General features: G+C 74.0%; 47 protein-coding genes, 1 tRNA gene and 1 pseudogene (1 of these 49 cut by a window edge). 28 read left to right on the forward strand and 21 right to left on the reverse strand.

Annotated elements, in window-relative coordinates; translation table 11 throughout:
- Positions 1-160: 160 nt before the first annotated feature.
- Both ACIOGZ_RS15420 and ACIOGZ_RS15425 read right to left on the reverse strand, forming a co-directional pair.
- Positions 161-1,699, reverse strand: a complete 1,539-nt coding sequence (locus ACIOGZ_RS15420) for an MFS transporter (protein ID WP_400986154.1) — start codon at positions 1,697-1,699, stop codon at positions 161-163.
- A gap of 77 nt (positions 1,700-1,776) precedes the next feature.
- On the reverse strand, positions 1,777-2,154 hold the full coding sequence (locus ACIOGZ_RS15425) for a nuclear transport factor 2 family protein (RefSeq protein WP_363627818.1): 378 nt from the start codon (positions 2,152-2,154) through the stop codon (positions 1,777-1,779).
- Positions 2,155-2,346: 192 nt separating this feature from the next.
- On the opposite strand from ACIOGZ_RS15425, the gene ACIOGZ_RS15430 reads away from it, so the two are divergent.
- Positions 2,347-5,085, forward strand: a complete 2,739-nt coding sequence (locus ACIOGZ_RS15430) for an AAA family ATPase (RefSeq protein WP_400986156.1) — start codon at positions 2,347-2,349, stop codon at positions 5,083-5,085.
- 237 nt (positions 5,086-5,322) lie between these two features.
- On the opposite strand, the gene ACIOGZ_RS15435 is transcribed toward ACIOGZ_RS15430, so the two are convergent.
- Positions 5,323-5,396 (reverse strand) — tRNA-Pro (locus tag ACIOGZ_RS15435).
- A gap of 100 nt (positions 5,397-5,496) precedes the next feature.
- The gene (locus tag ACIOGZ_RS15440) at positions 5,497-6,441 is read right to left on the reverse strand and encodes a metallophosphoesterase (RefSeq protein ID WP_363579697.1); all 945 of its coding nucleotides are present in this window, start codon (positions 6,439-6,441) and stop codon (positions 5,497-5,499) included.
- Positions 6,442-6,602: 161 nt separating this feature from the next.
- On the opposite strand from ACIOGZ_RS15440, the gene ACIOGZ_RS15445 reads away from it, so the two are divergent.
- Positions 6,603-7,058, forward strand: a complete 456-nt coding sequence (locus tag ACIOGZ_RS15445) for a GatB/YqeY domain-containing protein (RefSeq protein WP_363627816.1) — start codon at positions 6,603-6,605, stop codon at positions 7,056-7,058.
- A 135-nt stretch (positions 7,059-7,193) separates the two neighbouring features.
- On the opposite strand, the gene ACIOGZ_RS15450 is transcribed toward ACIOGZ_RS15445, so the two are convergent.
- Positions 7,194-9,590: a transglycosylase domain-containing protein gene (locus ACIOGZ_RS15450; RefSeq protein ID WP_400986158.1), complete on the reverse strand. Its 2,397-nt coding sequence runs from the start codon at positions 9,588-9,590 to the stop codon at positions 7,194-7,196.
- A 423-nt stretch (positions 9,591-10,013) separates the two neighbouring features.
- Between ACIOGZ_RS15450 and ACIOGZ_RS15455 the strand changes: the two genes are divergently transcribed.
- A complete protein-coding gene (locus tag ACIOGZ_RS15455) occupies positions 10,014-10,337 on the forward strand; it encodes a WhiB family transcriptional regulator (RefSeq protein ID WP_030240986.1) in 324 nt (107 codons plus the stop codon).
- A 203-nt stretch (positions 10,338-10,540) separates the two neighbouring features.
- Here the strand turns inward: ACIOGZ_RS15455 and ACIOGZ_RS15460 are convergent, their stop codons facing one another.
- Both ACIOGZ_RS15460 and ACIOGZ_RS15465 read right to left on the reverse strand, forming a co-directional pair.
- On the reverse strand, positions 10,541-11,659 hold the full coding sequence (locus tag ACIOGZ_RS15460) for an ArsA family ATPase (protein ID WP_363579928.1): 1,119 nt from the start codon (positions 11,657-11,659) through the stop codon (positions 10,541-10,543).
- A 122-nt stretch (positions 11,660-11,781) separates the two neighbouring features.
- Complete coding sequence (locus ACIOGZ_RS15465; RefSeq protein ID WP_363579694.1) at positions 11,782-12,864, reverse strand: ArsA-related P-loop ATPase; 1,083 nt, start codon at positions 12,862-12,864, stop codon at positions 11,782-11,784.
- Between the two features lie 208 nt (positions 12,865-13,072).
- On the opposite strand from ACIOGZ_RS15465, the gene ACIOGZ_RS15470 reads away from it, so the two are divergent.
- The 5 genes from ACIOGZ_RS15470 (at position 13,073) to ACIOGZ_RS15490 (ending at position 15,724) form a co-directional block, all read left to right on the forward strand.
- Complete coding sequence (locus tag ACIOGZ_RS15470; protein ID WP_094743074.1) at positions 13,073-13,231, forward strand: DUF4177 domain-containing protein; 159 nt, start codon at positions 13,073-13,075, stop codon at positions 13,229-13,231.
- Positions 13,228-13,695, forward strand: a complete 468-nt coding sequence (locus ACIOGZ_RS15475) for a RidA family protein (protein ID WP_063348662.1) — start codon at positions 13,228-13,230, stop codon at positions 13,693-13,695. Before ACIOGZ_RS15470 ends, ACIOGZ_RS15475 begins: the two co-directional genes overlap by 4 nt.
- A gap of 64 nt (positions 13,696-13,759) precedes the next feature.
- Positions 13,760-14,626, forward strand: a complete 867-nt coding sequence (locus ACIOGZ_RS15480) for an NUDIX hydrolase (RefSeq protein WP_363579693.1) — start codon at positions 13,760-13,762, stop codon at positions 14,624-14,626.
- A gap of 97 nt (positions 14,627-14,723) precedes the next feature.
- A complete protein-coding gene (locus ACIOGZ_RS15485; protein ID WP_363579692.1) occupies positions 14,724-14,894 on the forward strand; it encodes a hypothetical protein in 171 nt (56 codons plus the stop codon).
- The gene (locus ACIOGZ_RS15490; protein WP_363579691.1) at positions 14,891-15,724 is read left to right on the forward strand and encodes an MBL fold metallo-hydrolase; all 834 of its coding nucleotides are present in this window, start codon (positions 14,891-14,893) and stop codon (positions 15,722-15,724) included. Before ACIOGZ_RS15485 ends, ACIOGZ_RS15490 begins: the two co-directional genes overlap by 4 nt.
- A gap of 117 nt (positions 15,725-15,841) precedes the next feature.
- Here ACIOGZ_RS15490 and ACIOGZ_RS15495 read toward each other — a convergent pair whose 3' ends face one another.
- Both ACIOGZ_RS15495 and ACIOGZ_RS15500 read right to left on the reverse strand, forming a co-directional pair.
- Positions 15,842-16,516, reverse strand: a complete 675-nt coding sequence (locus tag ACIOGZ_RS15495) for a Crp/Fnr family transcriptional regulator (protein ID WP_030240972.1) — start codon at positions 16,514-16,516, stop codon at positions 15,842-15,844.
- 152 nt (positions 16,517-16,668) lie between these two features.
- Positions 16,669-17,700, reverse strand: a complete 1,032-nt coding sequence (locus ACIOGZ_RS15500) for a DUF5937 family protein (protein WP_400986160.1) — start codon at positions 17,698-17,700, stop codon at positions 16,669-16,671.
- Between the two features lie 120 nt (positions 17,701-17,820).
- Between ACIOGZ_RS15500 and ACIOGZ_RS15505 the strand changes: the two are divergent.
- Positions 17,821-18,665, forward strand: a pseudogene (locus tag ACIOGZ_RS15505) (isocitrate lyase/phosphoenolpyruvate mutase family protein).
- 171 nt (positions 18,666-18,836) lie between these two features.
- Here ACIOGZ_RS15505 and ACIOGZ_RS15510 read toward each other — a convergent pair.
- The 3 genes from ACIOGZ_RS15510 to ACIOGZ_RS15520 form a co-directional block, all read right to left on the reverse strand.
- On the reverse strand, positions 18,837-19,454 hold the full coding sequence (locus tag ACIOGZ_RS15510; protein WP_400986161.1) for an RraA family protein: 618 nt from the start codon (positions 19,452-19,454) through the stop codon (positions 18,837-18,839).
- 202 nt (positions 19,455-19,656) lie between these two features.
- Positions 19,657-21,060: a glutamate-cysteine ligase family protein gene (locus ACIOGZ_RS15515; RefSeq protein WP_400986162.1), complete on the reverse strand. Its 1,404-nt coding sequence runs from the start codon at positions 21,058-21,060 to the stop codon at positions 19,657-19,659.
- A complete protein-coding gene (locus ACIOGZ_RS15520; protein WP_363579686.1) occupies positions 21,057-22,592 on the reverse strand; it encodes an FAD-dependent oxidoreductase in 1,536 nt (511 codons plus the stop codon). Before ACIOGZ_RS15520 ends, ACIOGZ_RS15515 begins: the two co-directional genes overlap by 4 nt.
- A 147-nt stretch (positions 22,593-22,739) precedes the next feature.
- Between ACIOGZ_RS15520 and nth the strand changes: the two genes are divergently transcribed.
- From nth to ACIOGZ_RS15540, 4 genes are all read left to right on the forward strand, one after another.
- Positions 22,740-23,615 (forward strand): endonuclease III, encoded by an 876-nt coding sequence (gene nth / locus ACIOGZ_RS15525; RefSeq protein WP_400986164.1) that lies wholly within the window; start codon positions 22,740-22,742, stop codon positions 23,613-23,615.
- Complete coding sequence (locus ACIOGZ_RS15530) at positions 23,612-24,379, forward strand: CoA pyrophosphatase (RefSeq protein WP_363579684.1); 768 nt, start codon at positions 23,612-23,614, stop codon at positions 24,377-24,379. The genes nth and ACIOGZ_RS15530 overlap by 4 nt, the downstream gene beginning before the upstream one ends.
- 46 nt (positions 24,380-24,425) lie before the next feature.
- The gene (locus ACIOGZ_RS15535; protein WP_363579683.1) at positions 24,426-25,610 is read left to right on the forward strand and encodes a MarP family serine protease; all 1,185 of its coding nucleotides are present in this window, start codon (positions 24,426-24,428) and stop codon (positions 25,608-25,610) included.
- 150 nt (positions 25,611-25,760) lie between these two features.
- A complete protein-coding gene (locus ACIOGZ_RS15540) occupies positions 25,761-26,462 on the forward strand; it encodes a metal-dependent hydrolase (RefSeq protein WP_363579682.1) in 702 nt (233 codons plus the stop codon).
- 83 nt (positions 26,463-26,545) lie between these two features.
- Here ACIOGZ_RS15540 and ACIOGZ_RS15545 read toward each other — a convergent pair whose 3' ends face one another.
- The 7 genes from ACIOGZ_RS15545 to ACIOGZ_RS15575 all read right to left on the reverse strand — a co-directional run bounded on the left by ACIOGZ_RS15545 (position 26,546) and on the right by ACIOGZ_RS15575 (position 36,600).
- Entirely contained in the window at positions 26,546-26,755 is a 210-nt protein-coding gene (locus ACIOGZ_RS15545; RefSeq protein WP_063348672.1) for a hypothetical protein, read from the reverse strand.
- A gap of 144 nt (positions 26,756-26,899) precedes the next feature.
- A complete protein-coding gene (locus ACIOGZ_RS15550; RefSeq protein ID WP_363579681.1) occupies positions 26,900-27,919 on the reverse strand; it encodes an alpha/beta hydrolase in 1,020 nt (339 codons plus the stop codon).
- A gap of 95 nt (positions 27,920-28,014) precedes the next feature.
- Positions 28,015-28,491, reverse strand: coding sequence for a phage holin family protein (locus ACIOGZ_RS15555; protein ID WP_063348673.1), 477 nt, complete (start codon positions 28,489-28,491; stop codon positions 28,015-28,017).
- 187 nt (positions 28,492-28,678) lie between these two features.
- Positions 28,679-30,055, reverse strand: a complete 1,377-nt coding sequence (gene nhaA / locus ACIOGZ_RS15560; protein ID WP_400986166.1) for a Na+/H+ antiporter NhaA — start codon at positions 30,053-30,055, stop codon at positions 28,679-28,681.
- Between the two features lie 460 nt (positions 30,056-30,515).
- On the reverse strand, positions 30,516-32,471 hold the full coding sequence (gene acs, locus ACIOGZ_RS15565; protein WP_400986168.1) for an acetate--CoA ligase: 1,956 nt from the start codon (positions 32,469-32,471) through the stop codon (positions 30,516-30,518).
- 242 nt (positions 32,472-32,713) lie between these two features.
- The gene (locus tag ACIOGZ_RS15570) at positions 32,714-35,143 is read right to left on the reverse strand and encodes a SulP family inorganic anion transporter (protein ID WP_400986169.1); all 2,430 of its coding nucleotides are present in this window, start codon (positions 35,141-35,143) and stop codon (positions 32,714-32,716) included.
- Positions 35,144-35,598: 455 nt separating this feature from the next.
- Positions 35,599-36,600, reverse strand: coding sequence for an ATP-binding protein (locus ACIOGZ_RS15575; RefSeq protein ID WP_400986170.1), 1,002 nt, complete (start codon positions 36,598-36,600; stop codon positions 35,599-35,601).
- Positions 36,601-36,820: 220 nt separating this feature from the next.
- On the opposite strand from ACIOGZ_RS15575, the gene ACIOGZ_RS15580 reads away from it, so the two are divergent.
- Positions 36,821-37,711: an oxidoreductase gene (locus ACIOGZ_RS15580; RefSeq protein ID WP_400803982.1), complete on the forward strand. Its 891-nt coding sequence runs from the start codon at positions 36,821-36,823 to the stop codon at positions 37,709-37,711.
- A 423-nt stretch (positions 37,712-38,134) separates the two neighbouring features.
- On the opposite strand, the gene ACIOGZ_RS15585 is transcribed toward ACIOGZ_RS15580, so the two are convergent.
- Entirely contained in the window at positions 38,135-39,034 is a 900-nt protein-coding gene (locus tag ACIOGZ_RS15585; RefSeq protein WP_363587425.1) for an HAD-IB family hydrolase, read from the reverse strand.
- Positions 39,035-39,761: 727 nt separating this feature from the next.
- Between ACIOGZ_RS15585 and ssd the strand changes: the two genes are divergently transcribed.
- From ssd to ACIOGZ_RS15620, 7 genes are all read left to right on the forward strand, one after another.
- Positions 39,762-40,886 carry a septum site-determining protein Ssd gene (gene ssd, locus ACIOGZ_RS15590; RefSeq protein ID WP_363587423.1) on the forward strand — a complete coding sequence of 375 codons (1,125 nt, stop codon included), beginning with the start codon at positions 39,762-39,764 and terminating at the stop codon, positions 40,884-40,886.
- Positions 40,886-42,235, forward strand: a complete 1,350-nt coding sequence (locus ACIOGZ_RS15595) for a TadA family conjugal transfer-associated ATPase (protein WP_400986172.1) — start codon at positions 40,886-40,888, stop codon at positions 42,233-42,235. Before ssd ends, ACIOGZ_RS15595 begins: the two co-directional genes overlap by 1 nt.
- 378 nt (positions 42,236-42,613) lie before the next feature.
- On the forward strand, positions 42,614-43,396 hold the full coding sequence (locus tag ACIOGZ_RS15600; RefSeq protein WP_363627807.1) for a type II secretion system F family protein: 783 nt from the start codon (positions 42,614-42,616) through the stop codon (positions 43,394-43,396).
- A 17-nt stretch (positions 43,397-43,413) separates the two neighbouring features.
- Complete coding sequence (locus ACIOGZ_RS15605; protein WP_363627806.1) at positions 43,414-44,184, forward strand: type II secretion system F family protein; 771 nt, start codon at positions 43,414-43,416, stop codon at positions 44,182-44,184.
- Positions 44,185-44,323: 139 nt separating this feature from the next.
- Positions 44,324-44,596: a DUF4244 domain-containing protein gene (locus ACIOGZ_RS15610; protein WP_350882009.1), complete on the forward strand. Its 273-nt coding sequence runs from the start codon at positions 44,324-44,326 to the stop codon at positions 44,594-44,596.
- Positions 44,597-44,888: 292 nt separating this feature from the next.
- On the forward strand, positions 44,889-45,248 hold the full coding sequence (locus ACIOGZ_RS15615; protein WP_400803943.1) for a TadE family type IV pilus minor pilin: 360 nt from the start codon (positions 44,889-44,891) through the stop codon (positions 45,246-45,248).
- Positions 45,236-45,736 carry an Rv3654c family TadE-like protein gene (locus ACIOGZ_RS15620; protein ID WP_400986174.1) on the forward strand — a complete coding sequence of 167 codons (501 nt, stop codon included), beginning with the start codon at positions 45,236-45,238 and terminating at the stop codon, positions 45,734-45,736. Before ACIOGZ_RS15615 ends, ACIOGZ_RS15620 begins: the two co-directional genes overlap by 13 nt.
- Positions 45,737-45,793: 57 nt before the next feature.
- On the opposite strand, the gene ACIOGZ_RS15625 is transcribed toward ACIOGZ_RS15620, so the two are convergent.
- On the reverse strand, positions 45,794-48,253 hold the full coding sequence (locus ACIOGZ_RS15625; RefSeq protein ID WP_400986175.1) for a DEAD/DEAH box helicase: 2,460 nt from the start codon (positions 48,251-48,253) through the stop codon (positions 45,794-45,796).
- 221 nt (positions 48,254-48,474) lie between these two features.
- Between ACIOGZ_RS15625 and bldG the strand changes: the two genes are divergently transcribed.
- From bldG to tmk, 7 genes are all read left to right on the forward strand, one after another.
- Positions 48,475-48,816: an anti-sigma factor antagonist BldG gene (gene bldG / locus ACIOGZ_RS15630; RefSeq protein WP_049659132.1), complete on the forward strand. Its 342-nt coding sequence runs from the start codon at positions 48,475-48,477 to the stop codon at positions 48,814-48,816.
- A gap of 166 nt (positions 48,817-48,982) precedes the next feature.
- The gene (locus ACIOGZ_RS15635; protein WP_350882018.1) at positions 48,983-49,402 is read left to right on the forward strand and encodes an ATP-binding protein; all 420 of its coding nucleotides are present in this window, start codon (positions 48,983-48,985) and stop codon (positions 49,400-49,402) included.
- 418 nt (positions 49,403-49,820) lie between these two features.
- Positions 49,821-50,543 carry a hypothetical protein gene (locus tag ACIOGZ_RS15640; RefSeq protein WP_363623087.1) on the forward strand — a complete coding sequence of 241 codons (723 nt, stop codon included), beginning with the start codon at positions 49,821-49,823 and terminating at the stop codon, positions 50,541-50,543.
- A 124-nt stretch (positions 50,544-50,667) separates the two neighbouring features.
- Positions 50,668-52,200, forward strand: coding sequence for a methyltransferase (locus ACIOGZ_RS15645; protein ID WP_400327006.1), 1,533 nt, complete (start codon positions 50,668-50,670; stop codon positions 52,198-52,200).
- A gap of 195 nt (positions 52,201-52,395) precedes the next feature.
- Entirely contained in the window at positions 52,396-52,854 is a 459-nt protein-coding gene (locus ACIOGZ_RS15650; protein WP_400803925.1) for a DUF3592 domain-containing protein, read from the forward strand.
- Positions 52,855-53,244: 390 nt separating this feature from the next.
- Positions 53,245-56,127: a type I DNA topoisomerase gene (gene topA / locus ACIOGZ_RS15655; protein ID WP_400986178.1), complete on the forward strand. Its 2,883-nt coding sequence runs from the start codon at positions 53,245-53,247 to the stop codon at positions 56,125-56,127.
- Positions 56,128-56,363: 236 nt separating this feature from the next.
- Positions 56,364-57,094, forward strand: partial view of a dTMP kinase gene (gene tmk / locus ACIOGZ_RS15660; protein WP_400986180.1) — the beginning only. The gene runs 2,782 nt beyond the window's last position; the window shows 731 of its 3,513 coding nt (coding positions 1-731); the start codon lies at positions 56,364-56,366; its stop codon lies beyond the right edge, outside the window.

Raw genomic sequence — 57,094 nt, forward strand, 5'->3', positions numbered from 1 at the left:
GCGCGGGGCACCCCCGCCGCGGGGCGGGCGCTCCCCGGGCGGGGGGGGCGGCCCCGCGCCCCCCCCCCCCCCCCCGCCCGCCCCGTCCCTCCCACCCCCGTTCCCGGGAGCCCGTCCGCTCCTGTGAACCCGTCCGCTCGTGCGCGCCCGCTCGGTCCCGCTAGCCCTTCCGCGGCAGCAGCCGGACCAGGCCCACCAGCACCAGCTCCAGCGCCGCCAGCGCCGTCACGCTGCGGCCGAACGCGGCCGCCGGGTCGCCTCCGCCGTAGTAGAGCAGGCCGATCAGTGCGATGCCCAGCGCCCCGCCGACCTGCTGCACGGTGGCCAGCACCCCGGCGGCCGACCCGACCAGCTGGGGCTCGACCCCGGCCAGCACCACGGAGGTCACCGGGGCGATCACCAGGCCCATCCCCAGGCCGTCCACGAACAGCCCCGGCGTCAGCCACCACACGCTTCCGCCCGGCGCGCCGTACACCGCGAGGGCGAGCAGGCCCAGCCCGACGGCCATCAGCAGCCCGCCGACGGCGATCGTCCGGGCCCCGCCGAGCCGGGCGGCGACGCGGTGGGTGGCGTTGGAGGTGAGCAGGTAGCCGAGGCCGATCGCCGTGAACACCAGCCCGGCGCCGAGCGCGTCCAGGCCGCGGCCCAGCTGGAGGTACAGGGCGAGCACCAGGAAGAAGGACGCCTGGCCGAGCCAGAAGGCGAGCTGGGCGAGCAGACCGGCGCCGAAGGCCCTGGTCCGGAACAGCCGGGTGTCGACCAGCGGGGCGGCGGGGCCGGAGCCGCTGCCGGAGTCGGGGGCGGTGGCGGAGCCGGAGCCGGGGGCGGTGGCGCGGGTCCGGGTGCGGTGCTGATGCACCACGAAGCCGGCCAGCAGGGCGACCGCGCCGCCCAGGCAGAGCCAGGTCCACAGCGGCCAGCCCTGCGCGGGGCCCTGGATCAGCGGCAGCACCAGGGCGGTCAGCGCGGTGGTGACCAGCAGCACGCCCACCGGGTCCAGGCCCGGCCGTTGCGGGGCGCGCGACTCCGGCAGGCAGCGGCGGACCAGGGCCAGAGCGGCCAGGCCGATCGGCAGGTTGATCAGGAAGCAGCTGCGCCAGCCGAGGCCGAAGAGGTCCGCCCGGATCAGCAGCCCGCCGATCAACTGGCCGAACACCGCGCCGACGCCCATGGTCAGCCCGTACCGGGCGAAGGCCCGCGCCTGCGCCGCGCCGCTGAACGCCGTCCGCAGGATCGCCAGCACCTGCGGGCCCATCAGCGCCGCCGCCAGACCCTGCACCACCCGGGCGCCGACCAGCGCGGCGGCGGTGGGGGCGAGGCCGCAGCCCGCGGAGGCGAGGGTGAACAGGGCCAGGCCGAGCCCGAACACCCGGCGCCGGCCGTACCGGTCGCCGAGTCGGCCGGCGGTGACCAGGCCGGCCGCGAGGGCCAGGCTGAATCCGGCGATCACCCACTGGACGGCGGCCGGTCCGGCGCCCAGGTCGGCCTGGACGGACGGGACGGCGACGTTGACGACGAAGAAGTCGAGGGCGGTCATGAAGGTGGCGGTCAGGACGACCGCCAGCAGGCCGCGCGGGGCGCCGGCCGCCGCCTCGGCCCCGGGCGCGGTGGTGCTCGCGGCGGTGCCCGCGGTGCCGGGCGCATTGTCGGGCGCATTGCCGGTCGCGGTCGATGGGCGGGCGGTCAGGGCGGAGCTCATCTCGGCTTCTCCTCAGTGGGGTTGGGGGGAGTGGGTCGGGGGCGGTGGGGGTCGCCCCCGACCCGTCCGGCCTGCCGTCAGGCGCCCGGGACGCGGTCCAGGAAGCCGTACACCGAGCCGATCCGCCCGTCCGGCGAGGCCACCAGGACGTCGAAGCCGATCACCACCGGCTCGGCGCCGGCCGGCCCGAGGTTCCAGGTGAACCGGGCGATGTCGTGGTGCGCGTCCACCGGGCCGAGGGTGAACTCCAGCCCGGGGAACTGGGCCTGGGCCGCGCCGATCAACGCGTCGATCGCGTCCCGGCCGGCGACGGCGGCCAGCGGGTCGGTGTACCGGCCGTCCACGGCCCACACCTCGTCGATCAGCTTGCGGCGGGCGCCCGGGTCGGTCTCGTTCCAGACCGCGAGGTAGCGCTCGGCGAGCTGCTGGAGGGCGGTGGTGGTGATCTCGGTCATGGTCTTCTCCCGTGTCCCGGTGGGTGGTTGAGCGGCTCGTTCCCGCTGCTCACCAAGGTAGGGACGGGCCGGCGCGGGCGAATCAGTCACGTATCGGCATGGGGGTACGTAGCGTCCGGCGGGGGGTACGTAGGTGTGCTCGGCGGGCCCGCCCGCACCTGCGGCCGGGAGGGCCTCGGTAGGGTCGGGGGCATGCTGTACGGGAGGGAACACGAACAGTCCGTCGTGGCGGGACTGTTGGACGCGGCACGCGAAGGCCGCAGCGGGGTGCTGCTGCTCCGGGGCGAGCCCGGGATCGGCAAGACCGCGCTGCTGGACCACGCCGTCGGGCGGGCGGGCGAGGCGTTCCGGGTGATCCGGGCGGCGGGCGTCGAGTACGAGGCGGAACTGCCCTTCGCCGGGCTGAGCCTGCTGCTCGCGCCCGGCCTCGACCGGCTGCACGCCCTGCCCGGGCCGCAACGGCGCGCCCTGGAAGCGGCGTTCGGACTCTCCGAGGAAAGCGCCCCGGTCGACCGGCTGCTGGTCGGGCTCGCCACCCTCGGACTGCTCGCCGAACTCGCCACCGAACAGCCCCTGTTGTGCGTCCTCGACGACGCACAGTGGCTGGACGACGCCTCCCTCGACGCCCTGCTGCTGGCCGCCCGCCGGCTCCAGGCCGAAGGAGTCGCCCTGCTGCTCGCCGCCCGCACCGGCGGCGGCGCACCGGAACTCCCGACCACGGGCTTCCCCGAGCTCCGGCTGACCGGCCTGCCCGAGCCCGACGCCGCCCGGCTCCTGGACCACCGGGCCGGCCCCGGCCTGCCCGCCGCCGTCCGCGATCGGCTGCTCGTCGAGGCGGCCGGCAATCCGCTCGCCCTCACCGAACTCCCCATCGCCGCCGGGACGCAGGCGAACACCCACGGCTCGCCGCCGCCCGCGCCCGGTGGCCTGCCGCTCACCAGCCGGCTGCTGATCGCCTTCCACGGCCAGGTCACCGGCCTGCCCCCGGCCACCCAGACCCTCCTGCTGGTCGCCGCCGCCGAGGAGACCGGCGAGCTCGACGTCGTCCTGCCCGCCGCGGCCGCCCTCGGCGTCCCCGCCGAACACCTCGGCCCCGCCGAGGAATCCGGCCTGGCGAGCGTCACCCCCGACCGCCGGATCGCCTTCCGCCACCCGCTCCTGCGGGCTGCCATCCTGCAACGCGCCCCGCACCACCAGCGGCTGGCGATTCACCAGGCCATCGCCGGAGCACTGCCGGACGGCGACCGCCGCACCTGGCACCAGGCCCACGCCGCCACCGCCCCCGACGCCGCCCTCGCCGACGCGCTGGAACGCACCGCCGTCCGCGCCGAGGCCCGCGGCGCCCACGGCGGCGCCGCCGCCGCGTACGAGCGGGCCGCCCGGCTCACCCCGGACCGCGACGCCGCCACCCGCCGCCTCGTCCTGGCCGCCGAAGCCGCCACCGAAGAAGGGAAGTTGGTGCGGGCCGAGACGCTCGCCGACGAGGCCGGGGCCCGCACCGACAACCCCCTGGCACACGCACTGCTCGACCAGGTCCGGGCCACCGCGCACTTCTGGCGCGGCTCCTACCCGACCGCCTACCGGCTGCTGCTCGACGCCGCCGGCACCGCCATCGAGGCGCCGCACGCCGCCCGGATGCTGTTCCAGGCCTTCCACACCGCCTGGTACGCGGGCGAGGAGCCGGTGATCGCCGTCCTCGACCGGCTGGCCGCGCTACCGCTCGCCGACGACGACCCGCTCGCCCCGCTCGCCCGCCACCTGCCCGCCGCCGTACTCCCCGCCCTCGGCCGGCCCGCACCACAGCCGCCCGCCGCCCGCGACACCGCCGCGGCAGCCCGCAAGGCCGGCGCCGAAACCCCCGTCGACCTCGTCCAACTCTGCGGCGCCACCCTCATCCTCGGCCGCGACGACGAGACCGCCGAACTCGGCGGCGAACTCGTCACCGAAGCCCGCGCCAAGGGCACCATCGGTGTGATGCCCACCCTCCAGTTCTTCCTCGCCGAGGCCGAACTCTTCCACGGCCGCCACCGCGACGCCGAAGTCACCGCCACCGAAGCCCTCGCCCTCGCCCGTGACACCGGCCAGCACCAGTGGACCAGCCAACTCACCGCGCTCCTCGCCTACCTGGCGGCCCTCGACGGTGACACCGACCGCTGCACCCGGCTCACCGCCGAATCCCTCGCCACCACCGGCCCGCAGACCGCCGCCCCCGCGGCCGGCCGCCCCTGGGCCCACTGGGCACTCGCCCTGCTCGACCTCGGCCACGGCCGCGCCGGCGACGCCGCCGACCGCCTGCACACCCTCACCACCGGCCCCCACCGGCACCACGTCAGCGCCACCCGGGCCGTCCCCGACCTGGTCGAAGCCGCCGTCCGGTTCGGCACCCCCGAGCGCTCCGCCGAACCCTACGAACGCTTCGCCCGCTGGAGCGCCGCCGCCGACCGCCCCTGGACCGAAGCGCTCCGACTCCGCTGCCAGGCCCTGCTCGGCCCCGACGAACTCGCCGAATCCGCCTACCGCGCCGCCCTCGACCTCCACGAAGGCACCCACCGCCCCTTCGAGCAGGCCCGCACCGCCCTCCTCTACGGCGAATGGCTGCGCCGCTCCCGCCGCCGCACCGACGCCCGCCCCCACCTGCGCGCCGCCCTCGAAACCTTCGAACGCCTCGCCGCCCACCCCTGGGCCGCCCGCGCCCGCACCGAACTCACCGCCACCGGCACCCCGGCCCCCACCACCAGCCCCACCGGCACCCCCGACTCCCCCCTCACCCCCCAGGAACTCCAGATCGCCCGCCTGGCCGCCCAAGGCCTCACCAACCGCGAGATCGCCGCCCAACTCTTCCTCAGCCCCCGCACCGTCGCCCACCACCTCTACAAGGCCTACCCCAAACTCCACATCACCTCCCGCACCGACCTCCCCACCACCCTCTGACACCCCACCCACACCAAAGGGCCCTCCCGAACACCTCCGGCAGGGCCCTGCTCTCCACTCGCCGACGCCGCACCCACCTCCGTCACCGCCCCCCGATCCCAGGGAACTCCGCGAGGGCTGCGGCACAGGAGGGTGCTCCACACTGAGGCTCGGTCACTCAGTCGGTCACGCACAACGTTGGTCACGCACAACGCCAGAGGGCCCACCGGATTTCTCCGATGGGCCCTCTGTACTGGGTCGGGGTGGCGGGATTTGAACCCACGGCCTCTTCGTCCCGAACGAAGCGCGCTACCAAGCTGCGCCACACCCCGGTCCTGCGGTTTGTTGCTCCGTCTCCTTCGCAACGAGTAGAACTCTACCGGACGCTCGCCGAGACACGAAATCCGGTTCTTGGCGGGCGTCCGGTGCAGGTCAGCGGGGGGCCGGGGTGAGGGTGAGGAGGGTTGCCTCGGGGGGGCAGGCGAAGCGGACGGGGGTGTAGCGGTTGGTGCCGCAGCCGGCGGAGACGTGGAGGTAGGAGCGGCGGCCGCCGGCCTGGTGGGTGGAGAGGCCCTTGACCCGTCGGGCGTCGAGGTCGCAGTTGGTGACCAGGGCGCCGTAGAAGGGGATGCAGAGCTGGCCGCCGTGGGTGTGGCCGGCCAGGATCAGCGGGTAGCGGTCGGCGGTGAAGGCGTCGAGGACGCGCAGGTAGGGGGCGTGGACGACGGCGAGGGAGAGGTCGGCGTCGGGGGAGGGGCCGCCGGCGACCTCGCTGTAGCGGTCGCGGCGGATGTGCGGGTCGTCGAGGCCGGTGAATTCGAGGTCGAGGCCGCCGATGGTGAGCCGGCCGCGGGTGTTGGTGAGGTCGAGCCAGCCGGCCGCGTCGAAGCCGTCGCGGAGCTTCTCCCACGGGTTGTGGACGGCGCCGGTGATGCCGCGGCGGCCGGTGCCGTCGGCGTTGTTGAGGCCGTGGGCGCCGCTGCGCATCGCCTGGAGGTAGCGGGCCGGGTTCTTGCGGGCCGGGCCGTAGTAGTCGTTGGAGCCGAAGACGTAGACGCCGGGGAAGTCCATGAGGGGCCCGAGCGCGTCCAGGGCGGCGGGGACCCCGAGGGGGTCGGAGAGGTTGTCGCCGGTGTTGACGACGAGGTCGGGGCGCAGGCCGGCGAGGCTCTGCAGCCAGCGCTGCTTCTTGCCCTGCCCGCTCACCATGTGGATGTCGGAGACCTGCAGTACCCGGATGGGCCGGGCGCCGTGGGGCAGGACGGGGACCTCGACCCGGCGGAGCCGGAAGGAACGGACCTCGTACCCGACGGAGTAGGCGAGGCAGGCGGCGCCGGCGGCGGCGAAGCCGAGGGGAACGGAGTACAGCGGTCGCATCGCTCCATGCTCTCAGACGGTGGATCAGCCGGTGAACGTCCGGTGGCCGTGCGCGGATACGGGGCCGCAGGCGGGTCCGCTACGTGCCAGCGGGCCCGTTGCCTGCCGCCGGGCCGGTTAATGGCAAGCGACCGAACGTCGCAGGTGGGAGACTCGGGGCCATGACGACGCTCAAGGCGAAGCTGCACGAGGACCTCACGGCCGCGATCAGGGACCGGGACGAGCTGCGCTCGTCCACCATCCGGCTCACGCTGGCCGCCGTCACCAGCGAGGAGGTGGCGGGTAAGGCGAAGCGCGAGCTGTCCGATGACGAGGTGCTGAAGGTGATCGGCCGCGAGGCGAAGAAGCGCCGGGAGGCGGCGGAGGCGTTCGACACCGCCGGCCGGGTGGAGCAGGCGGCCCGGGAGCGCGAGGAGGGCGAGGTGCTGGCGGGGTACCTGCCCAAGCAGCTCTCCGACGAGGAGCTGACCGCGATCGTGGCGGACGCCGTCGCCGAGAGCGGGGCGGCCGGTCCGCAGGCGATGGGCGCCGTGATGAAGCTGGTGAAGCCGAAGGTGGACGGCCTGGCGGAGGGCGGCCGGGTGGCCGCCGCGGTGAGGGCGGCGCTGACGGGCTGAGCCCCGCCGCCAGGCCCGAAGGGCGCCAGCTGGCCAGGGCCCGGATGGCACCGTCCGCCGAGCCCGAAGGGGCGCCCTCCGAGAGTGATCTCGGAGGGCGCCCCTTCGTCGTGTCGTGCCCGGGTCGGGGGCCGGTCAGCCGTTGTTGCCGCCGTGCTTGCCGCCGTTGCCGTTTCCACCGTTGCCGCCGTTGTTCCCGCCGATGACGCCCGGCGGGAAGGTGAACCCGCCGCCGATCATCCCGCCGGCGTTGTTGCTGCCGCCGCCGGGGTTCCCGCCCGGGTTGCCACCGGGGTTGCCGCCCGGGTTCCCGCCCTGGGGCGGCGGGTTGCCGCCGGGCTGCTGCTGGGCGGGGTCGGCCGGCGGCGTGGCCCCGCCGGTCTGGTTGGCGTTGGGGTCGGTCTTGGGCGCCGGGTCCGGGATGTTGATGGTCTGGATCTGCTCCGGGGACGAGCCCTTGAGGGCCTGGTTCATCGCGAGCTGCCAGATCGGACCGGGGCCGTCGGCGCCGAACACCTCGTCGAAGTGCTTGCCGCCGATGTTGATGTTCTTCATCTTGACGCCGCCGGCCGGGCCGCCGAGCCAGACGGAGGTGGCCAGCGACGGGGTGTAGCCGCTGAACCAGGCGGCCTTCTTCTCGTCGGTGGTACCGGTCTTGCCGGCGATCTGCCGGCCGTCGTCGAGCTTGAGCGCGGCCGCGGTGCCCTTCTCGGTCACGTTGAGCAGGACGGTGTTGAGGGCGTCCGCGGTCTGCTCGGAGAAGGCCTGGCTGCAGGTGGTCTGCGGGACCTTGACGTCCTTGCCGTCGACCGTGCTGATCTTGTTGATCGCGATCGGGGTGCAGTACTTGCCGCGGGCCGCGAAGGTCGCGTAGACGTTCGACATGGTCAGCGGGCTGAGCTCCAGGGTGCCGAGGACCATCGAGGGGACCTCCTGGAAGGCGTCGCCCTTGGCGGACTGGGTGATGCCCAGCTTGTTGGCCATCTGCTTCATCGCGCAGAGGCCGACCTGCTGTTCCATCTGCACGAAGTAGGTGTTGACCGAGAGGGCCATGGCCTGCTTGAGCTCGTACGGGCCGATCTCGCCGGCCGACTCGTTCTTCACCGTGGCCTTGGGCTTGTCGGTGTTCCTCCAGGTGCCCGTGCAGGTGGTCATCTGCGGGTAGTCGATCTTGTTCTCGGAGGGGAACGGCTGGGTGGGCGACAGGCCCGACTCCAGGGCCGCCGCAGCGAGGATCGGCTTGAACGTCGAGCCGGTCTGGAAGCCGTTGCCGCCGCCCATCGCGGAGTCGACGTTGAGGTTGACGACGGTCTGGTTCTTGTTCGGGTCCAGGCCGTACGGGCGGGTCTGGGCCATGGCCAGGATCTTGCCGGTGCCGGGCTCCATCATGGTCGCGGCGGCCGAGACCGTGTCCGTCACGTTGACCTTCTTGGTGACGGCGTTCTGGGCGGCGGCCTGCTTGTCCGGGTCCAGCGTGGTGTAGATGTTGAGGCCGCCGGTGTCCCACAGCTTCTTGCGGTCGGCGGCGCTCTTGCCGAACGCCGGGTCCTGCTTGACCACGTGGCGCACGTAGTCGCAGAAGAAGCCCATGCCGGCCTGGGCGGTGATGCAGCCGTTCTGCGGGTCCTTGAACTTCAGGCCCAGCGGGGCGGCCTTGGCCTCCTTGGCCTGGTCCGGGGTGATGTGCTTGTTCTCGAGCATCTTGTCGATCACGACGTTGCGGCGCTTGACCGTGTTGTCGGGGTAGCGCACCGGGTCGTAGGACGACGGGTTCTGCACCATGCCGGCCAGGGTGGCGGCCTCGGCGACGGTCAGGTCCTTGTTGCTCTTGCTGAAGTAGCGCTGGGAGGCGGCTTCGATGCCGTAGGCCTGGTGGCCGTAGAAGGTGATGTTGAGGTAGTTGGTGAGGATCTGGTCCTTCGACAGGTCCTCTTCCAGCTTGATCGCGACCTTGAGCTCCTGGATCTTGCGACCCAGGGTCTTGCGCTGCGCCTCCAGCACCGCGGCCTGGTCGTCGCCGGCCTTCTCGACGTTGACGTTCTTCACGTACTGCTGGGTCAGCGTCGAGGCGCCCTGCGAGGTGGTGCCGCTCTCGGCGTTCTTGCCGATGGCGCGGAGCACGCCCTTGAGGTCGACGGCGCCGTGCTCGTAGAAGCGGGCGTCCTCGATGTCGACCTGGGCGTGCCGCATGAACGGTGACATCTGGTCGGCGGTGAGGACGGTGCGGTCGCGCTCGTACACCTTGGCGATCAGGCCGCCCTTGGCGTCGAAGATCTGCGTCGCCTGGGTGAGCGGCGGGGTCTTGAAGTCGTCGGAGATGTTGGAGAAGCTCTCCGCCGTGTCCTTGGCGGTCAGCCCGATGGCGCCGACGGCGGGCAGGGCGAGGCCTGCCAGCAGGACTCCGGAGAGCACGCTGACGCCCAGGAACTTCACTCCGTGTCCCGCGATGTCGAGCGGCGACTCGCGGCGCTTATCGCGCGGAGCTCCGGTGTTGCCTGGGGGCTGGGATGCCTGGGGGCGCTTCGGTGCCATGAGGAGAACCCTACGTCGCGGAATCCCGCCCACAGGGGCAGGTGTTCCCCTACGCTTGTCACAAGCTTGCGACAGCTTCGGTGCGTCAACACCATTCACTCTTGTGAGTGCAGAGACTTGCCCGAATTGCCCGATATTAGAGGGTTTTTGAGGCAGCTGTGGCCTGCTGTACCCGTGTGAACGGTAGCGCTCCGTGATGACACGCGTGGCGAGAGTTGCCGCGTCGCGATTGACAAGGCTTGCGACCTGCGATCACTCCAACGAGTGAGCTGACCGGTACCCATAGTCCAATCGGGTCATTCGAGATTGAGCCCGGAGGGGCTGTTGCTCGCTGTCGTTCTTCCGTAACGTCCTCAACTGGCAACGGTGAATATGCCGTTGCCGCCGTGGGGGAGCCTCGATACGGGAGAGGACGGCGCCGGGATGGGCTGGGTTGACGACTGGAGTGCGCAGGCCGCCTGCCGCACGAGTGATCCGGACGAGTTGTTCGTCCAGGGGGCGGCGCAGAATCGCGCCAAGGCGGTGTGCAGCGGTTGCCCCGTCCGCACGGAGTGCCTGGCGGACGCACTGGACAACCGGGTCGAGTTCGGGGTCTGGGGCGGGATGACGGAGCGCGAGCGCCGGGCGCTGCTGCGCCGCCGCCCGACGGTCATCTCGTGGCGGAGACTGCTGGAGACGGCCCGCACCGAGTACGAGGAGTCGCTCGCGACCGGCGTGATACTGACGGACTACGCCCAGGCGGGCTGAGCACACCGGCGCGGTGCGGACCCGCGCCGTGGCAGACCGGTGCCGGGGGGCCATCGGGCTGAGGACATCGGTGCCCAGCGCACCCGTGTCCGGCGCACCCGCGCCGAGGACGTTCGCGCCGAGGACGTTCGGGCTGAGGACATCCGTGCCGACGACGTTCGCGCCGGGCGCACCGGTGTTGGGCGCCCGGGTCGGGCCGGTGCCTACGCGGTGCCGCTGAGCCGGTCCCCGATGGCGCGCAGCCCGTCCAGGTCGTGCACGTCGCCCGGCAGCGCGGCGACCTCCACGATCGGCACGTCCGGGTACACGGAGACGAAGCGGTCGCGGGTTCGGCGCTCCCGCCCCATGATCTGCATCCGTTCGGCGTGCAGCCTCAGCAGCCCGGCCGCGAGCAGTTCGGCCTCGGGCGAGGCGTGCTCCGAGCCGTTCTCCTCCAGCGCCTCGGCGGCCGCCAGCGCCCGTTCCGCGGTGAGCTGCGGCGCGCCCGAGCCGTGCACCCGGTTGAGCACCAGACCGGCCAGCGGCATCCGGTCCGCGGCGAGCCGGTCGACGAAGTACGCCGCCTCGCGCAGCGCGTCCCGCTCCGGCGCGGCCACCACCAGGAACGCCGTGCCCGGCGCCTTGAGCAGCTGGTACGTGCGGTCGGCGCGCTCGCGGAAGCCGCCGAACATCGAGTCCATCGCGCTGACGAAGGTCTGCACGTCGGTGAGCAGCTGGGCGCCGAAGATCTTGCCCAGGGTGCCGGTGATCAGGCCCATGCCGGCGTTGAGGAACCTCATCGCACTGCGGCCGCCGACCTTGGCCGGGGCGGTCAGGATCCGGATCACCCGGCCGTCGAGGAAGGAGCCGAGCCGGTTGGGCGCGTCCAGGAAGTCCAGTGCGGAGCGGGACGGCGGGGTGTCGACGACGATCAGGTCCCATTCCTCGGCATCGCGCAGCTGCCCGAGCTTCTCCATCGCCATGTACTCCTGCGTGCCCGCGAAGCCGGCCGACAGGGACTGGTAGAACGGGTTCTCCATGATCGCCTTGGCCCGTTCGGGCTCGGCGTGGGCGAGCACGACCTCGTCGAAGGTCCGCTTCATGTCGAGCATCATGGCCTGCAGCTCGCCGTTGCCGGTGACCCCCTTGACGACCCGGGGGGTGTTGTCCAGCTCGGTCAGGCCCATCGACTGGGCGAGCCGGCGGGCCGGGTCGATGGTCAGAACGACGACCTTGCGGCCGCGTTCGGCGGCCCGCAGGCCGATCGCCGCGGCGGTGGTGGTCTTGCCGACGCCGCCGGAGCCGCAGCAGACGATGATCCTGGTCCTCGGGTCGTCGATCAGCCCGTCGACGGCGAGCCGGCTGCCGGCGGCCCGGACACCGCTGCCGCCGTCGCCGACCCCACCGCTGCTACCGCCGCCGTGGGCCCGGCCGGCCCCGCCGTTCCCGCTGGTTCCGTTGGTGGTCACGCCGCCCCCTGCCGCTTCAGTTCGCCCGCCAGCCGGTACAGCCCGCCGAGGTCCACGCCCTCGCCCAGCAGCGGCAGTTCGTACGTGGGGAGCCGCAGCTGCTGGAGGTCGGCGCGCTGCTCGCGCTCCAGCTCGACCCGCTCGGCGTGCTCCCTGGCCTGCTCCAGCAGCGGGTCGAGCAGCGGCTCCACCGCCGCCCGGACCGTCTCCGGCTTGCGCGAGCGCCCGCCGAGCCCGGCCTCGCCGAGGGCCAGGGCGACCTCCTCGCGGTGGTTCCCGTCCACCGCGGCCACCGCCGCGGCGTCCAGCACCGGCGGCCGGACCATGTTGACCATCACCCCGCCCACCGGGAGCCTGGCCTCGCGCAGCTCGGCGAAGCCGTCGACCGTCTCCTGCACCGGCATCTCCTCCAGCAGGGTGACCAGGTGCACCGCGGTCTCCGGCGACTTCAGCACCCGCATCACGGCCTGTGCCTGGGTGTGTATCGGCCCGATCCGGGCCAGCCCGGCGACCTCGGCGTTCACGTTCAGGAACCGGGTGAGCCGCCCGGTCGGCGGCGCGTCCATCACGACCGCGTCGTAGCGGCGGCGGCCGTCCGGGCCCTTGCGCCGGGCCGCCTCGCAGGCCTTGCCGGTGAGCAGGACGTCCCGGACGCCGGGCGCGATGGTGGTCGCGAAGTCGACGAAGCCGACCTTCTGCAGCGCCTTGCCGGCCCGGCCGAGCTTGTAGAACATCTCCAGGTACTCGAGCAGCGCCTGCTCGGGGTCGATGGCCAGCGCGAGCACCTCGCCGCCGCCTCCGCCGCCCCCGTCGTCGGGGGGCAGGCCCAGCTGGGCGCGGGAGACCGCGGCGATCCGGCGCTCCTCGTACGGGAGGGCGGCGATGCCGAACAGCTCGGCGATGCCCTGGCGCCCCTCGACCTCGATCAGCAGCACCCGGCCGCCGTCGGCGGCGAGCGCCAGCGCCAGCGCGGCGGCCAGCGTGGTCTTCCCGGTGCCGCCCTTGCCGCTGACCACGTGCAGCCGGACGCCCTCCCAGTCGGGGTCGCGCCGGGCCGCCTGGCCGGGGGTGCGTGCCACGCTCCGTCTCCGTCCGTCTCGTGGGCCGGGGCCGCTCCGTCGGCCGGCCCGAACTACCGGTGCCCTCTCGCGAGGGTAACCAGGGAGCGCGCCGGATGCCCGGAGCACCAGGGGGGCCGGGCCTGAATCATGCCCCCTTTGTGGGCCACCTCACACGCCGGTCCGTGGGCGGCGCCGATCGCCGTGGCCGCTCGTCTAGAGTCTGGCCATGACCAAGTGGGAATACATGACGGCGCCTCTGCTCGTACACGCCACCAAGCAGATCCTGGACAACTTCGGCGAGGACGGCTGGGAGCTCGTCCAGGTCGTGCCGGGCCCGAACCCGGAGCAGCTGGTGGCCTACTTCAAGCGGGAGAAGAACGCATGAGCAAGGTCGAGGCCAAGCTCGCCGACCTGGGTCTGACCCTGCCGCCGGTGGCCGCTCCGGTCGCCGCGTACGTGCCGGCCCTGCGCTCGGGCGAGTTCGTGTTCACCTCCGGCCAGCTGCCGGTCGTCGGCGGCAAGCTGCCGAGCACCGGCAAGGTCGGCGCGGAGGTCTCCCCGGAGGAGGCCAAGGAGCTCGCGCAGACCTGCGCGCTGAACGCGCTGGCCGCGATCAAGTCGGTGATCGGTGATCTGGACCAGATCGAGCGGGTCGTGAAGGTGGTCGGCTTCGTCGCCTCCGCCCCCGACTTCACCGGTCAGCCGGGCGTGATCAACGGTGCCAGCGAGCTGCTGGGCAAGGTGCTGGGCGAGGCCGGGGTGCACGCCCGCAGTGCGGTCGGCGTCGCGGTGCTGCCGCTGGACGCCCCGGTCGAGGTCGAGCTCCAGGTGCGCGTCAAGAACAGCTGAGCGTGATCGCGAAAGGCGGGGTTGGGCCTGTCCAACCCCGCCTTCGTACGCTTAGCATCCGGGCATGGACCATCGAGCGACGACGCTCCCGATGCCGCCCGGTTGGCCCGCCCGGATCCGGGCGGTCGACTCCGGCGTGCTGACCCCGCCGGTGCCCAGGCTGGCCGCGACGGTCGTGCTGCTGCGCGACGCGGCCGCCGGGCCGCAGGCGTACCTGCTGCGCCGGCGCACCTCGATGGCCTTCGCGGCCGGCATGTACGCCTACCCGGGCGGCGGGGTGGATCCGCGCGACGCCGAGGTGGAGACGGGCTGGGCCGGACCGGCGCCCGAGGAGTGGGCGCGACGGCTCGGGGTGGACGCCCGGACGGCACGGGCGGTGGTCTGCGCGGCCGTCCGCGAGACCTTCGAGGAAGCCGGCGTCCTGCTGGCCGGCCCGGACGCGGACAGCGTCGCCGCGCCGCGCGACTGGAGCGCCGAGCGGGCGGCGCTGGAGGCGCACGAGCTGTCCTTCGCCGAGTTCCTCCGCGACCACGCTCTGGTGCTGCGCAGCGACCTGCTGGGCGGCTGGGCCCGCTGGGTCACCCCGGAGTTCGAGGAGCGCCGCTACGACACGTGGTTCTTCGTCGCGGTGCTGCCGGCCGGGCAGAGCGCGGCCCTGGAGGTCGGCGAGGCCGACCGGGTGGCCTGGCTGACGCCCGCCGAGGCCGTTCTCGGCTACCGGGAGGGCCGGTTCGGGATGCTGCCGCCGACCGTGACGGTGCTGCGCGAGCTGGCGCCGGTGCGCACCGCCGCGGAGGCGCTGACCGCGGCCTCCGGGCGGTCGCTGGAGCCGGTGCTGGGCCGGGCCGAGGTCCGGGGCGACCGGATGACGGTCCGCTGGCCCGGGTACGACGAACTGACCATCGACGGGGACTTCCCCGAGGACGCCTGACCGACCGGCGCCGCCCTCGTCGGCACTGTCGCCCGACGACGCCGACGACGCCGACGACGCCGCCGAACAGACTCGAAACAGAGAGGACCGACGCCCGATGACCCACAACGCCGTGGCTCGCCGGACGGCACCCGAGCTGCCCGCCCGCCGCCTGATCCCCCGTACCCCGGCCTGCGAGAGTCCGGTCCCGTTCGTCGAGGCCCAGCGGCCGCTCGTCCGGGTCCTGCCGCTCAGGGCCCTGCACCGGCCCGGCGGGGACAACCGGTGAGCGGGCTCCTGCCGGGCGACCCGGCCGCCACCATCGACGGCGAGGCCACGGCCCGGGCGCTGTGCGTGCTGGCGCCCAACCCGTCGCCGATGACGCTGGACGGCACCAACACCTGGCTGCTCTCCGAGCCCGGCTCGGACCTCGCCGTGGTGGTCGACCCCGGCCCGCTGCACGAGGGCCACCTGCGCCGGGTGGTCGACCTCGCGGAACAGCAGGGCAAACGCGTCGCGCTGACCCTGCTCACCCACGGCCACGCCGACCACTCCGAGGGCGCGGCCCGCTTCGCCGAACTCACCGGCACCGAGGTGCGCGCGCTGGACCCGGCGCACCGGCTGGGCTCCGAGGGCCTGGTCAACGGCCAGCGGCTGGACGTCGGCGGCCTCGACCTGCGGGTGGTCGCCACCCCCGGCCACACCTCGGACTCGCTGACCTTCCACCTGCCCGCCGACGCCGCGATCCTCACCGGCGACACCGTCCTCGGCCGTGGCACCACGATGGTCGCCCACCCCGACGGTCGGCTCGGCGACTACCTGGACTCGCTGCGCCACCTGCACACGATGGCCTCCGCGCACGGTGTGCGGACGGTGCTGCCCGGCCACGGTCCGGCGCTCGCGGACGCGCTCGGCGCCGTCGACTACTACCTCGCCCACCGGGCCAACCGGCTCGCCCAGGTGGAGACCGCGGTCGAGGCCGGCTGCCGGACCGCGGACGAGGTGGTGGCCCGGGTCTACGCCGACGTCGACCGGGCGCTCTGGCCGGCCGCCGAGCTCTCGGTCCGGGCGCAGCTGGAGTACCTGGAGGAGCACGGGCTGATCCCGGGCCTCGACTGATCCCGTCGCGCGCGGGGCGGGCAACGGAACGCCGAAGGGGAACGCCGAAGGGCCCGTCCGAGCGGACGGGCCCTTCGGCGTTTACGGCGTGAAGGCGTGAAGACGTGCGCGCCGAGGTCAGCGCGAGCGGCGCGACAGCCGCTCGACGTCCATCAGCACCACCGCGCGCGCCTCCAGCTTCAGCCAGCCGCGGCCGGCGAAGTCGGCGAGCGCCTTGTTGACCGTCTCGCGGGAGGCGCCGACCAGCTGGGCCAGCTCCTCCTGGGTGAGGTCGTGGGCGACGTGGATGCCCTCCTCGGACTGCACGCCGAACCGGCGGGAGAGGTCCAGCAGGGCCTTGGCGACGCGGCCGGGCACGTCGGAGAAGACCAGGTCGGACATCACGTCGTTGGTCCGGCGCAGGCGGCGGGCGATGGCCCGCAGCAGCGCGATGGAGACCTCGGGGCGGGCGTGCAGCCAGGGCTGCAGGTCGCCGTGGCCCAGGCCGAGCAGCTTGACCTCGGTCAGCGCGCTGGCGGTCGCGGTGCGCGGGCCCGGGTCGAACAGCGACAGCTCGCCGATCATCTCGCTGGGGCCGAGGACGGCGAGCATGTTCTCGCGGCCGTCCGGCGAGGCGCGGTGCAGCTTGACCTTGCCCTCGGCGACGACGTACAGCCGGTCGCCCGGGTCGCCCTCGTGGAACAGCGACTCACCACGGGCGAGGGTCACCTCGGTCATGGAAGCGCGCAGCTCGCCGGCCTGTTCGTCGTCGAGTGCCGCGAAGAGTGCGGCGCGCCGCAGAACGTCGTCCACGTGCTTCCTCCTTCTCGGCCGTTCGGCGGGTGGGCCGTCCGGCGCAAGTTCCGTACCGTGCTCTGCATCACCAAGCATGGCGCATGTCGCTCCGATCATATGAGGAGGGGGTGTGCCGAGGTGTGCGGTGCGGGGCCATTCGTACCGGCGGGTCACCGGGTGGGGCGTCGCGGGGGCGGCACCGGGTCGAACGCGTCATCGGACGGTTCGAACAGTGAATCGCCCACCGCCGTACGGGCGTAGAGGACGCTGTGACCGGTCCGGTGGGCGCTGGTCAGACCCGCCGCGCGCAGGGCGGTCAGGTGCTGCGATACGCCGGCGGCGGACAGACCGGTGCGGCGGGCCAGCTCGGTGGTCGAGGCCGGGGAGTCCAACTCGGCCAGCAGCCGGGCCCGGGACCGGCCCAGGACGGCGGCCAGCGCGTCCGGGCGCCCGTTCGGGCGCGGCTCCCACAGGGTGGCCGCGCCGCGCGCCGGGTAGCTCAGCTGCGGCGGGTCCGGCGGCAGCACCCGGGTCAGCACCCGCGGCCAGGCGAAGGCGGACGGCAGGAGCAGCAGCCCGGCCCCGGCGCTCAGCCGGGCGACCGCGCAGTGCCGCCGCTCCAGACGCAGCGCCGGGCCGTCCCAGCGGACCGTCTCGTGCAGGTCGTCCAGCATCCGCGCGGTGCCGTGCTCGGCGGCCTGCCGGGAGCGGTGGAACACGTCCGCCTCCAGCAGGGCGCGGATCCGGGCCCAGTACGGGGCGAGCGCGAGCTGCCAGTACGCCTCGATCTCGGCGGTGAGCCGGGGCAGCTGCGCCGCCGGGTCGCGGTACAGCGGCTCCAGGACGGGCGGCAGGCGGCCGCCGGCCTCGGCGGCGAGGATGTCCAGGTCGGCGCGGACCTGCCCGGCGCCGGTGGCGGCGATCGCGGCCAGTTCGTCGGCGAGGGCGGGGGAGAAGCCCGCCGGTGCGGGGTTGAGGAAGTCGGGCAGGTGGCCGACGGCCGGGACCATGACGGCCAGCCGGCCGCGGTCGAGTCCGGTGGCGGCCAGCCGGTCGCGGACCTGGTCGGCCCAGCGGCGGTGCAGCGCGGGGACGGGGGAGTGGGCGAGGGCGCGGAGGCTGGTCACCACCTCCTGCAGGGGGGAGAGGGCGAAACGGGTCAGCGCCAGGTCGTTCGCGGAGAAGTGCAGTGCCGTCCGCATGCCGGGCCCCTCCCAGAAGATTCGGGCCCAGCTTAATCAGTGGTGACCCGCCCGGGCCGGGCCGCACGATGCGGGGGAACCGAGGCAGCACCCGACGGCACGGAAGAACGGTGACCCCGCATGTCCATTCCCCCTCAGGCCCCCACCCCCACCCCCACGCCGCGCGAGCGGGCGCTGCGGCTGCGGGAGCTCGTCGTGGACGGCCCGCTCGTCCTGCCCAACGCCTGGGACGCGGGCAGCGCCGCCGTCATCGCCTCGGCCGGCGCCCCGGCGATCGCCACCACCAGCGGCGGCGTCTCCTGGTCGCTCGGCCACGGCGACGGCCACCGGCTGGACCGGGCGCAGGCCGTCGAGGCGGCCCGCCGGATCGTCGCGGCCGTGGACGTGCCGGTCACCGTCGACGCCGAGGGCGGCTACGGGCCGACGCCCGCCGACGTGGCCGCGACCGTGGCGGCACTGGTCGGGGCGGTGCCGTCGGCGTCAACCTGGAGGACTCGACGGCCGTCGGCGGCCCGCTGTTCCCGGTGGCCGAGCAGGCCGACCGGCTGCGGGCGGCCCGGACGGCGGCGGCCGCGGCCGGGCTGCCCGAGCTGGTGGTCAACGCCCGCACCGACGTCCTCCTGTTCGGGCTGGGCGGCCTCGACGACGTGTTGGCCCGGGCCGAGGCCTACGCCGAGGCGGGCGCCGACGGCCTGTTCGTCCCCGGGCTGCTGGACCTCGACGCCCTCGCCGGGCTGTGCGAGCGCTCCCCGCTGCCGGTGAACGCCATGGCCGTCGCGGGCGGGCCGACCGTCGCCGAACTCGCCGCCACGGGGGTGCGGCGTGTCAGCGTCGGCACCGGGCTCGCCCAGCTCGCGTACACCGCGGCGCGCCGCGCGGCCGCCGAACTGCTCGGCGCCGGGACGCTGGCGGAGCTGGACGGCGCGCTCGGCTTCGGCGAGCTGAACGGGCTGTACCGGGGCTGACCACGGGCCCGCCGGGAGCACGGCCGCTCGGCCCCGTTCACCCGGCCCGTTCACCCGCCCCGTTCACCCGCCCTGTTCACCCGCCCTGTTCACCCGCCCTGTTCACCCGCCCTGTTCACCCGCCCTGTTCACCCGGGCCGTTCACCCGGGCCGGGCTCGCCGGGCAGGGGGTCAGCCGGTGAAGCCCAGCTCGCCGAGGGTCTTCTCGATCCGGGTGCGGTGCGCCGCCTCCCAGTCGTCCAGCGTCTCGGCGGCCTCCTTGGCCAGCTTGGCGCGGGCCGCCTCCAGGGCCTCGGCACGTCGGTCGGCGGGCACCACCACGACCCCCTCCTCGTCGGCCACCACGATGTCACCGGCCGACACCAGCACGCCGCCGCAGCGCACCCGGGCGCCGTGCGTGCCGAGCTCCCGCTTGGCCCCCGGGATCGGGATCACGCCGCGGGCGAAGACCGGGAAGCCCAGCTCCCGCACCTCGCCCAGATCCCGGATCAGGCCGTCGGCGACGAACGCCACGACGCCCCGGCGCTGCGCGACGGCGCACACGTTGCCGCCGGCCAGCGCGTAGTCCAGGTCTCCCGACTCGACGACGATCACGGTGCCCGGCTCGGCCCGGTGGATCGCCGCGTGCAGCATCAGGTTGTCGCCGGGCGGGCACTGCACGGTGAACGCCGGGCCGGCCACCCGCGGCGCCCCCGCCCACAGCGGACGGATGCCGATGTCCATGACCTGGGCGCGCCCGAGCACGTCGGCCAGGGTGGTGGTGGGGATGTCCTTGAAGTCCTGGTCCATGCTTCCTCGTTCTTCGGTGGGCAGGCGGCGGCCGGCCGCCGCCGGTCACGCTAACCCGCGACGGTTCGGGCGAGGAAGGCCCTTCGGCCGGAGAACTGCACCGGCTCGGGCGCGGTGGGCGGCGTCGCCGTGCACCCGCGCACCCGCGCACCCGGGCGGCCGTGCCGGGCGGCCGTGCCGGGCGGCCGTGTCGGACGGGGGCTCAGACGCGGAAGGCCGCGACGTAGCGGCGGGGGTCGCGGCGGAGGTCGGTGTCCCAGCGGGCCGTGCACTGCTCCGCGAAGGTCTGCCCGGTGCGCAGCACCTCGTCGAGCGGGTCGAGGTAGTCCAGCACCTTCGGCTGTTCCAGGCCGGCGCGGACCCGGGCCCGCAGGCCTGCCCGGGCGAGCCGGACGAGTTCCGCCGCGAGTTCGCGGACCCGGTCGCCGCCGAGCAGGGTGTCCAGGCCGTCGGCGGGGAGCCGGGCCTTCGCCGCGCGGTGCTCCGCCACGCCGTGGTGGCGCAGCAGTTCCCAGGCCGCCGTCCGCGACGGGGGGTGGTAGGCGAGCCCCGCCCACAGCGCCGGTACGGCCGGGATGTGCGGGTATGGCGGGCCGTCCCCGGCCCGCAGTTCCAGGGTCCGGCGGACTCTGACGTCCGTCCAGATCTGCGACATGTGGGAGACCCAGTGGTCGAAGGTCGGCATGGTGCCGTCGTCGAAGCCCTGCCGCAGGATCTCGGCGAACGGCCGGTCGGGGGCGAGCCGGTACCGTCCGTCCGGGTCGCGGTAGTAGATCATCGGGATCCCCAGCGCCCAGTCGATGACGTCGTCGGCGGTCACGTCGGGCCGCAGCGCGGGCGGCAGGACGCCGCAGCGGCGCGGGTCCATCCGCAGCCAGTTCTGCGACCTGTGCGAGAGCAGCCCGTTCGATCGGCCGCCCTGGAGCGGCGAGTTGACGAGGAGTGCGGCGACCACCGGGGACGCGGCGGTCAGCATCCGCAGCTTCTGGGTGAAGTCCTCGTCGGACAGGTAGTCCAGGTGCACCTGGGTGGACAGCGACATCGACATGATCTTCGGGGCCCCGCTGCCGGCCTCGCCGATCCGGTCGAAGAAGTCGCGCATGACGGCACCGCGGAGCATCGGCACCCAGGAGACGGTGTCGAGCCGGTCGAAGGGGAGGTTGCCGCCGGGCAGGAGGGCCAGGCCGAAGCGCCCGACGAGTTCCGCGAGGCGCTCCATCGTGGCCCGCATGTCGTCCACGGCCGTGGCCAGGTCGGCGGCCGGGGCGGAGGAGTACTCGACCTGGCCGCCGTGTTCGAGCGTGATCTGGGCGGTGTCCGCCAGGTCCACGCCGGTCAGTCGACCGTTGTCGCGCCGGTCCGTGCCGCCCCATTCGGCGAGGACGGCCTCCAGGACGGCCCGGACGCCGTTCCTCCCCTCGTAGGGGGCGGCCAGCCCGGTCTCCGGGTCGACGATGCCGTTCTCGATCTCCAGCCCGATCCGCTCGGTCGCGGACGCCGCCGGGGCGAGCAGCGGTCCGAGGTCGTCGCGGCGCAGCGCCGCTCCCGTCGCCGGGCCGCCGCTCTGTTCGCCGGGTCGGCGCCGGGGCGCCGGTGCCGCGCTCACCCGGCCCGCAGCCGGGCGGTGTCGTCGGCGTGCTGCCCCCGGTCGATCACCTGGCCGACCACGGCCAGGGCCGACTGGGCGGCGCCCTGCATCCAGGCGTGCGCTCCGGACAGGTGCTCTCCGGCGAAGAAGATCCTCGGGTCGTCGGTCGGGTGCGGGGCGCCGAGCCCGGTCAGGTACCGGGTGTGCTCGCCGGGCGCGAGGTGGGCGAAGGCGCCGCCGCCCATGCCGACCTGGTCGTCCCAGTTCCAGTGCACGATGTCGTCCGCGTCGCGGAGGATGCCGGGGTGCAGCCGTTCCAGGCACTTCAGGACCAGCAGGTCGCGGTCGGCCGGCGGCAGGGTGGTGAAGCGGCGGGCGTTGGCCCCCCACAGGTAGGCGCCGACGAGCACCGCGGGCTCGTGGGAGCGCTGCGGGTCCCGGGCGGCCCAGCGCCTGCCGACGGTGCTCCCGTTGGTCCGGCCGTCGACGGGCCGGGCGTTGTCCGACGGGTACCAGCACTGCTGGATCGGCATGTCGGTGAAGCTGCCGCCGCCGAAGATCCGGTCGTCCAGTTCCCAGCCGCGCCGCTTGGTGTGGACGAGCGTCTTCGTGCTGCTGGCGTAGCTGATGCCGCGGATCGCGTGGCGCTGGTGGTGGGGCAGGCCGGGCCGGAAGCTGATCTGGTCGAGGGCGGGGACGGGGACGCAGCAGACGACGAAGTCGACGTCCTCGGTGATCGTGCCGCCGAGGCGCCGCCCGTGCACCCGGACGCCCCGGCGGGTCAGCGAGAGTTCGTCGATCTGGGTGGACAACTGGAGGGTCCTCGGCCGCAGCCGGCGTACGAACGCGTGCACCAGGCGGTCGGTGCCGTCGACCAGTTCCACCTGGCCCGCGTGGAACAGGCCGAAGTAGTCGACGAGGACCTCCAGCAGGGAGGACTGCTCGTAGTGGACCAGGCCGCTGGCGTGGCCGAGGAGGTCCCAGGCGTCCTGTGACAGGTGCTCGTGGACGTACTGCCACAGCGACACCGAGACGAGCCGGTCGAGCGCCGGGTCGTCCCAGTGGCCGTCCAGCACCCGCCGGCGCTGGTCGGGGGTGAGCGTCTCCCAGGCGGCCGTCAGCAGCCGGTCCAGGATCCGCACCGGGTCCTGCTTCTCGGCGGCGCGCAGCGCGTACGCCGGGTGCAGCGCGTGCACCTCCTGGACGCGGGCACGACGGCCGCGCAGGTGGTAGTAGGCGTCCGGGTTGAAGTTGACGAACGGCCTGGTCCGCAGGCCGAACTGGGACACGTAGTGGAGGACGCAGTGGTGGTTCCCGGGGATGCGCATGGCGCCCAGGTCGGCGTGCGTGCCGTCCCAGAAGCGGTGCGTGCGCACCCGTCCGCCGGGTTGGTTCGACCGCTCGTACAGGACGATGCCGAAGCCCCGGCGCTGGAGCTCGTAGGCGGCGACGAGGCCCGCCACCCCGGCCCCGATCACCGCGACGCGTCCGGTGGCGCCGGTCACCGGGCGCAGCAGGCCGCTGGGAAAGGCGAAGCTCTCGTCGAACATGGGCACCTCGCGTCGTCGTAGCCCTCAGCCTGGGGCAGCCCGCCGTCGCGAGCCACCAGACCGCGCCCATCCGAAGGTCGGTCCGCGGCTCCCGCGGGCTCCGGTGATCCGCTGCCCGCCGTCGGCCGTTCGGCGTAGCCTTCGTGCATGGCAGAGAGCAAGGTCCGGGCGGCGGCGGCACCGAAGGCGAAGACCGTGCCGGGGGTGAAGCCGGGGAAGCCGGAGTCGCACCTGGCGATGGTGCGGCGGGCGCGGCGGATCAACCGCGAGTTGACGGAGCTGTACCCGTACGCGCATCCGGAACTGGACTTCGAGAACCCGTTCCAGCTGCTGGTGGCGACCGTGCTGTCGGCGCAGACGACGGACCTGCGGGTGAACCAGACGACGCCGGCGCTGTTCGCGAAGTACCCGACGCCGGAGGACATGGCGGCCGCGAACCCGGAGGAGCTGGAGGAGGTCATCCGCCCGACCGGGTTCTTCCGGAACAAGGCGAAGTCGCTGATCGGCCTCTCGATCGCCCTGCGCGACGACTTCGGCGGCGAGGTCCCGGGCCGCCTGGACGACCTGGTGACGCTGCCGGGCGTGGGCCGCAAGACCGCCAACGTGGTCCTCGGCAACGCCTTCGGGGTGCCCGGGATCACCGTGGACACGCATTTCGGGCGGCTGGCCCGGCGGTTCGGCTGGACGGCGGAGGAGGACCCGGTGAAGGTCGAGGCGGCCGTCGCCGAGATCTTCCCGAAGTCGGAGTGGACGATGCTGTCGCACCGGGTGGTCTTCCACGGCCGCCGGATCTGCCACTCCCGCAAGCCCGCCTGCGGCGCCTGCCCGGTCGCGCCGCTCTGCCCGTCGTACGGGGAGGGCGAGACCGACCCGGAGAAGGCGCGCAAGCTGCTCAAGTACGAGCTGGGCGGGCAGCCCGGGCAGCGGCTGAGGCCGCCGGGGGACTTCCCGGGGGAGGCCGCCGCCCGGGCCGACTCCGCCGAGCACCAGGGGCGGATCGCGGACCTGGCGGTGGGCGAGTGACCCGCGAGGCACGGCGGACTCCGGAGCCGTCGGCGGTGCGGGTGGTCGAGGCGGACGGCCTGCCGGCCTGGCTGGAGCCGGTGCGGGAGGCGGCCGAGCGGGTGCTGCCGGAGCAGCTGAGCCGCTTCCTGCCGCCGGTGGAGGGCGGCCGGGCGGCGGCGGTGCTGATGCTGTTCGGCGAGGGCCCGGACGGGCCGGACCTGCTGCTGATCGAGCGGGCCCGTTCGCTGCGCTCGCACGCCGGGCAGCCGTCCTTCCCGGGCGGCGCGCTGGATCCGGAGGACGGTGACCCGGACGGCCCTGGCCCGGTCGCGGCGGCGCTGCGCGAGGCCTGGGAGGAGACCGGGCTGGACCCGGCCGGGGTGCAGGTGTTCGCGGTGCTGCCGGCGCTGTACATCCCGGTCAGCCGGTTCGTGGTGACGCCGGTGCTGGGCTGGTGGCGCGAGGAGTCGCCGGTGCGGCCGGTGGACCAGGGCGAGACCGGTGCGGTGTTCCGGGTGCCGGTCGCCGATCTGGCCGACCCGGCGAACCGGGTGCGGCTGCGCCACCCGTCCGGGCACGTGGGGCCGGCCTTCGCGGTGGCCGGGCGGCTGGTCTGGGGGTTCACGGCCGGGGTGATCGACCGGGTGCTGCACCACGGCGGGCTGGAGCTGCCCTGGGACCCGTCCCGGATCGTCGACCTCTCGGACGAGGCGCTGGCCCTGGTGCAGGGCGATCTTGACCACTCCCGGGCGCTGCCCGGCGGCGACGCCGGTCCCACGTGAGGGGCCGTCTGCACGGCCGGGCCGCGGGCCGTGGGAGGGTGTCCGGGTGAACGTCCTGGATGTGCTGCTGATCGCCGCTGCCGTGGCATTCGCCGTGTCGGGCTACCGGCAGGGCTTCGTCGTGGGTGTCCTGTCCCTGGTCGGCTTCCTGGGCGGCGGCCTGCTGGCCGTCCAACTGCTGCCGCTGCTGCTCGACCACCTCAGCCCGGGCACGACGGCCTCGGTGGTGGCCGTGGTGGTGGTGATCGTGTGCGCCGCGATCGGCCAGGCGGTCACCGCGCACTTCGGCTGGAAGCTCCGGGGCCACATCGGCCGCCGTCCGGCGCGGGTGCTGGACGCGACCGGCGGCGCGGCCGTGAACGTGGTCTCGATGCTGCTGGTGGCCTGGCTGATCGGCTCGGCGCTGGCCGGGGCGTCGCTGCCGACGGTGTCCAAGCAGGTCCGCTCCTCGGCGATCCTCGGCGGCGTGCAGAACGCGCTGCCCGACGACGCGCCGAACTGGTTCTCGGACTTCTCCAAGGTGCTGGCCCGCAACGGCTTCCCGCAGGTCTTCAACCCCTTCGAGCACGAGCCGATCACCCAGGTCGACACCCCCGACCCGGCGCTGGCCGGCAGCCCGGCGGTGGCGCGGGCCAAGCAGAGCCTGGTCAAGGTGGTCGGCACCGCCACCTCCTGCAGCAAGACCCTGGAGGGCAGCGGTTTCGTCTTCGCCCCGCACCGGGTGATGACCAACGCCCACGTGGTCGGCGGGGTCGACGAGCCGACCGTGCAGATCGGCGGGGTCGGCCAGCTGTACGACGCGACGGTGGTCCGCTACGACTGGCAGCGCGACATCGCCGTCCTGGACGTGCCCAAGCTGAACGCGCCCCCGCTGTCGTTCGCGGGCGAGGCGAAGACCAACGACAGCGCGATCGTGGCGGGCTTCCCGGAGAACGGCGCCTTCAACGTCCAGCCGGCCCGTATCCGCGGCCGGATCCAGGCCAACGGCCCGGACATCTACCACCGCGGCCAGGTGGTCCGCGACGTCTACTCGGTCCGCTCGCTGGTCCGCCAGGGCAACAGCGGCGGCCCGCTGCTCACCCCGGACGGCCAGGTCTACGGCGTGGTGTTCGCCAAGTCGCTGGACAGCGCCGACACCGGGTACGTGCTGACCGCGGCCGAGGTGCGGGAGGACGCGGAGAAGGGCGGCACCGCGAGCACCCGGGTGGACACCCAGGGCTGCGCGCTCTGACCGGGCCCCGGGGCGCTCCGACGCGCCGGATCCGACGATCCGATATCCGTCACACCGTCAGTCCGCCCTGGTAGCCTCTGCCGCGCTCACCCGTTCGGCTCAACCGGGCGCCGTCCCGGAGTGAGTCTTACGGGAGGTCGTGGTAGTCCGATGATGGGTCACTCGCACGCGGTCAGTGGGGCGATGCTGTACGCCGCCTCCGCACCGTTCCTGCCCCCGCTGCTGCTGCACACCACGCTGCAGCCGGCGGACATACTGATGGGCACGGTGCTGTGCGCGGGGGCGGCCCTGCTGCCGGACCTCGACCACCACGACGGCTCGATCGCCAACTTCCTGGGGCCGATCTCCAAAGCGCTCTGCCGCTTCGTGGCCTGGGCCTCCGGCGGGCACCGGCACGCCACCCACTCGCTGCTGTTCGTCGCGCTGATGGGCGCCGGCACCTGGGCGGGCGTCACCTACCTGGGCCGCAACTTCACCCTGGTGCTGACGTTCTTCCTGATCGCGCTCGCGATCCGGGCGCTGCGGCTCTGCCCGCCGGGGGACGGCCCGGAGAGCTGGATCACCGTCATCGGGCTGTCCGCGCTCGGCACCTTCGGGATGAACACCTGGATGCCGAACTCGCCGGGCTGGCTGCCGTACGCGGTGGCGCTGGGCACCCTGGCGCACCTGCTGGGCGACTGCCTGACCAAGAAGGGCGCGCCGCTGCTCTGGCCGCACAAGGAGCGCTACGAGGTGGTGCTGATCAAGCGCAGCGGCAACAACGTCGAGACCAAGGTGCTGGTGCCGATCATGTCGGTGGCGACCTTCGTCCTGCTCTGGTTCACCGCGGTGTCGCCGACGATCGTGAACTGACCGGCCGGCCTGACCGGCCGACCCGGCCGACCCGGCCGACCCGGCCGACGGGACCGACCGGCCGGATGACGCGGCGCGAGGCCTCAGGTCTCGCGCCGCAGTCGTGCGCCGACCCAGCGGGCGCGCCGGCCGAGGATGCGGGGGATGCCGAGCTGCCGCTGCGCCGGGCGCGGACGGCGGTCGGGGCCGTCGTAGCCGAGGTCGTCCGCCCAGTCGGGGCGGTGGGCGGAGCGTTGGGAGCTGTTGTGGCGTCGGGCGCGCGGGGCGCCGCCGCGATCGGGCATCCAGGTCATACCGGAATGGATGCCCCTGGGCCGGTGGGGGTAACCACCGGGCACGCGTCGAAATTGGCCTATGCGGTTGTCATATGTGCGTCAGATCAAGGGAGTTGGGACCAAGGGCCCTTCCCTCCCGGCTCCTTCGCCGCTCCTGCACCGTCACTCCTTGTGACGGCCGACCCAGTCCAGCAACTCCGCGGTGAACTGCTCCGGGGCCTCCTCGTGCGGGAAGTGCCCGACCCCCGGCATCAGCCGCCAGCGGTACGGCGCCGCCACGTACTCGCCGCCGCCCAGCGCGGTGTGCGACAGCAGCACCGGGTCCGCCGCGCCCTGGACGTGCAGGGTCGGCGCCGTGATCGGCTTCTTCATCCGCCGGGCGAACTGGATGCCGTCCGGGCGCGCCATCGAGCGCAGCAGCCAGCGGTACGGCTCGATCGAGCAGTGCGCCGTGCTGGGGATCTGGATGGCCTGCCGGTACGCGTGCACCGCCTCCTCGTCCAGCCGGTTCGGACCGGCCCAGGCGTCCAGGTAGCGGCCGACCAGCGCGGCGTCGTCGGCCACCAGGCGGCGTTCCGGTATCCACGGCCGCTGGAAGCCCAGCACGTGCTCGAAGGCGGCCGCCTGGCGGCGGTCGGTCAGCAGGGCCCGGCGCAGGTCCCGGGGGTGCGCGGCGGAGACCACGGTGAGGCTCTGGATCACCGACGGGCGCATCACCGCCGCCACCCAGGCCAGCGTGCCGCCGGCGGCGTGCCCGACCAGGTGCGCCCGGCGTTCGCCGAGCGAGCGGATCACCCCGGTGATGTCCAGGGCGAGGTTGCCCGGGTCGTACCCGCGCGGGGTGCGGTCGCTGCCGCCGATGCCCCGCAGGTCGAGCGCCACCGCCCGGTAGCCGGCCTCGGCGAGCGCGGTCAGCTGGTGGCGCCAGGCCCACCAGTACTCGGGCCAGCCGTGCACCAGCAGCACCAGCGGGCCCGAGCCCAGCTCGGCGATGTGGAACCGGGCGCCGTTGGCCGCGAGGTCGCGGTGCGTCCACGGGCCGCTCTGCCGGACGCTCCAGGCCTCGGCGCCGCCGTCGGGGGCGGTGTCGGGGGTCTCCTCGGCGGGCTCCCCCCCGGGTGCCAGGTCGGGTCCGGAGTCGGCGGACGGCTGCGCGGGCACGGGCTTCTGGTCAAGCGGCATACCGAGAGCGTGTCACATCCGTGCGCCGGACGGCGCCCGGTACTCGCTCCCGGCGGGTCCGGGCGGGCGGCTGTGCGCCGCCACCGGAAGGGCCGTTACGGGATGCGGCCCAGGGCCCGGTCGATCTCCTCCTTGGTGGCCGGGCGCGGCCGGGCGTTCTTCAGCACGTCGGCGGTCTTCTGGGCGCCCTCGATGGTGCGGTGCGGCTTCTCGATCCGCTTGAACGAGCGCCAGGCCATCAGCCCGAGCAGCACCGCGAGCAGCAGGTAGGCGCCGGCCACGATGAGGAACGACCAACCGAGCGACAGGCCCAGCGCGTGGATGCCGAAGGCCGCCGCGGCGCTCAGCATCGGGACGGCGGCCAGCGCCACCACGGCGGCGACGCCCAGCGAGACGCCCCCGGAGACGCCGCGCTTGACGTCCGCCCGGATCTCGGCCTTGGCGAGCGCGATCTCGTCGTGGACCAGTGCGGACAGGTCGGCGGTGGCCGCCGCGAACAGCTGCCCCACCGAACGCTCGCCCTCGTAGGGCGCCCGGCCGTTGCTGGACGGGTCTGCGGCTCCTGCGGGCATCAGCGGTTCTCCTCTGCGGCTGTGCGGCGTGACGCCGCCGCGTGGTGCGGTTCGGGGGGCCGGAGGGGCCCGGAGGCGTCAGTGGACTGTCGACAGCTCAGAATCATGCCCCTACCGGTCAGTCGCACACCACTCCGGGGCCCCGCCGGGGGGACGTGTCCGGGCGCTGCCGGGCCGCCGGCGGGCCTCAGCGGGGCTTCTCCGGCCCCTCGCCGTCGGGCCGAGGGGCGAGTTCGGCGGCCCGGGCCCGCCAGGCCGGGTCGTCCTCCTGGTAGACGTCCGGGACGCCGTCGCCGTCCACGTCCCGCTCCTCCTCCTCGCACAGCTCGCGGTAGTGCCGGTTGCGGAGCTTGAGCAGCACGGTGGCCACCGTCGCGCAGAGCAGCGAGCCGACCAGGACGGCCGTCTTGGAGAGGTCGGCGAGGGCCAGGTCGTCGCGGAACGCCAGTTCGCTGATCAGCAGCGAGACGGTGAAGCCGATGCCCGCGAGCACCGAGACCGCGAACATGTCGGCCCACTTGAGCTTCGGGTTCAGCTCGGCCCGGGTGAACCGGGCGGCCAGCCACGTGCCGCCGAATATGCCCACCGTCTTGCCGACCAGCAGGCCGATGACGATGCCGAGCGGCGTGGCCTGGGTGAACACCTCGCGCAGCGTCGGGCCGGAGATCGTCACCCCGGCGGCGAACAGCGCGAACACCGGAACGGCCAGGCCGGCCGAGAGCGGACGGACCAGGTGCTCGATGTGCTCGCCGGGGGAGTGCTGCTCGTCGCCCTCCCGGTGGCAGCGCAGCATCAGACCCATCGCGACGCCCGCGACCGTGGCGTGGATGCCGCTCTCGTGCATCAGCGCCCAGTTCACGACGGCCAGCGGCACGAACAGGTACCAGCCGTGCACCCCGCGCCGGTGCAGGAACCAGAACAGCACCAGGCCGGCGAAGGCCAGGCCGAGCGCCCAGAACTTGATACCGGAGCTGTAGAAGACCGCGATGATCAGGATCGCGATCAGGTCGTCCACCACGGCGAGGGTGAGCAGGAAGGCACGCAGGGCGGACGGCAGGTGGCTGCCGACCACGGCCAGCACGCCGAGCGCGAAGGCGATGTCGGTGGCGGTCGGGATGGCCCAACCGCTGGGGTGACCGCCGCTGCCCGAGTTGACGAGGGCGAACAGGATCGCCGGCAGCGCGACCCCGCAGACGGCGGCCACCACCGGGAGCAGCGCGGCGCTCGGGGTGCGCAGCTCGCCCGCGACGAACTCGCGCTTGAGCTCGATCCCGGCCACGAAGAAGAAGATCGTCAGCAGGCCGTCCTTGGCCCAGTTGCCGAGGGTGAGGTCGAGGTGCAGCGGGGCGGACGGCCCGACGGTGTAGTCGAGGACGCTCTCGTACGCGTGCGGCCAGACGTTGGCCCACACCAGTGCGACCACGGCGGCGAGCAGCAGCAGGATGCCGCCGACGGTCTCGGTGCGCAGGGCGTCGGTGATGAACGTCCGCTCGGGCAGGGACAGCCGGCCGAGCAGCTGCTGGCGGCGGGTCGTCGGCTCGTGGACGGGCGGCTGTTCGGTCACGAGGACCTCCTGAGGGGCTGGGAGCGGCAACGGATGCACGTGTGGTGCAGTTGCCGACCAGACTTCCCGGCGCGCCCTGTGACGCTCGGATTCCCGTTCAGGGATCTTGATGCGTCGTTAACAGTCTAGGGGATCGTTCGGGTGACATCCGGATTGTCCTATTCAAGGACTTAAGCCCTGCGGGGTGGTTCTGCACTCCGGAGGAGCAGTGGCACGGCACCCGAATGGCCTAGGCCGCTCGCAGACGGGTGAACGCGGCCCTGCCGTCCCTGCCGTCTCTGTCGTCTCTGTCGTCCCTGTGGTCTCCGTCGCCCTTGCCGTCGGTCGCAGGCGCCGCCCGGCCCCGGCCGCCCCGCTGGCACACTCCGGCGGCCGACCGGAAGCGGGCTTCGGACTCACGGCATGGCTGTGCCCCGGGCGGTGACCACCGCCCGGGGCACGCTTCACCGTGTCGGCCGGCTCAGCCGTTGCCACCCGCCGGCGGCAGCTGGGCCTGGATCTGGCTCATCACCGTGCTGTCGGCGAGGGTGGTGGTGTCACCGACCTCGCGGCCCTCGGCGATGTCGCGCAGCAGACGGCGCATGATCTTGCCGGAGCGGGTCTTCGGCAGCTCGCCGACCACCTTGACCTGCTTCGGCTTGGCGATCGGGCCGAGCGTGCGGCCGACGTGCGCGCGCAGCTCCTCGACCAGCTCCGGGCTCTCGGTGGCGCCGCCGCGCAGGATCACGAAGGCGACGATGGCCTGGCCGGTGGTGGCGTCCGCGGCGCCGACCACGGCGGACTCGGCCACCGACGGGTGGCCGACCAGGGCCGACTCGACCTCGGTGGTGGAGATGTTGTGGCCCGAGACGAGCATGACGTCGTCGACCCGGCCGAGCAGCCAGATGTCGCCGTCCTCGTCCTTCTTGGCGCCGTCACCGGCGAAGTAGCGGCCCGCGAAGCGCGACCAGTAGGTGTCGATGTAGCGCTGGTCGTCGCCCCAGATGGTGCGCAGCATGGACGGCCACGGCTCGGTGAGCACCAGGTAGCCGCCGGAGCCGTTCGGGACCTCGTTGGCCTCGTCGTCGACCACGGTGGCCGCGATGCCCGGCAGGGCGCGCTGGGCCGAACCCGGCTTGGTCTCGGTGACGCCCGGCAGCGGGCTGATCATCATGGCGCCGGTCTCGGTCTGCCACCAGGTGTCCACGATCGGGGTCTTGCCGGCGCCGATGTGCTCGCGGTACCAGATCCAGGCCTCGGGGTTGATCGGCTCGCCGACGCTGCCCAGCACCCGCAGCGAGGACAGGTCGAACTTCGCGGGGATGTCGTCGCCCCACTTCATGAAGGTGCGGATCGCGGTCGGCGCGGTGTAGAGGATCGTCACGCCGTACTTCTGGACGATCTCCCAGAACCGGCCCTGGTGCGGGGTGTCCGGGGTGCCCTCGTAGATGACCTGGGTGGCGCCGTTGGAGAGCGGGCCGTAGACGATGTACGAGTGGCCGGTGACCCAGCCGATGTCGGCGGTGCACCAGTAGACGTCGGTCTCCGGCTTGAGGTCGAAGACCGCGTGGTGGGTGTAGCTGGCCTGGGTGAGGTAGCCGCCCGAGGTGTGCAGGATGCCCTTGGGCTTACCGGTGGTGCCCGAGGTGTAGAGGATGAACAGCGGGTGCTCGGCGTCGTGCGCCTCGGGGGTGTGCTCGGTGGACTGGCGCGCGGTGATCTCGTGCCACCAGACGTCACGGCCCTCGGTCCAGGAGATGTCCTGCCCGGTGCGGCGGATCACCAGGACGTGCTCGACGCCGTCGACCTTGGTGAGCGCCTCGTCGATGGCCGGCTTGAGCGCGGACGGCTTGCCGCGGCGGTAGCCGCCGTCGGCGGTGATGACGAGCTTGGCCTGGGCGTCCTCGATGCGGGAGGCGACGGCGTCGGCGGAGAAGCCGCCGAAGACGACCGAGTGGGTGGCGCCGATCCGGGCACAGGCGAGCATCGCGACGACCGCCTCGGCGATCATCGGCAGGTAGACCGCGACCCGGTCGCCCTTGCGGACGCCGAGCTCCAGCAGCGCGTTGGCGGCCTGCGAGACCTCGTCCTTGAGCTGGGCGTAGGTGATCGAGCGGCTGTCGCCGGGCTCGCCCTCGAAGTGGATCGCGACCCGGTCGCCGAGTCCGGCCTCGACGTGGCGGTCGACGCAGTTGTAGGCCACGTTGAGCTTGCCGTCGGCGAACCACTTGGCGAAGGGCGGGTTGGACCAGTCCAGCGTCTCGGTCGGCTCGACGGCCCAGCTGAGGCGGCGGGCCTGCTCGGCCCAGAAGCCCAGGCGGTCCTCGGAGGCCTGCGCGTACGCGGCCGCGGTGACGTTGGCGGCGGCGGCGAGCTCTGCCGGCGGGGCGAATCGCCGCTCCTCCTTGAGCAGGTTGGCCAGGCTCTCGTTGCTCAACGCGCACTCCTCATCGAGTCATGATCGGAGACGATCCCGTGCGTGGGGATTGTCCCGTGTGTCCCAGCGCACAGCTCACCAGGCGAATGGGGCACTTGACAAGAGCCTCCGGGTAATTGGTGTAGACCTTTGACCGGCAGTCGAACGGACCATCGTACGGCGCACCGCCTCTGGGCGGTGCGCCGTACGACGGCCGGAGGGCCCGCGCCCCGGCCCGCCCGGCGGGGACGCGGGCCCGGCTCTCAGGCGGCCAGCCGGGGGCCGTCCTCGGCGCCGTCGGCGGGAACCCGGCCATCTTCATTCACCCGTTCGGGCGTGTCGCCCGCCGGCGACCCGGTCGGCGGTGCCCCTGGCGCTGCCCGGCCGGCCGTGGTTCCGGCCGCTGCCGTCCCGATGCGCGCCTCGATCGGACTGAACGTCCCCTCGGCCCGGTCGAGCACGTAGGCCTGGGCGGTCGCGAAGTCGAAGTACATCCCGACCAGTCGCAGGGTGCCCTCCTCCACCCGGCGCTCCACGGCCGGGTTGGCCAGCAGCTGGTCCAGCTGCTGGACCACGTTGGTGATGCAGAGCTGCTCCACCAGGTCCACCACCGGCCGCGCGTCGAACCCGGCGGGGATCCGGCGGAGCCGGTCCAGCGAGCCGCGGCCGTTGCGCAGCCAGCGGGCCAGCGGGGTGGGCGGCCCGGGGCGCTCGTGCACGCCGTCCAGCAGGGCCTTCATCGCGCCGCAGCCGGAGTGGCCGCAGACCGTGATCGAGCCGACCTCCAGGACCTCGACCGCGTACTGCACCGCGGCCGCCACCGAGTCGTCGGCCGCGCCGGGCTCGTACGGGGCCGGCACCAGATTGCCGACGTTGCGGACGGTGAACAGGTCCCCCGGGCCGCTGTTGGTGATCATGCTGGTGACCATCCGGGAGTCCGCGCAGGTCAGGAAGAGCTGGGAGGGCGTCTGCCCCTCCCGGGCCAGCCGGGCGAGTTCGGGCCGGATCAGCGGGGCGGTGTGCTGCTGGAACACCCGGACGCCGTCCAGCAGTCGGCCGTGTGGGTCCTCCTGCTGCTCGATGCAGTGGTGGCCGACCCAGGGCGTCCAGGCCCGGCAGCGGTGCGGACCGGGTGAACTGCCCGCCCGGACGGTCCCGTCGGGGTCGAGCACCTCGTCGTCCCTGCGGCGCGTCACCATCGAGACCCGGCCGCCCGCGGCCTGGTGGCCCGTCCGCCAACTGTGCAGCGTCTCGTACGCGGCGTGGTCCAGGAAGGAGCCGTCGTGGACCACGGTGACCTCGGAGCCGGAGGGGATCCCGGCCAGCGCCCGGCTCAGCCGGGGCACGGCGGTGAAGGTGAGCGGCCCGTGCGTCTGGACGGTGACCGCGCCCGCCGGGCCGGCCAGCACGTCCACGTGGGCGCGGGTCAGCCGGTAGAGCGCGAGCAGCACGGCGGTGCCGGCGCCGAGCGCGACGCCCCACAGCACGCCGAGCGCCACCACGGCGAGCACGGTGGTCAGGTAGACCGGGAACTCGCGGTGCCGGTGCACGTTGCGGATGTGCGCGAAGCTCACCATCTGCAGCCCGACCACCAGCACCAGCGCGGCCAGCGCGGCCAGCGGGATCCGGCGCAGCCCGCCGGTCAGCGCCAGTGCGGCGGCGAGCACCCAGACGCCGTGCAGCACCGAGGACCACCTGCTCTGGCCGCCGGCCCGCACGTTGGCGGTGCTGCGGACGGCGCCGCCGGCGACGGGCAGCCCGCCGACCAGCCCGCTGACGATGTTGGCCAGGCCCTGGCCGCGCAGTTCGCGGTCGAGGTCGCCGGTGCGGCGGGACATCCGGTCGACCGCGACGGCGGACAGCAGCGACTCCACGCTGGCGACGGCGGTGACGGTCAGGACGGCGGCCAGCACTCCGGCCAGCGGGCCGTGCGGCAGCGCGGGCACGAGGGCGTGCGGCTGCCAGGCGGGCAGCCCGATGTGGGCGAGCCGCAGGTCCAGGGCCAGGGCGAGCGCGGTCGCGGTGGCGACGGCGGCCAGCGGGCCCGGCACCTTGGCCAGCCTGGCGCCGAACTCGCCCGCGCGGCCGGGGAGTCGACCGAGTCGGGGCCAGCCCAGCAGGACGGCCGCGGTCACCGATCCGGCCAGCAGCGCGGGCGGGTGCGGCCCGGCCAACTGGCCTGGCAGCGCGAGGAGGTTGGCGATCGCGGAGCTCTGCGGGGAGCCGCCGAGGACGACGTGCAGCTGCGCGATGGCGATGGTGAGTCCGACCCCGGCCAGCATGCCGTGCACGATGGCGGGCGAGACGGCGAGCGCGGTCCGGGCCACCCGGCGCACGCCGAGCAGGAGTTGGAGCAGCCCGGCGGCCAGGGTGATGGCGCAGGTGGCCCGCCACCCGTACTGGACGATCAGTCCGGCGGTGATCACGGTCAGCGCGGCGGAGGGGCCGCTGACCTGGAGCGGGGTGCCGCCGAACAGCCCGACGACGATGCCGCCGACGGCCGCGGCGGCGAGGCCGGCGGTGAGCGGGGCGCCGGTGGCGAGTGCGATGCCGAGGGAGAACGGCACGGCGATCAGGAAGACCACCAGGGAGGCTGAGAGGTCCTGGGCCCAGCGGGCCTTGGTGCCGGGGCGCGGTGGCGCGTGGTCGGTGGTGTCGGAGGCGATGGGGGCGCTGGAGATGTCGAGGGTCATTGTCTTCCCGTCTGTCCGGGGGAACGAACGCAGTCAGGTCCGGCGGTGAGTCCGGGGTGGGGCTCCGGGGCGGATCGGCTGTCGTGGGTCGCGACGGTGTGGCGGGATGGCGTGGGCGCGGCGGGGAGTGCGGGTGTCACCGGCCGGACCTCGACCATCAGGGCCCGCCAGGGACCTGGGCGAGGTGCGGGACGTCTCGCCGAGGGCCGTCGGGACGGACCATCAAGACTCGGTAAACCGAGGGTAATGAAAGCTTTGCACAGCGTCATTCCGGGAGGGAAGGGGAAAACCCCCCGATTCACCCCATTGGGTGGTGTTCGAACCGCTGGGAATCTGCTGGCGGAGCCGGGGACGGCCGGGCGTTCGGTGGCGCCGGGCGGTCCGGACATGAGGAACGGGCCGTGGCCCTCCCCGGGGAAGGGGGGAGGGCCACGGCCCGTTCGGGCGGAGCGGCGTCAGGCGCGCGCACCCGCCGGGGCGGGCCGCTCGCCGCCGACCCCGCCCAGCACGAAGGCCTCGTCCACCTGGGTCGCGAGGTCGACGCCGACCTTGGCGTTGGCCCAACTCTCCGCGTTGCGCACGTGGAAGAGCACGGCCTGCTCGGTGTAGCGGCGTACGTCCCGCTGCCCGTACGCGGACTCGGCCTCGGCCCGCAGCTCCTCCAGGACGGCCCGGTTGGTCGGCTCCAGCGACTTCAGCGGCGGCTCGGCGCCCTGCTCCAGACGGCGCACCCAGTCCGAGTGCCCGAAGGTGGTGAGCAGGTCGTCGCCGACCTCCCGGCGCAGGAACGCCAGGTCGTCCGGGCCCTGCACCTTGTTGCCGATCACCCGCAGCCGGACGCCGAAGTCGCGGGCGTAGTCCTTGTACTGGCGGTAGACGGAGACGCCCTTGCGGGTCGGTTCGGCCACCAGGAAGGTCAGGTCGAAGCGGGTGAACAGGCCGGAGGCGAAGGAGTCCGAGCCCGCCGTCATGTCGGTGACCAGGTACTCGTCGGGGCCGTCCAGCAGGTGGTTGAGCAGCAGTTCCACCGCGCCGACCTTGGAGTGGTAGCAGGCCACCCCGAGGTCCTCCTCGGTGAAGGCGCCGGTCGCCAGCAGTCGGACCGATCCCTCGTCCAGGGCGATCGGGCGGGCGCAGACGGCGTAGACCGGGTTCTCCTCGACGATCCGCAGCAGGCGCGAACCCCGGCCGGGCGGCGTGGTCTTGATCATCTCGTCGGCCGAGCGGATCAGCGGGTTGCTGCCGCGCAGGTACTCCTTGATCTCCGGCAGGTGCGCGCCGAGCGAGGGCAGCTCCGCGGCCTGGGCATCCGTCAGACCCAGGGCCGGGCCCAGGTGCTGGTTGATGTCGGCGTCGACGGCGATGACCGGCCGGCCCGCGGCGGCCAGATGGCGGATGAACAGTGCGGACAGCGTGGTCTTCCCGCTGCCGCCCTTGCCGACGAAGGCGATCTTCATCTGGGACTCCGGCTCTCGCTCTGGGCCCGCGCTCGGGGGGCCACCTGCTCAGGGGCCGCACATGCCGAGGCGCCCTAAGTGGAAATAGTTATCGTCTCCGATAGTGGCCATGCTAGCCGGGGTTTGGGCCTCCTCGGCGGAGGGAAGTGAGGATTGCCTCTAATGGGTGATCCGGGGTTGCTGTTCCGGGAGGGGGCGGCTGTTCATTACTCTCGGGTAGGTGAGCACTGGAACAGATCCCCTCGCCCCGCTGGCCCAGCTCCCCGGGGTGCCCGACGCCGTGGCCGAGGTCCGCAAGGCCGTCGACCGGCTCTACGGCCACCGGGTGATGCGCCGCCGCGCGGCCGAGGTCACCTCCGAGTCCGCGCTGCGCGGCGCCCGCGCGTCGGCGGCGCTGGCCGGGGCCGACTGGCCGCTGGAGGAGGTCCGGCGCCGCAGCGACTTCAGCGCGGACCCCGAGGCTCGGACGGTCGGCGCGGCCCTGCGGATCGCCGCCGAGGCCGGCCAGCTGCTCAGCATCTGGCGGCACTCGCCGCTCCAGGTGCTGGCCCGGCTGCACCTGCTCGCCGTCGGCGACGGCGAGCCGTCCGCCGGGCGGCCCCGCCGCGCGGGCGAAGGCGTCGAGGACCTGTTCCCGCTGGGGCTCGAGCCGGTGGAGAGCGTCGAGGTCGTCCAGGTGGACGAACCGCTGCCCGCGCTGCCGCCCGCCCCGGGTGCCGAGGAGGTCGCGGCCCGGCTCGACCAGCTCTCCCGACTGCTGGTGGCGCGCGCCGAGGGCCAGGGCGTGGGGACGCCGGCCCTGGTGGTCGCCTCCGTGGTGCACGGCGAACTGCTCGCGCTGCGGCCGTTCGGCGCGTACAACGGCGTGATCGCGCGGGCCGCCCAGCGGATCGTGCTGCTCGCCGAGGGGCTCGACCCGAAGTCGATCTGCCCGGCCGAGGTCGGGCTGGCGGAACTCGGCACCGACGCCTACCGGCGGGCCCTGGCCGGCTATCTGGCGGGCACGCCCGAGGGGATGGCGGCCTGGATCGCGCACTGCGGGCGGGCGCTGCGGCTCGGGGTGCGGGAGAGTACGGCGGTCTGCGAGGCGATGCAGCGCGGGATGGTCTGAGCGGGCGGGGGCCGCGGGGGCGGCGCGGGCGGGGACCGCGGGCGCTTCTGGCGCTTCCGGCACGAAGATGCGGCGGCACCCGATCCTGCCTGGTGCCGCCGCTGGTGCAGATACCGGGTGACCATGCATGCACCGGAAGTGCTGATCAGACGGGGATCCTGCCCGTTCGTCTGGTCCAGCGGCCCGACAGCGGGTCGGCTGCATGTGGGTGCTCGGATACCTGAACACGCGGTCCGTGGGGCCTTAACTGCGTTGTCGGTTTGACCTCTTCGGGTCCTGACCGGGTCTCGCGGGCCGTGCTTCATTTGTATCGCGTTTCGGGCGAAAGGGGAACCCGAAAAGAGAACTCTGTGCTGATTGTCTGATTTGCCCTGCACTGTGGGGCCTGCGGTTGCCCGCGTTGCGGGGCCCGCGGCGGGCGGTTCAGGCCTCCGGGCGGCGCCGGTGGGCCAGGTACCAGATGACCCCGGCGGTCACGGCCGCCGTCCCGATCGCCACGGCCGTCAGCACCGAGCCGCTCGGCGCGGAGAACTCCGGGAGCCGCCGCCGCAGTTCCACCGGCCGGTCGAAGACCAGCACCGGCCACTCCCGGGCCTGCGCCTCCTTCCGCAGCGCGCGGTCGGGGTTGACCGCCGACGGGTGGCCGACGGCCTCCAGCAGTGGCAGGTCGGTGGAGGAGTCGCTGTAGGCGTAGGACGCGGCCAGGTCGTAGCCCTCGGACTCGGCCAACTCCCGGATGGCGGCAGCCTTGTTCTCGGCGTAGGCGTAGTACTCGATCTCGCCGGTGTAGCAGCCGTCCTCGACCTTGAGCCGGGTGGCGATCACGTGGTCCGCGCCGAGCAGCGCGCCGATCGGCTCGACCACCTCGGAGCCCGAACTGCTGACGATCACCACGTCCCGACCGGCCGCGTGGTGCTGCTCGATCAGTGAGGCGGCCTCGTCGTAGATGATCGGGTCGATCAGGTTGTGCAGCGTCTCCGCGACGATCTCGCGGACCTGCTGGACGTTCCAGCCCCGGGTGAGCGAGGAGAGGTACTCGCGCATCTTCTCCATCTGGTCGTGGTCCGCGCCGCCGACCAGGAAGACGAACTGGGCGTACGCGCTGCGCAGTACGGCCCGACGGTTGATCAGACCGCCCTGGTAGAACGGGCGGCTGAAGGCCAGCGCGCTCGACTTGGCGATGATGGTCTTGTCCAGGTCGAAGAAGGCCGCCGTGCGCGGCCCGCCCGGCCCGGGGCGAACGGGTGAGCGGGTCTGCGCGGGCCCGGTGGCCTCGCCCGGGGACTCGTCGGCGTGGTCGTCGGCGTTCTCGGTGGTGTCCACGGGAACCGAGGATAGAGGGAGCCGCAAAACAGGCCGCCATTCGGTGTACTCGTGGGCGTGCGGGTTTGTGTTTCTGGCCGCTCGGGTACACCATGGAAGTCACGGATCGTTCGCGACCGTGCTAACCCGGTCCGGCTCCTCCCCCCCGAGTCGGGCCGTGGATAGACGACCCCCGCTCTCCCCCCCGGCGGGGGTCGTCGCACGTCCGGGGCCATTTTTGGACCCTGAAGGCCCCTCGCGGCGAGCGCCGCGGCCGCCCTGCCGACGGTGTACGGGGGGTGTCGACACCCTGGTCCACTGACCACCTTTCGTCACTCTGCGTCGCTGTTTGCTCATGGCTGCCCGTGGCTCTTCGGCTGGTTCCGATCGGTGGGCAGAGCTGCTGCGGCGGGGTGCCCGAGGGGGCGGCCGGGAGGGTCCGTCGGGTGGCCGGCGAGGGTGCGACGGGCTTCCGGTTCACATCCGTGATCCCCGATCGTCAATTCTTTGACGATAAATCCCTCGCCCGGGTGAACGTTTTCCTCCACAGCCCACGAGTTATCCACAGGTATTCGCATCGTGGATGACGGAATCCCGATCTCCCCCCACCGTGATGGTCGGCGGCGGTCGCCGGGCGGATCTCACCTCCCTCTCTCCCACGAGGTCTGCCGGGCGGCCGTTCGCCGGAACCGTCCGACGTGCGCCCCGGACCGCCCCTGGCGGCCGGGGGCGCAGAGGGGAGCCCACCATGTCGACGCCGATCGCCGACCACGCCACCACCGAAGGGCCCGGGGCCAGCGGCCCGCTCGTCGTCACCGAGGACGAGGGCCTGGCCGAGCACCTGCTGCGGCTCTGCGCGGCCGCCGGCACCGAACCGAGGCTGATCCGGGGCGCACCACCGCCGCGCGAGCTCTGGGAGGGCGCCTCACTGGTGCTCATCGGGGACGACCAGGCCGCCCGGTGCGCCGGGCTCGGCCGGCGCGGCGGGGTGCTGCTGCTCGGGCTGGACCTCGACGACGCCGGGGTGTGGGTCAGAGCCGTCCAACTCGGCGCCGAACACGTGCTGTTCCTCCCCGACGCCGAGGCCTGGCTGCTCGACCGGATCGCCGACGCGGCCGAGGGCGCCGGCTCCCCGGCGCTCACCGTCGCCGTGCTCGGCGGCCGGGGCGGGGCCGGAGCCTCGACCCTGGCCTGCGCCCTCGCGGTCACGGCCGCGCGGGCGGGGCGGCGGACGATGCTCATCGACGGAGATCCGCTGGGCGGCGGCCTCGACATCCTGCTCGGCGGCGAGGCGGCCCGCGGGCTGCGCTGGCCCGATCTGGCCGGCTCGCGCGGGCGGGTCAGCGGGGTCGAACTGGCCAGGGCGCTACCGGTGCTCAAACGGCTCTCCGCGCTCTCCTGCCTGTCCTGGGATCGCGGCGACACCCTGACCGTGCCGCCGGAGGCCATGCGCAGCGTGCTGGCCGCCTCCCGGCGGCGCGGTGGGCTGGTCGTCGTCGACGTGCCGCGCCATCTCGACGCGGCCGCCGGGCAAGCTCTGGAGCAGTCCGACCTGGCGCTGCTGGTGGTGCCGGCCGAACTGCGCGCGGTGGCCGCCGCCGACCGGGTCGCGGCGGCCACCCGGATGCGGCTCGGGGACGTCCGGGCGGTGGTGCGGTCGCCGCGCACCTTCGGACTCCCGGCCCACCGGATCGCCCGCGGGCTGCGACTGGAGCTCGCGGGGGAGTTGGAGCCGGAACCCGGCCTGGCGGAGGACGTCGAGAAGGGCGTCCCGCCCGGAATCCGGGACGGCGGCCCGCTCGCGCGCTTCTGCGAGACCTTCCTGGACGAGGTGCTGCCGCCGGTGCCGGCGGTCGGAGGAGGTGTGTACTGATGGTCCGTCTGCGTAGAACAGGCCCCACCGTGCGGGCGGGGGGCGGTCCGAAGAGCCGGGGCGAGGGTGCGCGGGAGCACCGGTCGCTCAGGAGCGTGCCGCCGCCCGGCGGGTCACCCGAAGCGCCGCGCCACCCCTGCCCGTACGGGCGCACCGCCCGGGAGGAGCGGACGGCGGAGCTGGTGGACGCGGTCCGGCTGCGGCTGGCCGAGTCGGGTGCCGCCCCGACGGTGGGGTCGGTCGCGGCGGTGCTGCGGGCCACCCGGCCGCCGCTCGGCGGGGACGAAGTCCTGGACACCGTGCGCTCGCTGCGTGCCGAACTGGTGGGTGCGGGCCCGCTGGAGCGGCTGCTGGCGGCGCCCGACGTCACGGACGTCCTGGTGAACGGTCCGGACGAGGTGTGGGTCGACCGTGGCGGCGGCCTGCACCGGGCCGCCGGAATCCGGTTCGCCGACGCCGAGGCGGTACGGCGGCTGGCCCACCGGCTGGCCACCGCGGCCGGGCGGCGGCTGGACGACGCGCGGCCCTGGGTGGACGCCCGGCTGCCGGACGGCACCCGCCTGCACGCCGTGCTGCCGCCGATCGCGGCCGGCTGCACGCACATCTCGCTGCGGGTCTGCCGGCCCCAGCCGTTCACGCTCGACGAACTGGTGGCGGGCGGGGCGCTGCCGCCGGAGGGCGCCGGCCTGCTGGCCGGCATCCTGCGGGCCAGGCTGTCGCTGCTGGTGTCCGGCGGGACGGGCACGGGCAAGACCACGCTGCTTGCGGCCCTGCTCGGCCTGGTCGGGCCGGAGGAGCGGATCGTCATCGCGGAGGACTCCGCCGAACTGCGGCCGGCCCATCCGCACGTGGTCCGGTTGCAGAGCAGACCGCCCAACCAGGAGGGGCTGGGTGAGCTCACGCTGCGGGACCTCGTCCGGCAGGCGCTACGGATGCGTCCGGACCGGCTGGTGATCGGAGAGGTCCGCGGGGCCGAGGTGTCGGACCTGCTGGCCGCGCTGAACACCGGGCACGAAGGCGGCTGCGGCACGGTGCACGCCAACACGGCGGCGGACGTGCCGGTCCGGCTGGAGGCGTTGGGCTCGCTCGCCGGGCTCGACCGGCCCGCGCTGCACAGCCAACTCCGGGCCGCGCTCGACCTGGTGGTGCACCTGGTCAGGGAGCCGGGCTCGGGGCGCCGCCGGGTGGCGGAGATCCACACGCTGGCCGCCGGCCGTGACGGGCTGGCCGTCACCACCCCGGCGGTGGAGTTCCCGGTGGTGGGCGGTCTGGTCCCCGGGGCGGGCTGGGAGCGACTGGTCGGGCTGCTGGCGGTGCGCGGGGTGTCGCTCGCGGCGGGGCCGACGTGACGGCGGCGGTGGCCGGGTTGGCGGGTGCGGGGGCGCGGGCGGTGGAACTTGCGTTCGTCCTGCTGCTGGGCGGGTGTGCGGCGGGCGCCCTGACGCTGCTCGGGGCGTGGAACAGGAAAGACCGACGACCGGGAGGTTCCTGACGTGATGGGTGATCAGAGCTCTTTCTGCTGGGCATTGGTGCTGTGCCTGGTGGCCCTCGCTGCGTGGCGTGCGGTGCAGCAGCAGCTGCCGGGTGGGCGGCGGTACAGGCTGGTGCTGGCCGGCAGCGGGCCCCCGCCCGTTCCGGTGCCGGGCCCGCCGGCGGTGACTGCGGGGCGCGCTCGGTCGCGACCGTCCGACTGGCGGGCGACCGAACTGTTGCTCCTGCCCGCGGGGTTGGCCGTCGGGCAAGCGACCTCCTCGCCGCTGCCGGTGCTCGCCGCCGGGCTGGCCGTACTGCCGCTGCGGCGGTGGCGGCTGCGGCGGCGCGTGACGGCGGAGGCCGGGCGGCGGGCGGCCTCCGTGGTGGAGCTCTGCGCAGGGCTGGCAGGGGAGTTGCGCAGCGGGGCGACGCCGGAGCAGGCGTTGCACCTGGTCACGGCCCGCCTCGCGGCCGACCCGGACGGGCTGCGCAGGCTCGGCGAGGAGCCGGTGGCGCGGCTCGCGGCGGGCCGGTACGGCGGGGACGTGCCCGCCGCGCTGCACCTGCTCGCCGAACTGCCGGGCGGGAGCGGCGCGTCGGCGATCGCGGCCTGCTGGCGGGTCGCGTCCGACAGCGGGTCGGGGCTGGCCGTCGCGCTGGACCGGGTGGCGGAGGCGTTGCGCGGCGAGCGGGCGCTGGCGGAGGAGATCGCTGGGGAGCTGGCGGGCCCGCGGACCACGATCGCCGTCCTGGCCGCTCTGCCGGCCGCCGGGTTGCTGCTGGGGGCGGCGCTCGGGGCCCGGCCGGTGGGCGTCCTGCTGCACACGCCGGCCGGGCTGGGGTGCCTCGCTGCGGGGGCGGCACTGGAGGGGCTGGGCGTGCTCTGGACAGCGCGCATCGTCCGGGCGGCGGCCCAGGGCGCCTTGGAGGCGCCCCGGCGGGCTGCCGGGGTGCGGGGCACTGGTGGCGGCGGGAGCTGCGGGCTCTCACGGGTACGGGCGCGGGTGCGGACACGGGCGGAGGTGGTGTCGGGGTGAATCGGGGAGTCGGGTGGGTGGTCGTCGGGGCTCCGGTGGTGGTGGCCGGCGTGGTGCTGGTGTGCGGGTGGGCGCGACAGCGGCGGGCGCTCGGCCGGGTGTTGGCGCGGGTGTCGCCGGGGGCGGGGGTGGGGGCGTCGGCTTCTGGTGGTGGTGGTGGTGGCGGCGGTGGCGGGCGGTGGCGGCCCGTGGCCCTGGCGGTGGGCTCCGGGGCCGGCGCGGCGGTGCTGCTCGGCGGCGCCGTCGGGGTGGTCGTCGGGGCGCTGCTTGCGGCGGGTGTGCACCGGTGGTCGGCCCGGGTGCGGTCCCCGACGGAGCGGCGGGCGGTCCTGGAGGAGGAACTGCTGACCAGGCAACTCCCGCTGAGTGCGGAGCTGTTGGCGGCCTGCCTCGGTTCGGCGGCCTCACCCTCGGCAGCGGTGTCGGCGGTCGGCCGGAGCGTGGGGGCACCGATGGGGCCCCGGCTGGTCGCGATCGGTGCCGAACTGGCCCTGGGCGCACCGCCGGAACTGTGCTGGAGCCGTCTGGGCGAGCAGCACCCGTCGCTGGCCCCGCTGGCGCGCTGCCTGGTCCGGACGAGCCTCGGCGGGGCTCCGGCGGCCGGGCCCTTGATCGGGCTCGCGCAGGGGCGGCGGACGGCGGCAGCCCGGGCGGCCCACGCCCGGGTCCGCCGGGCGGGGGTGCTCGCCACCGCTCCGCTCGGACTCTGCTTCCTCCCGGCCTTCGTCCTGATCGGCGTGGTGCCGGTCGTCATCGGCCTCACCACCCGCTTCGCGCAGGGCGGTTGAACGAGGGCCGCGCCAAGCGGATCGGCGGCGGATCCGTGGGCAGCGGCGTCGGCGGCAGCCGCGTAGACGGCACCGGGGGCATCGGTACGGCGGGGGCATCGGTATTTCGTATTTCGTATTTCGGAGACAGGAGAGATTCATGACCGCAGTGATCGCAACGAGGCCCGGCAGCGGGCTCGCGCTCCGGCACGCGCCCGGGGTATGGCGGCGCAGGAGCCGCTGGGCGGCCCGCCGGATGCGCGGGATGGCCCGGAGCCGGGGCCGGTCGGACGCCGGGATGACCACGGCGGAATATGCCGTCGGCACCTTGGCCGCGTGTGCCCTCGCGGCCGGGCTGTACAAGGTGGTGACCAGCGCGACCATCATGGGGGCGCTGACCGATTCACTGGAACGGGCGCTTCATGCGACCTAGCGACCGTCCACGAACTCCCGCCTGCGCGGCGGCGTTGGGGAGCGGGTCTCGTCGCGTTGCCGTAGGCCGCCCGGCGGCCCCCGGCCTTCGGCCGGGAGGTGCCCCCACCGCGTCCTGCCCCTCCGCCGCCGTTCGGTGCACGCACCCCGACGCCGCCGCGCACCGCCTCCGGGCGGATGGCGTGAGGCCGAGGGCTCACCCCGGCCTGGCGGCGGCACGTGGTGGTGGGCGGGCGTGGTCGCTGCGGCCGGGCCGGCGCGGCGATGCGGGCTTCGTCACGGCGGAGACCGCGGTGGCCCTGCCAGCGCTCGTCCTGCTCGCGGCGATGCTGATCTGGGGCGTGCTGGCGGCGGCCGCGCAGATCCGCTGTGTGGACGCGGCCCGGGTCGGGGCCAGGGCGGCCGCACGCGGGGAGGCGGACGCCGCCGAACTCGCCCGCGCGGCCGCGCCGCCGGGGGCTCAGGTACGGGTGGTGATGGCGGCGGAGGTGGTGCGGGTGGAGGTGGACGCGCCGTGCGGGGCGCCGGGCAGGCTCGGCGGGCTGCTCGCGGTACGGCTGGGCGCGACCGCGGTGGCGGCGCGGGAGGACACCCTCGTAGGGGTCACGGGAAGTGCGGGAATCGCGGGAGGTGGTGGTTCATGGCCGGCCTGACCGGGGTGCGGTCAAGGGCGCGGCGGTGGGCGAGAACGCGTACCGCCCGGGTGGCCGCCGTCGGCGGGCGCGGGCCGGACGCCGGTTCGGCGACGGTCTGGCTGCTCGCCCTGGCGATGCTCGGCACGGCGGTCTTCGCCGGGACGATCGCGGTCGGAGCGGTGGTCGCCGCGCGGCACCGGGCCGAGTCGGCCGCCGACCTGGCGGCGCTCGCGGCCGCGGACCGGCTGCTGCTGGACCCGGACGGCGGGTGCGGGCGGGCCGAGGGGATCGCCGCCGCGCAGGGCGCCGGCCTGGTGTCCTGCACGGTGGACCGGACGGGGGACGCCGTCGAGGTGGTGGCCGAGGTGACGGTCAGTGGGCTGCCGGCGCGTCTGCCGGTCGGTCCGGCGCGGGCGAGGGCGCGGGCCGGGCCGGTGCGGGCCGCGGTCACCGCCGCCGAGGACGGCCTCGGCGGGTCGACCGGCGGGTCGGCGGCGGGCTCATGAGCCGGTCGGCGGCCCAGCGTCCGCGCTCGGCTCGGGCTTCGCCCCGGAGTTCGTCTCCTAGTCCTTCTCGGAGTCCGTCCCGTGGTCCGCTTCGGAGCTCGCTGAGGGGCCTGTGGAGGGGCCTGCTGAGGGGTCCGCCGTCCCGGAGCCTGCCGTCCCGGAGCCTGCCGTCCCGGAGCCTGCCGTCCCGGAGCCTGCCGTCCTGGGGGCGCCGGCCAGCAGGACGTCCAGCAGTTGGACGGCCGCGGCCTTGTCCAGCGGTTCGTTCCCGTTGCCGCACTTGGGTGACTGGACGCAGGACGGGCAGCCGCGCTCGCACTCGCAGGAGGCGATCGCCTCGCGCGTGGCCGTCAGCCACTCGACGGCCCGCTGGAAGCCGCGTTCGGCGAAGCCGGCCCCGCCCGGGTGGCCGTCGTAGACGAACACGGTGGGCAGTTCGGTGTCGGGGTGCAGCGGGACGGAGACGCCGCCGATGTCCCAGCGGTCGCAGGTGGCGAACAGCGGCAGCAGGCCGATCGAGGCGTGTTCGGCGGCGTGGGCGGCGCCGGGCAACTGGTCGAGCGGAAGGTCCGCGTCCAGCAGCTGGTCCTCGGTGACGGACCACCAGACCGCGCGGGTGCGCAGCGTGCGGGGCGGTAGGTCGAGCTTGCTCTCGCCCATGATCTCCCCGGTGGAGATCCGCTTCCGGAGGTAGCCGACCACCTGGTTGACCACCTCCACCGAACCGAAGCTGAGCCGGCCCTCGCCCCAGGCAACGGTGGTGTCGGTGTCGAGCACGGAGATGGAGGTGATGTCGCGGGCGGCCGTGGTGTACGGCGGGTCGGCCGGCTCGACCAGGGCGACCGAGTTCTCCAGGTCGAGTTCCCGGACCAGGAAGGTGCGGCCCTGGTGCAGGTGGACGGCCCCGGTGTGGACGGTGGTGTGGGCGGCCGCGGCGTCCACCGTGCCGAGCAGTCGGCCGGTGTCGGCCTCGACGATCTGCACCGGGCTGCCGCCGCTGCCGCGCAGGTCGACGGCGTCGGCCGCGCGTTCGCGGCGGGTCCAGTACCAGGAGCCGTCGCTGCGCCGGCGCAGCAGGCCGCGCCGTTCCAGGACGAGCAGCAGCGGTGCGGTGGAGGGGCCGAACAGCTCCAGGTCGGCGTCGGTGAGCGGGAGTTCGGCGGCTGCCGCGCACAGGTGCGGCGCGAGCACGTGGGGGTTGTCCGGGTCGAGCACGGTGGCTTCGACGGGCGCCGCGAACAGCGCCTCCGGGTGGTGCACCAGGTAGGTGTCCAGCGGGTCGTCCCGGGCGATCAGGATGGCCAGCGCGCCCTGGGCCTCGCGGCCCGCCCGCCCGGCCTGCTGCCAGAGCGAGGCCCGGGTGCCGGGGTAGCCGGCCATCAGGACGGCGTCGAGGCCGGAGACGTCGACGCCGAGTTCGAGGGCGGAGGTGGAGGCGAGTCCGAGCAGTCGGCCGGTGTGCAGCGCGCGTTCCAAGGCCCGGCGTTCGTCGGCGAGGTATCCGCCGCGGTAGGCGGCCACCCGGTCGGCGAGCGGTCGGCCGAGCTGGTCCTGGGTCTGGAGGGCGACGAGTTCGGCGGCCCGGCGGGAGCGGACGAAGACGACGGTGCGGGTCTGGCGCTCGACCAGGTCGGTCAGCAGGTGCGCGGCCTCGGCGGTGGCCGTGCGGCGGACGGGCGCGCCGTGTTCGCCGACGTTCTCGGTCAGCGGCGGCTCCCAGAGGCCGAAGACCATCGGCCCGCGCGGCGAGGCGTCCTCGGTGACCGCCCGGGCGGGCAGGCCGGTCAGACGCTCGGCGGTGGCGGCCGGGTCGGCGGTGGTGGCGGAGGCGAGCAGGAAGGTGGGTGACGAACCGTATCGGGCGCAGACGCGGCGCAGCCGCCGGAGGACCTGGGCGACGTGTGAGCCGAACACGCCCCGGTAGCTGTGGCACTCGTCGACGACCACGTAGCGCAGCACCTTGAGGAAGGAGGCCCAGCGGGCGTGGGCGGGCAGGATGCCGCGGTGCAGCATGTCCGGGTTGGTGAGCACGTACGAGGCGTACTGGCGGACCCACTCGCGTTCCTCGGGCGGGGTGTCGCCGTCGTAGAGGGCGGGTCGGACCCGGGGCGGGGCTAGTTCGGCGGCCCGGCGGCGCTGGTCGGCGGCGAGCGCCTTGGTCGGGGCGAGGTAGAGCGCGGTGGCGCCGCGGCCGTTGCGGGCCTCGGTGCCCTCCAGCAGGTCGCTGAGGACCGGGGCCAGGTAGCCGAGCGACTTGCCCGAGGCGGTCCCTGTGGCGATCACCACAGTCTGACCGCTTTTGGCCAGTTTCATCGCTTCTGCCTGGTGCGCCCAGGGCTGCTCCACGCCGACGGCGAGCGCGGCGGCCACGATCTCGGGCCGGATCGACTCGGGCCACGGCGCATAACGCGCAGGTCGGGCGGGAAGGTGCTCCGTATGGGTGAGCCGGTCGGACCGCCCCCGGCTGGTGGACAGGGTCGTGAGCAGTGCCTCGGGCAGGCTGTGTCGGGGCGGCATGAGGACCCAGTGTGTCACCGGCGTGACGGAGAATCGTCGTAAGCCATCGTGCGGGCATGGTCGCAGGTGGTTGAATGTGGCCGTGACGGCCGGATGGCCGTGGGTCGCAGCGCCGAGGCTTGCCACGTGTGGCTGGGCGCGCCCGGGCTCGCGACCATGCGGTGGCGGCCGGCCGGCCGAGGATCGCACATGACGTAGCAAGGCAAGGTGCTGGAGGTTCCGTGGACCTGTCCCTGTCGACCCGTTCAGTCGGCGATCGTACGGTCGTCGAGGTTGGCGGCGAGATCGATGTGTACACCGCCCCGAAGCTGCGGGAGCAGCTGGTCGAGCTCGTCAACGACGGCAAGTACCACCTCGTCGTCGACATGGAAGGCGTTGACTTCCTCGACTCGACCGGCCTCGGTGTGCTGGTGGGCGGTCTGAAGCGGGTGCGTGCCCACGAGGGCTCGCTGCGCCTGGTCTGCAACCAGGAGCGCATCCTGAAGATTTTCCGCATCACCGGCCTGACCAAGGTCTTCCCGATCCACACCTCGGTGGACGACGCGGTCAACGCGACCGACTGACGCGGCCGGGCCGGCCCGTGCCCGTGGAGGCCGGCCCGTTCGTCCCACGCGTCCGGGGTGCCGGGGCCTGCGGGCCCCGGTGCTTCCCCGGCCGCCCCGGGGCCGGTTCCGCCGGCCCGCAGGGGCCGCATCGTCGGCCCCGGTCGGAGCACCCCGAAGGGGAGAGATGGCAACCGTCGAACTTCGATTCAGCGCGCTTCCGGAGCACGTGCGAACGGCCCGGCTGGTCGCCGCGGCCGTCGCGAGACGGGCCGGGGTCGACGAGTCGGTGCTCGACGAGGTACGGCTCGCGGTCGGTGAGGCCTGCTCCCGCGCGGTCGGCCTGCACCAGCGCGGCGGCATCGGCGGCACGGTCCGGGTCGCGTTGACCGACCAGGAGAAGCGTTTCCTCATCGAGGTCGAGGACGAGGCCGGCCCCGCCGCCGTCCCGGCCCCCGGCGCCGCCGAGGAGGCGGACCCGGACGAGGACACCCTCGGCCTCGCGGTGATCACCGGCCTGGTCGAGGACCTGGAGGTCACCAACGGCACGGACGGCGGCCTGATCCGGATGAGCTGGCCGGTCTCGGTCGAGTCCGTGGTGGTCTGAGGGCCCCGACCTTCGGGGTGCCTCGTGCGCCCCGGGTGGTCCGGGTGTCGGTCCAGTCCTCCGGGACGCGTTGACACGTTGTTGAACCTGGCGGTTCGTTGCTTCCGGCACGACCGGGTCCGATCGGTGATCGGACCTGTCGTGACAAGGAAGGCGCTCCGGACCGAGCTGCCGATCAGCTCCTCGGTGAGCACCTGGGGCGAAGAGGTCTGCTTCGGCACGCCGGTCAGCGTGCCGCGCGCCGTCCGGCCCGGCCCGGCCCGGCTATCCGAACCGCCCGATCCGCGTCGAGCGCGCCTGAGCGGGGCCGGGCACCCGGTGGGGACAACCCGAGGTCCGGGAACCGGGCGCCAGTCGGCGGACATCGGCCGTGTAGGTTCGACGACCGAAGACGACCGAAACCGAAAGGCCTCTCCCGGTGAACAAGCGACTGCTGGCCGTACCCGTCCTCGGCGCGCTGCTCGCGTTCGGTGCCGTCGGCTGCGGCGACGACAACGGCAAGCAGCTGGAGTCCTGGGCGTCGAACGTCTGCGGCTCGGCCAAGGACCCGATCGTCCAGGCGCAGGCCGCGCTCGCCGACACCGCCCAGGTGAAGACCGGCGAGACCCCGACCGAGCTGCAGAAGCGGCTCTCGACGGACATCGGGCGGCTGGCCAAGACCAACCAGGACATCGCGGCGGCCATCACCGCGGCCGGGGTGCCCAAGGTGAAGGACGGCGCGAACCTGCAGAAGGACGCCGTCGCCGAGTTGACCAAGGCGGCCGACGGCTATCAGGACATCCAGAAGAAGCTGGACGCCGTGACCAACACCGACCAGTCGAAGTTCGCGGACGGCCTGCGCAGCATCTCGGACCAGATCCAGCAGCTGGCCTCGCTGTCCACGCAGGCGCAGGGCAAGCTGCAGCGCGGCGACCTCGGTGCGGCCATGGCCAAGCAGGACGGTTGCAAGCCCGCCGCCGCGGCCCCGGGCGGCGCGTCCGCCACCCCGAGCGCCGGGGCGCCCGGCGGGACGCCCGCGCCCGGCGCGACGGACGGCGCGAGCCCGTCGACCGCCCCCTCCGCGGGCACCGACACCACCCCGGCGAGCCCGCCCGCCGCCCCGCCGACCACCCCGACCACCCCCGTGCCCAGCGCGAGCTGAGCCCGGGGCCCGTCGGGCCGACCGCTCCGGCGCCGGTCCGGAGGGTGCCCGACCCCGCCCCCGACCCCCTCGACCCGCCCCGGACCCGGCGGCCGCCCGGTCCGGGGCGGGGGACAATGGCGGGGTGATCAGTAGCCCCGTTCTCGACCAGACCCGCCTCGCCAAGTTGCGTGAGGCGCTGCTCGCCGCCTCGTTCACCGCCGATGGCTGCCTCGACCTGCTCGGGCCCACCGGCTATGCGGCGTTGGCCCGTAGCGAGGCCGTGCCGGCGCTGCGGGCGACCAGGGGCGGCAGCCCGCTGGAGACGCTGGTCCGGCTGTTCCTGCTCCAGCAGCCGGTGCCGTACCGGGCGGCCGCGGCCGCGCTGCCGGTCGAGGACTGCCTGGCCGACGGCTGGCTGCGCTCCGACGGTGAACTGGTGCGGGCGACGGTGGACGTCCGGCCGTACGCCAACGAAGTGGCCGGGATGGACAGTTCGGACGCCTGGGTGGTGTCCGACCTGGGCTGCGCGGTGGGTGGCGCGGGCGGCATCGGATCCGGCGAGACCGCGCACGGGGTGGCCCGCAAGGACCTGGTGCTCGGGGTCGGCGGCGCGTCGACGACGCTGGCCAACATCACCGTGCGCCGTCCGGTCCGGTCCGCGCTGGACCTCGGTTCGGGTTCCGGCGTGCAGGCGCTGCACGCGGCCCGGCACGCCGGGCAGGTGACCGCCACCGACCTGAACCCTCGCGCGCTGCGCTTCTCCGAGCTGACCCTCGCGCTGTCCGGTTTCGAGCGGCGGGAGGCGCTCGCCGGCAGCCTCTTCGAGCCGGTCGGGGAGCGCCGGTTCGACCTGATCGTCTCCAACCCGCCGTTCGTGATCTCGCCGGCCGGCCGGTTCACCTACCGCGACGGCGGCATGGCCGGCGACGACCTGTGCCGCAGCCTGGTCCGCTCGGCCGCCGACCACCTGGAGCCGGGCGGCTACTGCCAGTTGCTCGCCAACTGGCAGCACGTCAAGGGCGAGGACTGGCACGAGCGGCTGGCCGGCTGGGTGGCGGGCACCGGGCTGGACGCCTGGATCGTCCAGCGGGAGGTCCAGGACGTCGCCCAGTACGCCGAGTTGTGGCTGCGGGACGGCGGCGATCACCGCGGTCCGGGCGGCGACTACCAGGCCCGGTACGGCGAGTGGCTGGACGCCTTCGAGGCGGGCCGGGTCGAGGGCATCGGCATGGGCTGGATCACCCTGCGGGCGAGCGGCGCGGAGCGTCCGACCGTCCGGGTGGAGGAGTGGCCGCACCCGGTGGAGCAGCCGCTGGGCCCGCACATCGAGGAGTGGTTCGACCGGCAGGACTTCCTGCGTTCGCACGACGACGCGGGCCTGCTCGCGACCCGTTACGTGCTGGCCGACGAGGTGGTCCAGGAGCAGGTCGGCGAGCCGGGCGCGGAGGACCCGGAGCACGTGATCCTGCGTCACAACCGGGGCATGCGGCGGGCCACCAAGGTGGACACGGTGGGTGCCGGTTTCGTCGGGGTCTGTGACGGTTCGCTGTCGGCGGGCGAGATCGTGGACGCCATCGCGCAGTTGCTCGGCGAGGACCGGGTGGTCCTGCGGGACCGGGTGCCCGAGTCGCTGCGGCTGCTGACCGAGCAGGGGTTCATCCGCCCGGCAGGCTGACCCGGCGCACCTGACCCGGCGCCCTCGGGGTGGTGCACCTGACCCGGCGCACCTGGCGGGGGCGGTCGGCGCCGGTTCACCTTCCCGTGCCCCCCGGTTCGTCCGGCGGTCTCCGGTCGGCCGCCGCGCGTTGGCCCCCTGCTGCGAGGCTCTGTCCACAGGCTGTGGACAGAGCTGGGGAGCCGGGGGCCAGGGGTGGACACGACGACGGCGACGGTGGGCGGGCTGGTGCTCGCCCTCTTCGGTGGCGTGCTGCTGCTCTGGTGCGCCGCCGAGGTGCGCCTGCGCCACCGGGTCCGCCGTTCGGGGGCGTCGGCGGTGGCCACGGTCGTGGCCGAGGACGAGGCGCACGGCCAGCTCGACAGCGCCCCGCTGCTCTCCTTCTCCGTCCTGCCCCCGGTCGAAGGAGCCGGGGCGGGCCGGATCGCCGAACTGGTGCTCACCCGTCCGCGCGGACACACCCCGCTGCGCCGTCCGGACCGCTTCACTCCGGGCGCCCCGGTGCGGATCTGCTACGACCCGCGCCGCCCGAGCCGGGTGGTGCTGGCGGCCGGGGAGGTCCGCCGGGCCGCCGTCGCCGACCTGCTGTGGAGCGTGCTCGGCATGGGCTGTCTGGCGGCGGGCGCCGGGCTGCTCGCGGTGGTCAACGGCTGAATCCGGGGCGTACGCCCGACCCCGGTCGGGCTCTCCGGGAACCGGTGGCCGGCGCTCTGGGGAGGCCCCGCCGCGGCCCTCCGCGGGGCCGTCGATATTCCGTTGACAGATTTTGAAATCCGTCATTCCATCCTCCGGAACCCGCCGAAGCCCCCCTCCACGGGGCGCGAACCTCCGTCATCGGGTTACCGTTCGAGTGGCGTCGGTGAGCCCGGCAAAGTGAAAACGCGGGATCCTTCCGTTTGACAAGGGTGGCCGGGGTACGGTCACACTCCGCTGGTGGGGTCGTCGTACAGCGGCAGCCCCGGGACGGTGGAGGGGTCGGGCGGAGCGCAGCCCGTGCTGCCAGCGCCGACCAGCCCACATAAGGACCGGGAGAGAAGAGCGAAGGTGTCCCCGAGCAGCGAGACCGCGCACGGACAGCGACTCGTCATTGTCGAGTCGCCGGCCAAGGCGAAGACGATCAAGGGCTACCTGGGCCCCGGCTACATCGTCGAGGCGAGCGTCGGGCACATCCGCGACCTCCCCAGCACCGCGGCGGAGGTCCCGGACAAGTACACCGGCGAGGTGCGCCGCCTCGGGGTGGACGTCGACCACGACTTCGCCCCCATCTACGTGGTCAACGCGGACAAGAAGTCCCAGGTCAGCAAGTTGAAGTCGCTGCTCGCGGAGTCCGACGAGCTCTTCCTCGCCACCGATGAGGACCGCGAGGGCGAGGCCATCGCGTGGCACCTCCAGCAGGTGCTCAAGCCCAAGGTGCCGGTGCACCGGATGGTCTTCCACGAGATCACCAAGACGGCGATCCAGGAGGCGGTGGCCAACCCGCGCGAGCTCAACCAGCGCCTGGTCGACGCCCAGGAGACCCGCCGCATCCTCGACCGCCTCTACGGCTTCGAGGTCTCGCCGGTGCTGTGGAAGAAGGTCATGCCGAAGCTGTCGGCGGGCCGGGTGCAGTCCGTCGCGACCCGGCTGGTGGTCGAGCGCGAGCGCGAGCGGATCGCCTTCCGCACCGCCTCGTACTGGGACCTGGTCGGCACCTTCGGCACCGGCCGCACCCCGGCTGACGCGGCCAACCCGGAGACCCTCGGCGCCCGGCTCTCCTCGGTGGACGGCAAGCGGATCGCCACCGGCCGCGACTTCGGCTCGGACGGCCGGCTGAAGGCCGGCAGCGCCAACACGCTGCACCTGGACGAGCAGGCCGCCCGGCAGCTGGCCGCCGCCCTGGAGCAGACCGCGTTCAGCGTCCGCAGCGTCGAGTCCAAGCCCTACCGCCGCTCGCCGTACGCGCCGTTCCGCACCACCACGCTCCAGCAGGAGGCCAGCCGCAAGCTGGGCTTCGGCGCCAAGCGGACCATGCAGGTGGCCCAGAAGCTGTACGAGAACGGCTTCATCACCTATATGCGCACCGACTCCACCACGCTGTCGGAGACCGCGATCTCCGCCGCCCGCGCGCAGGTCACCCAGCTGTACGGCGCCGACTACCTGCCGGACGCCCCGCGCACCTACGCCAGCAAGGTCAAGAACGCGCAGGAGGCGCACGAGGCCGTCCGCCCCTCCGGCGACCGCTTCCGTACCCCCGCCGAGACCGGCCTGACCGGCGACGACTTCCGGCTCTACGAGCTGATCTGGATGCGCACCGTCGCCTCCCAGATGAAGGACGCGGTCGGCCAGTCGGTGACCGTCAAGGTCGGCGGCGCGTCCGCGGACGGCCGTGACGTCGAGTTCTCCGCCTCCGGCAAGATCATCACCTTCCACGGCTTCCTCAAGGCCTACGTCGAGGGCGCGGACGACCCGAACGCCGAGCTGGACGACCGCGAGCGCCGGCTGCCGCAGGTCGTCGAGGGCGACCCGCTGGCCGCCGAGCAGCTCACCCCCGAGGGCCACGCCACCAAGCCGCCGGCCCGCTACACCGAGGCCTCGCTGGTCAAGGAGCTGGAGGACCGGGAGATCGGTCGCCCCTCCACCTACGCGTCGATCATCGATACGATCATCCAGCGCCGGTACGTGTTCAAGAAGGGGACGGCGCTCGTCCCGTCCTTCCTCTCCTTCGCCGTGGTCAACCTCCTGGAGAAGCACTTCGGCCGGCTGGTCGACTACGACTTCACCGCCAAGATGGAGGACGACCTCGACCGGATCGCGGCCGGCGAGGCCAAGTCCGTGCCGTGGCTGAAGCGCTTCTACTTCGGCGAGGGCGACGGCCACGCGACCGGCGGCGCCGCCGAGGCCGGCAACGGCGACGGCGACCACCTGGGCGGCCTGAAGGAACTGGTCACCGACCTCGGCGCGATCGACGCCCGGGAGATCAGCTCGTTCCGGATCGGGGACGGCATCACCCTGCGGGTCGGCCGCTACGGCCCGTACGTCGAGCGCGCCTCCGACGTCGAGGGCGAGCCCGGCCAGCGCGCCGACATCCCCGACGACCTGCCGCCGGACGAGCTCACCGTCGAGCTGGCCGAGGAACTGCTGGCCAAGCCCAGCGGCGACTTCGAGCTCGGCCCGGACCCGGTCAGCGGCAACATGCTGGTCGCCAAGGACGGCCGCTACGGGCCCTACGTGACCGAGATCCTGCCCGAGGGCACGCCCAAGACCGGCAAGAACGCGGTCAAGCCGCGCACCGCCTCGCTGCTGAAGACGATGTCGCTGGACGCCGTCACCCTGGAGGACGCGCTGCGGCTGCTCTCGCTGCCGCGTGTGGTCGGCGCCGACGCCGAGGGCGTGGAGATCACCGCGCAGAACGGCCGCTACGGTCCGTACCTCAAGCGCGGCACCGACTCCCGCTCGCTCACCAGTGAGGAGCAGATGTTCACGGTCACCCTGGAGGAGGCCCTGGCCATCTACGCCCAGCCCAAGCAGCGCGGCCGGGCCGCCGCCGCCCCGCCGCTCAAGGAGCTGGGCACCGACCCGGTCAGCGAGCGCCCCGTCGTGGTCAAGGACGGCCGCTTCGGACCGTACGTGACCGACGGCGAGACCAACGCCACGCTCCGCAAGGACGACGAGGTCGAGACCATCACGCCGGAGCGCGGCTACGAGCTGCTCGCCGAGAAGCGGGCGCGCGGGCCGGTGAAGAAGACGGCGAAGAAGGCCCCGGCCAAGAAGACGACCGCCAAGAAGGCGACGGCGACCAAGACCGTGGCCACCAAGACCGCGACCGCGAAGAAGACCGCCGCCAAGAAGACCGCGACGAAGGCGACGGCGACGAAGGCGACCGCGGCGAAGAAGACGGCGGCCAAGAAGACCGCCGTCGGGAAGGCCGCGGCCACCGACGAGGGCTGATCTCCTCCGGATCCTCCGACAGGGGCGCCGTCGGTGCCGTTGCCAGCGCCTTCGCCGGCGTCTCCGCCAGTGCCTGCCAGTGCCTGCCAGTGCTCACGGGCCCGCGACCCCACCCCGGGGACGCGGGCCCGAGGCCGGTCGGACGGTGTGCGCGGAACGTCACAACCCGGTGATGAGCGGGATCCGGAACCCCGTTCATCTCATTCCGGTCAACCTCAGCCCGCTACGCTGACCGTATGACGAGCGAGGAGCAGCCCACCCCCAGCGCCGCCCCGGCCGCCCGCGACGCCACGTCCGGGCTGCCCGAGGTCGCGCCAGCCGGGACCCCGGTCGACCGGGCTCGCGCGCTGCTGCGGACGCGCCCCTACCGGCGCCTGTGGACCACCCAGCTGATCGGCGGCACCGCCGACCGGCTCGGCCTGCTGGTGCTGCTCGCGCTCACCGTGATCGCCGTCGCCCTCGGCGGCCGGTTCGGCGACCTGCCGCGCAGCCTCGCCTTCGCCGTCACGGCGGTCCTCGCCGTCCGGCTGGCGGCCACCGGGCTGGTCGGCGTCGCGCTGCTCGGGCCGGTGCACCGGCTGGTCGCCGGCCGGCTGGACCGGCGCTGGACGCTGTTCGGCGCCGACGCGCTGTGCGCCCTGCTGATCGGCCTCGCACCCTGGTGGACCGTCTGGCTGGGCTCCGGCCCGAAGCCCTCCGTCGGCGCCGCCTACGTCCTGCTCGCCACGGTGTTCGTCACCGGTGCCGCCGAGCGGGTCCGGGGGATCGCCAAGGACGCCGCCGTCCCGGGCCTGCTGCCGCCCGCCGATCCGTACGCCCCCGCCGCCGAGCAGCGGCCCGCCGCCGCCCACCTGGACACCGTCCGGAGCATCGACCGCTTCACCGGCTGGGCCACCCTGCCGCTCGCGGCCGCCGGCCTGGTCGCCCTCACCCTGCTGAACAACATCGGCGCGGCGCTCGGCTCGGA

Source organism: Kitasatospora sp. NPDC088160 (assembly GCF_044741445.1).
In the GTDB taxonomy this organism is placed as follows: Bacteria; Actinomycetota; Actinomycetes; order Streptomycetales; family Streptomycetaceae; genus Kitasatospora.

What these genes read in the sequence shown, in the direction of transcription:
- ACIOGZ_RS15420 (WP_400986154.1), bottom strand. Translation starts at nt 1,699, where the DNA reads ATGAGCTCCGCCCTGACCGCCCGCCCATCGACCGCGACCGGCAATGCG.
- ACIOGZ_RS15425 (WP_363627818.1), bottom strand. Translation starts at nt 2,154, where the DNA reads ATGACCGAGATCACCACCACCGCCCTCCAGCAGCTCGCCGAGCGCTAC.
- ACIOGZ_RS15430 (WP_400986156.1), top strand. Translation starts at nt 2,347, where the DNA reads ATGCTGTACGGGAGGGAACACGAACAGTCCGTCGTGGCGGGACTGTTG.
- ACIOGZ_RS15440 (WP_363579697.1), bottom strand. Translation starts at nt 6,441, where the DNA reads ATGCGACCGCTGTACTCCGTTCCCCTCGGCTTCGCCGCCGCCGGCGCC.
- ACIOGZ_RS15445 (WP_363627816.1), top strand. Translation starts at nt 6,603, where the DNA reads ATGACGACGCTCAAGGCGAAGCTGCACGAGGACCTCACGGCCGCGATC.
- ACIOGZ_RS15450 (WP_400986158.1), bottom strand. Translation starts at nt 9,590, where the DNA reads ATGGCACCGAAGCGCCCCCAGGCATCCCAGCCCCCAGGCAACACCGGA.
- ACIOGZ_RS15455 (WP_030240986.1), top strand. Translation starts at nt 10,014, where the DNA reads ATGGGCTGGGTTGACGACTGGAGTGCGCAGGCCGCCTGCCGCACGAGT.
- ACIOGZ_RS15470 (WP_094743074.1), top strand. Translation starts at nt 13,073, where the DNA reads ATGACCAAGTGGGAATACATGACGGCGCCTCTGCTCGTACACGCCACC.
- ACIOGZ_RS15475 (WP_063348662.1), top strand. Translation starts at nt 13,228, where the DNA reads ATGAGCAAGGTCGAGGCCAAGCTCGCCGACCTGGGTCTGACCCTGCCG.
- ACIOGZ_RS15480 (WP_363579693.1), top strand. Translation starts at nt 13,760, where the DNA reads ATGGACCATCGAGCGACGACGCTCCCGATGCCGCCCGGTTGGCCCGCC.
- ACIOGZ_RS15485 (WP_363579692.1), top strand. Translation starts at nt 14,724, where the DNA reads ATGACCCACAACGCCGTGGCTCGCCGGACGGCACCCGAGCTGCCCGCC.
- ACIOGZ_RS15500 (WP_400986160.1), bottom strand. Translation starts at nt 17,700, where the DNA reads ATGCGGACGGCACTGCACTTCTCCGCGAACGACCTGGCGCTGACCCGT.
- ACIOGZ_RS15510 (WP_400986161.1), bottom strand. Translation starts at nt 19,454, where the DNA reads ATGGACCAGGACTTCAAGGACATCCCCACCACCACCCTGGCCGACGTG.
- ACIOGZ_RS15520 (WP_363579686.1), bottom strand. Translation starts at nt 22,592, where the DNA reads ATGTTCGACGAGAGCTTCGCCTTTCCCAGCGGCCTGCTGCGCCCGGTG.
- nth (WP_400986164.1), top strand. Translation starts at nt 22,740, where the DNA reads ATGGCAGAGAGCAAGGTCCGGGCGGCGGCGGCACCGAAGGCGAAGACC.
- ACIOGZ_RS15540 (WP_363579682.1), top strand. Translation starts at nt 25,761, where the DNA reads ATGATGGGTCACTCGCACGCGGTCAGTGGGGCGATGCTGTACGCCGCC.
- ACIOGZ_RS15545 (WP_063348672.1), bottom strand. Translation starts at nt 26,755, where the DNA reads ATGACCTGGATGCCCGATCGCGGCGGCGCCCCGCGCGCCCGACGCCAC.
- ACIOGZ_RS15550 (WP_363579681.1), bottom strand. Translation starts at nt 27,919, where the DNA reads ATGCCGCTTGACCAGAAGCCCGTGCCCGCGCAGCCGTCCGCCGACTCC.
- ACIOGZ_RS15555 (WP_063348673.1), bottom strand. Translation starts at nt 28,491, where the DNA reads ATGCCCGCAGGAGCCGCAGACCCGTCCAGCAACGGCCGGGCGCCCTAC.
- ACIOGZ_RS15570 (WP_400986169.1), bottom strand. Translation starts at nt 35,143, where the DNA reads ATGACCCTCGACATCTCCAGCGCCCCCATCGCCTCCGACACCACCGAC.
- ACIOGZ_RS15575 (WP_400986170.1), bottom strand. Translation starts at nt 36,600, where the DNA reads ATGAAGATCGCCTTCGTCGGCAAGGGCGGCAGCGGGAAGACCACGCTG.
- ssd (WP_363587423.1), top strand. Translation starts at nt 39,762, where the DNA reads ATGTCGACGCCGATCGCCGACCACGCCACCACCGAAGGGCCCGGGGCC.
- ACIOGZ_RS15595 (WP_400986172.1), top strand. Translation starts at nt 40,886, where the DNA reads ATGGTCCGTCTGCGTAGAACAGGCCCCACCGTGCGGGCGGGGGGCGGT.
- ACIOGZ_RS15610 (WP_350882009.1), top strand. Translation starts at nt 44,324, where the DNA reads ATGACCGCAGTGATCGCAACGAGGCCCGGCAGCGGGCTCGCGCTCCGG.
- ACIOGZ_RS15620 (WP_400986174.1), top strand. Translation starts at nt 45,236, where the DNA reads ATGGCCGGCCTGACCGGGGTGCGGTCAAGGGCGCGGCGGTGGGCGAGA.
- ACIOGZ_RS15625 (WP_400986175.1), bottom strand. Translation starts at nt 48,253, where the DNA reads ATGCCGCCCCGACACAGCCTGCCCGAGGCACTGCTCACGACCCTGTCC.
- ACIOGZ_RS15635 (WP_350882018.1), top strand. Translation starts at nt 48,983, where the DNA reads ATGGCAACCGTCGAACTTCGATTCAGCGCGCTTCCGGAGCACGTGCGA.